Source organism: Corallococcus sp. AS-1-6 (assembly GCF_020037015.1).
In the GTDB taxonomy this organism is placed as follows: Bacteria; Myxococcota; Myxococcia; order Myxococcales; family Myxococcaceae; genus Corallococcus.
In genome coordinates, this window is sequence record NZ_JAIQDE010000016.1 from 1 (window position 1) to 56993 (window position 56993).

General features: G+C 71.1%; 47 protein-coding genes (1 of these 47 running past the window's edge). 18 read left to right on the forward strand and 29 right to left on the reverse strand.

The features are described from left to right. Positions 1-73 precede the first annotated feature (73 nt). The 6 genes from K8612_RS21900 to purF form a co-directional block, all read right to left on the reverse strand. Positions 74-3208, reverse strand: a complete 3135-nt coding sequence (locus tag K8612_RS21900; RefSeq protein WP_223763724.1) for an efflux RND transporter permease subunit — start codon at positions 3206-3208, stop codon at positions 74-76. A 28-nt stretch (positions 3209-3236) separates the two neighbouring features. Beyond that, complete coding sequence (locus K8612_RS21905; protein WP_255671996.1) at positions 3237-4430, reverse strand: efflux RND transporter periplasmic adaptor subunit; 1194 nt, start codon at positions 4428-4430, stop codon at positions 3237-3239. Between the two features lie 28 nt (positions 4431-4458). Next, complete coding sequence (locus K8612_RS21910) at positions 4459-5784, reverse strand: TolC family protein (RefSeq protein WP_223763726.1); 1326 nt, start codon at positions 5782-5784, stop codon at positions 4459-4461. A 157-nt stretch (positions 5785-5941) separates the two neighbouring features. After that, positions 5942-7309, reverse strand: coding sequence for a sigma-54 dependent transcriptional regulator (locus K8612_RS21915; RefSeq protein ID WP_223763727.1), 1368 nt, complete (start codon positions 7307-7309; stop codon positions 5942-5944). Continuing rightward, positions 7306-8964 (reverse strand): PAS domain-containing sensor histidine kinase, encoded by a 1659-nt coding sequence (locus tag K8612_RS39325; protein WP_223763728.1) that lies wholly within the window; start codon positions 8962-8964, stop codon positions 7306-7308. The genes K8612_RS21915 and K8612_RS39325 overlap by 4 nt, the downstream gene beginning before the upstream one ends. Then, positions 8942-10324 carry an amidophosphoribosyltransferase gene (purF, locus tag K8612_RS21925; RefSeq protein ID WP_223740661.1) on the reverse strand — a complete coding sequence of 461 codons (1383 nt, stop codon included), beginning with the start codon at positions 10322-10324 and terminating at the stop codon, positions 8942-8944. The genes K8612_RS39325 and purF overlap by 23 nt, the downstream gene beginning before the upstream one ends. A gap of 167 nt (positions 10325-10491) precedes the next feature. Between purF and K8612_RS21930 the strand changes: the two genes are divergently transcribed. Beyond that, positions 10492-11808, forward strand: coding sequence for a neutral/alkaline non-lysosomal ceramidase N-terminal domain-containing protein (locus K8612_RS21930; protein ID WP_223763729.1), 1317 nt, complete (start codon positions 10492-10494; stop codon positions 11806-11808). 140 nt (positions 11809-11948) lie between these two features. Beyond that, complete coding sequence (locus tag K8612_RS21935; RefSeq protein ID WP_223763730.1) at positions 11949-12806, forward strand: neutral zinc metallopeptidase; 858 nt, start codon at positions 11949-11951, stop codon at positions 12804-12806. A gap of 9 nt (positions 12807-12815) precedes the next feature. Here the strand turns inward: K8612_RS21935 and K8612_RS21940 are convergent, their stop codons facing one another. Then, entirely contained in the window at positions 12816-13265 is a 450-nt protein-coding gene (locus K8612_RS21940; RefSeq protein ID WP_223763731.1) for a hypothetical protein, read from the reverse strand. Between the two features lie 352 nt (positions 13266-13617). Between K8612_RS21940 and K8612_RS21945 the strand changes: the two genes are divergently transcribed. Further along, the gene (locus K8612_RS21945; RefSeq protein WP_223763732.1) at positions 13618-15168 is read left to right on the forward strand and encodes a parallel beta-helix domain-containing protein; all 1551 of its coding nucleotides are present in this window, start codon (positions 13618-13620) and stop codon (positions 15166-15168) included. Positions 15169-15207: 39 nt separating this feature from the next. Next, a complete protein-coding gene (locus tag K8612_RS21950) occupies positions 15208-16377 on the forward strand; it encodes an SO2930 family diheme c-type cytochrome (RefSeq protein WP_223763733.1) in 1170 nt (389 codons plus the stop codon). 17 nt (positions 16378-16394) lie between these two features. Here the strand turns inward: K8612_RS21950 and K8612_RS21955 are convergent, their stop codons facing one another. Further along, on the reverse strand, positions 16395-17672 hold the full coding sequence (locus tag K8612_RS21955) for a dicarboxylate/amino acid:cation symporter (protein WP_223740655.1): 1278 nt from the start codon (positions 17670-17672) through the stop codon (positions 16395-16397). 162 nt (positions 17673-17834) lie between these two features. Here K8612_RS21955 and K8612_RS21960 point away from each other — a divergent pair, with 162 nt between their 5' ends. Continuing rightward, positions 17835-18029, forward strand: a complete 195-nt coding sequence (locus tag K8612_RS21960) for a hypothetical protein (RefSeq protein ID WP_223740654.1) — start codon at positions 17835-17837, stop codon at positions 18027-18029. A gap of 24 nt (positions 18030-18053) precedes the next feature. Next, positions 18054-18767 carry a S8/S53 family peptidase gene (locus K8612_RS21965; RefSeq protein ID WP_223763734.1) on the forward strand — a complete coding sequence of 238 codons (714 nt, stop codon included), beginning with the start codon at positions 18054-18056 and terminating at the stop codon, positions 18765-18767. A gap of 21 nt (positions 18768-18788) precedes the next feature. On the opposite strand, the gene K8612_RS21970 is transcribed toward K8612_RS21965, so the two are convergent. Then, the gene (locus tag K8612_RS21970) at positions 18789-20903 is read right to left on the reverse strand and encodes a catalase (RefSeq protein WP_223763735.1); all 2115 of its coding nucleotides are present in this window, start codon (positions 20901-20903) and stop codon (positions 18789-18791) included. A 142-nt stretch (positions 20904-21045) separates the two neighbouring features. After that, entirely contained in the window at positions 21046-22068 is a 1023-nt protein-coding gene (locus K8612_RS21975; RefSeq protein WP_223763736.1) for an NADP-dependent oxidoreductase, read from the reverse strand. Between the two features lie 156 nt (positions 22069-22224). Between K8612_RS21975 and K8612_RS21980 the strand changes: the two genes are divergently transcribed. The 3 genes from K8612_RS21980 (at position 22225) to K8612_RS21990 (ending at position 24737) form a co-directional block, all read left to right on the forward strand. Continuing rightward, positions 22225-22824, forward strand: a complete 600-nt coding sequence (locus K8612_RS21980) for a Uma2 family endonuclease (protein WP_223740650.1) — start codon at positions 22225-22227, stop codon at positions 22822-22824. A gap of 86 nt (positions 22825-22910) precedes the next feature. Next, complete coding sequence (locus K8612_RS21985; RefSeq protein ID WP_223763737.1) at positions 22911-23495, forward strand: Uma2 family endonuclease; 585 nt, start codon at positions 22911-22913, stop codon at positions 23493-23495. Positions 23496-23567: 72 nt separating this feature from the next. Further along, positions 23568-24737, forward strand: coding sequence for a metallophosphoesterase (locus tag K8612_RS21990; RefSeq protein WP_223763738.1), 1170 nt, complete (start codon positions 23568-23570; stop codon positions 24735-24737). On the opposite strand, the gene K8612_RS21995 is transcribed toward K8612_RS21990, so the two are convergent. The 7 genes from K8612_RS21995 to K8612_RS22025 form a co-directional block, all read right to left on the reverse strand. After that, positions 24715-25833: an alpha/beta fold hydrolase gene (locus tag K8612_RS21995; RefSeq protein WP_223763739.1), complete on the reverse strand. Its 1119-nt coding sequence runs from the start codon at positions 25831-25833 to the stop codon at positions 24715-24717. The two genes, K8612_RS21990 and K8612_RS21995, sit on opposite strands and share 23 nt — an antisense overlap. Before the next feature lie 114 nt (positions 25834-25947). Further along, entirely contained in the window at positions 25948-26805 is an 858-nt protein-coding gene (locus tag K8612_RS22000; RefSeq protein WP_223763740.1) for a hypothetical protein, read from the reverse strand. Positions 26806-26944: 139 nt separating this feature from the next. Continuing rightward, the gene (locus K8612_RS22005) at positions 26945-27835 is read right to left on the reverse strand and encodes a hypothetical protein (RefSeq protein ID WP_223763741.1); all 891 of its coding nucleotides are present in this window, start codon (positions 27833-27835) and stop codon (positions 26945-26947) included. Then, positions 27832-28098, reverse strand: a complete 267-nt coding sequence (locus K8612_RS22010; protein ID WP_223740645.1) for a hypothetical protein — start codon at positions 28096-28098, stop codon at positions 27832-27834. The genes K8612_RS22005 and K8612_RS22010 overlap by 4 nt, the downstream gene beginning before the upstream one ends. A gap of 132 nt (positions 28099-28230) precedes the next feature. After that, the gene (yhbY, locus tag K8612_RS22015) at positions 28231-28587 is read right to left on the reverse strand and encodes a ribosome assembly RNA-binding protein YhbY (protein ID WP_223740644.1); all 357 of its coding nucleotides are present in this window, start codon (positions 28585-28587) and stop codon (positions 28231-28233) included. Positions 28588-28617: 30 nt separating this feature from the next. Next, positions 28618-31464, reverse strand: coding sequence for a DnaJ domain-containing protein (locus K8612_RS22020; RefSeq protein WP_223763742.1), 2847 nt, complete (start codon positions 31462-31464; stop codon positions 28618-28620). A 106-nt stretch (positions 31465-31570) separates the two neighbouring features. After that, positions 31571-32383 (reverse strand): hypothetical protein, encoded by an 813-nt coding sequence (locus tag K8612_RS22025; protein ID WP_223763743.1) that lies wholly within the window; start codon positions 32381-32383, stop codon positions 31571-31573. Positions 32384-32445: 62 nt separating this feature from the next. Between K8612_RS22025 and K8612_RS22030 the strand changes: the two genes are divergently transcribed. Continuing rightward, a complete protein-coding gene (locus tag K8612_RS22030; RefSeq protein ID WP_223740641.1) occupies positions 32446-33231 on the forward strand; it encodes a TSUP family transporter in 786 nt (261 codons plus the stop codon). Position 33232: 1 nt separating this feature from the next. Here the strand turns inward: K8612_RS22030 and K8612_RS22035 are convergent, their stop codons facing one another. The 5 genes from K8612_RS22035 to K8612_RS22055 form a co-directional block, all read right to left on the reverse strand. Beyond that, entirely contained in the window at positions 33233-33757 is a 525-nt protein-coding gene (locus K8612_RS22035; protein WP_223763744.1) for a YfbM family protein, read from the reverse strand. A gap of 8 nt (positions 33758-33765) precedes the next feature. Continuing rightward, positions 33766-34275 carry a biotin/lipoyl-containing protein gene (locus K8612_RS39330; RefSeq protein WP_304503965.1) on the reverse strand — a complete coding sequence of 170 codons (510 nt, stop codon included), beginning with the start codon at positions 34273-34275 and terminating at the stop codon, positions 33766-33768. 27 nt (positions 34276-34302) lie between these two features. After that, positions 34303-35820, reverse strand: a complete 1518-nt coding sequence (accC, locus tag K8612_RS22045) for an acetyl-CoA carboxylase biotin carboxylase subunit (protein ID WP_223763745.1) — start codon at positions 35818-35820, stop codon at positions 34303-34305. A 40-nt stretch (positions 35821-35860) separates the two neighbouring features. Continuing rightward, positions 35861-36475, reverse strand: coding sequence for a hypothetical protein (locus K8612_RS22050; protein WP_223740638.1), 615 nt, complete (start codon positions 36473-36475; stop codon positions 35861-35863). A gap of 121 nt (positions 36476-36596) precedes the next feature. Then, positions 36597-38159: an acyl-CoA carboxylase subunit beta gene (locus K8612_RS22055; protein ID WP_223740637.1), complete on the reverse strand. Its 1563-nt coding sequence runs from the start codon at positions 38157-38159 to the stop codon at positions 36597-36599. Positions 38160-38377: 218 nt separating this feature from the next. On the opposite strand from K8612_RS22055, the gene K8612_RS22060 reads away from it, so the two are divergent. From K8612_RS22060 to K8612_RS22080, 5 genes are all read left to right on the forward strand, one after another. Then, positions 38378-39484: a site-2 protease family protein gene (locus tag K8612_RS22060; protein WP_223763746.1), complete on the forward strand. Its 1107-nt coding sequence runs from the start codon at positions 38378-38380 to the stop codon at positions 39482-39484. Positions 39485-39523: 39 nt separating this feature from the next. Continuing rightward, on the forward strand, positions 39524-40453 hold the full coding sequence (locus K8612_RS22065) for a DUF2381 family protein (RefSeq protein ID WP_223763747.1): 930 nt from the start codon (positions 39524-39526) through the stop codon (positions 40451-40453). Positions 40454-40466: 13 nt separating this feature from the next. Further along, positions 40467-40955, forward strand: a complete 489-nt coding sequence (locus K8612_RS22070; RefSeq protein WP_223763748.1) for a serine/threonine protein kinase — start codon at positions 40467-40469, stop codon at positions 40953-40955. A 212-nt stretch (positions 40956-41167) separates the two neighbouring features. Continuing rightward, positions 41168-41449, forward strand: coding sequence for a hypothetical protein (locus K8612_RS39620; RefSeq protein ID WP_223763749.1), 282 nt, complete (start codon positions 41168-41170; stop codon positions 41447-41449). Between the two features lie 1651 nt (positions 41450-43100). After that, the gene (locus tag K8612_RS22080) at positions 43101-44132 is read left to right on the forward strand and encodes a hypothetical protein (protein ID WP_223763750.1); all 1032 of its coding nucleotides are present in this window, start codon (positions 43101-43103) and stop codon (positions 44130-44132) included. Between the two features lie 29 nt (positions 44133-44161). On the opposite strand, the gene K8612_RS22085 is transcribed toward K8612_RS22080, so the two are convergent. From K8612_RS22085 to K8612_RS22095, 3 genes are all read right to left on the reverse strand, one after another. After that, positions 44162-44902, reverse strand: coding sequence for a DUF5953 family protein (locus tag K8612_RS22085; protein ID WP_223763751.1), 741 nt, complete (start codon positions 44900-44902; stop codon positions 44162-44164). Positions 44903-45001: 99 nt separating this feature from the next. After that, the gene (locus tag K8612_RS22090) at positions 45002-46381 is read right to left on the reverse strand and encodes a hypothetical protein (protein ID WP_223763752.1); all 1380 of its coding nucleotides are present in this window, start codon (positions 46379-46381) and stop codon (positions 45002-45004) included. Positions 46382-46470: 89 nt separating this feature from the next. Continuing rightward, positions 46471-46863 (reverse strand): hypothetical protein, encoded by a 393-nt coding sequence (locus K8612_RS22095; protein WP_223763753.1) that lies wholly within the window; start codon positions 46861-46863, stop codon positions 46471-46473. Between the two features lie 451 nt (positions 46864-47314). Between K8612_RS22095 and K8612_RS22100 the strand changes: the two genes are divergently transcribed. From K8612_RS22100 to K8612_RS22110, 3 genes are all read left to right on the forward strand, one after another. Further along, the gene (locus K8612_RS22100) at positions 47315-48310 is read left to right on the forward strand and encodes a class I SAM-dependent methyltransferase (protein ID WP_223763754.1); all 996 of its coding nucleotides are present in this window, start codon (positions 47315-47317) and stop codon (positions 48308-48310) included. Between the two features lie 94 nt (positions 48311-48404). Continuing rightward, entirely contained in the window at positions 48405-49208 is an 804-nt protein-coding gene (locus K8612_RS22105; protein ID WP_223763755.1) for a hypothetical protein, read from the forward strand. Between the two features lie 44 nt (positions 49209-49252). Then, positions 49253-50644 (forward strand): wax ester/triacylglycerol synthase family O-acyltransferase, encoded by a 1392-nt coding sequence (locus tag K8612_RS22110; protein WP_223763756.1) that lies wholly within the window; start codon positions 49253-49255, stop codon positions 50642-50644. A gap of 17 nt (positions 50645-50661) precedes the next feature. Here K8612_RS22110 and K8612_RS22115 read toward each other — a convergent pair whose 3' ends face one another. From K8612_RS22115 to K8612_RS22130, 4 genes are all read right to left on the reverse strand, one after another. Next, the gene (locus K8612_RS22115) at positions 50662-52002 is read right to left on the reverse strand and encodes an FAD-binding oxidoreductase (RefSeq protein ID WP_223763757.1); all 1341 of its coding nucleotides are present in this window, start codon (positions 52000-52002) and stop codon (positions 50662-50664) included. A 181-nt stretch (positions 52003-52183) separates the two neighbouring features. Continuing rightward, a complete protein-coding gene (locus K8612_RS22120) occupies positions 52184-53575 on the reverse strand; it encodes a sigma-54 dependent transcriptional regulator (RefSeq protein WP_223763758.1) in 1392 nt (463 codons plus the stop codon). Further along, on the reverse strand, positions 53572-55113 hold the full coding sequence (locus K8612_RS22125; protein WP_223763759.1) for an ATP-binding protein: 1542 nt from the start codon (positions 55111-55113) through the stop codon (positions 53572-53574). The genes K8612_RS22120 and K8612_RS22125 overlap by 4 nt, the downstream gene beginning before the upstream one ends. Before the next feature lie 16 nt (positions 55114-55129). Continuing rightward, on the reverse strand, positions 55130-56993 hold the 3' portion of the coding sequence (locus K8612_RS22130) for a FrgA protein (RefSeq protein WP_223763760.1). It continues 1169 nt past the right edge of the window; only the last 1864 of its 3033 coding nucleotides appear in the window; its start codon lies beyond the right edge, outside the window — the gene reads right to left on this strand; it ends in the stop codon at positions 55130-55132.

Sequence of the window (56993 nt, forward strand, 5' to 3'; positions counted from 1 at the left end):
CTACCCGCTAATGGCGCAGGCGGCAGTAGACAAGGCCGCCGCCTGAACCATTCAGAATCCCTGTGTCGGCGTACTAGCCGGCCTTGCGGAGACTCTTCGCGCCGGGCACCACGCGCAGCAACTGCGCGGGCATCCGGTCCACGACCTGCTCCGTGAAGCGGGCGAAGATGCGGAAGAGCACCGGCAGCAGCACCAGCGTCAGCGCGCACGCGGAGATGGTTCCGGACACGATGACGATGGCCAGGGGCTTCTGCATCTCCGAGCCGATGCCGTTGCTCAAGCAGGCCGGCACCAGGCCCAGCGCCGCCAGCGCGGCGGTCATCAGCACCGGGCGCAGGCGTTCACGGCTGCCGTGGAGGATGGCGTCGTCCAGCGACTCTCCGGCCTCCCTCCGCTCCGCGATGGCGCTCATCACCAGCACGCCGTTGAGCGCCGCCTGTCCGATGAGCGCGATGAAGCCCACCGCCGCCGCCACGCTCAGCGGCATGCCCGCCCAGTACAGGCCGAACACGCCTCCCATCAGCGCGAAGGGCACGTTGAGCAGCGTCACCACCGCGCGGCCGAACGAGTTGAAGGCCTTGAAGAGCAAGAGCAGCGTGAGCACCAGCGCCACCGGCAGCACGGTGAGGAGCCGGTCCATCGCGCGCTCCTTGCTCTCGAACTCGCCGCCCCACTCGACGCTCGTCCCGGCGGGGGGCGGGGCCTCCTTCTCCACCAGCGCCTGCGCGTCCTTCACGAAGGAGCCCAGGTCCCGGCCCCGCACGTTCATGCGCACGCCGATGTAGCGCCGGCCGTTCTCGCGGTTGATGGAGGCCCGGCCGAAGCCCGTCTTCACCTGGGCCAGCTCGCTGAGCGGCACCAGCACGCCGCCCTCCACGGGCACGCGCAGGCGGGAGATCTTCTCCACGTCGTCCCGGCTGGACATGGGCAGGCGCATCACCACGTCGAAGCGGCGCTCGCCCTCCCAGAACTCGCTGAGCGGCCGGCCGCCCACCGCCGTCTGGAAGACGTGCTGGAAGTCGCCCAGCGACATGCCGTGGCGGGCCAGCGCCACGCGGTCCGGGGTCACCTGGATGCTGGGGACCTCGCCGCTCTTCACAATGCCCAGGTCCGCGACGCCGTCCACCTTCGACAGCGTGCGCTTCACCTTCTGCGAATACTCCTGGAGCACCTGGAGGTCGTCACCGAAGAGCTTCACCGCGAGCTGGCCCTGCTGGCCGCTGATGCTCTCGTTCACGTTGTCCCCGATGGGCTGGCTGAAGCTCACCTCCATGCCCGGGACCTCCGACACGGAGCGCTGGAGGACCTCCAGCACGTCGTCCAGCTTCGGCGTGCTCCTGGGCCACTCGGCGGGTGGCTTGAGCTTCACGAAGAACTCCAGGTTGTTGGTGAGCTTCGCGTCGGTGCCGTCCTCCGGGCGGCCCAGTTGGCTGAGCACTCCGTCCACCTGCGGCGCCTGGCGCAGCAGGCCTTCGATGCGCGGCACCAGCTTGCGGCCCTCCGACAGGGAGATGTTCGAGGGCATGGTGAAGGTCAGGTAGAGGCTGCCTTCGTTGAGCGCCGGGAGGAACTCGCTGCCCATGCGCGGCACGAGCGCCCCCGCGAAGAGCAGGCCCGCCGTGCACACCGCGACCACGGTGCCCGGGTGCTTGAGGCTCCAGGCCAGCACGGGGCCGTAGGCCTTGTCCGCGGCGCGCAGCACCGGTGACTCCTTGTGCTTCACCGGCTTGCGGTAGACGAACGACGCCAGCACCGGGATGAGCGTGACGGAGAAGACGAGCGCGCCCAGCAGCGCCGCCACCACCGTGTTCGCCATGGGCGCGAAGATGCGGCCCTCCACCCGCTGCAACATGAAGATGGGCAGGTACGCCGCGATGATGATGAGCAGCGAGAACACCGTGGGGCGCACCACCGCCTTCGTCGCGCGCTGGATGCGCTCGAGCGGGGTCTCTGCCTCGAACTGGTGGCCGGACATCCGCGCCAGGATGCTCTCGATGATGACCACGCCTCCGTCCACGATGACGCCGAAGTCCACCGCGCCCATGGACAGCAGGTTGGCCGACATGCCCCGCATCTTCAGGTAGATGAACGACGCCAGCAGCGAGAGCGGAATCAGGACGCCCACGACGATGGCGGCCCGCAGGTCCAACAGGAAGATGAAGAGGACCAGCGTGACGAGCAGCGCGCCCTCCAGCAGGTTGTGGCCCACCGTGCGCAACGTCGTGTTCACCAGGTCCGTGCGGTCGTAGAACGGGTCGATGCGCGCGTCCTCCCCCTGGAGGCGGCCGTTCACCGAGTCCACCGCGTCACGCACGCGGGAGAGCACCACGGAGGGGTTCTCTCCGCGGCGCATCAGCACGATGCCCTGCACCACGTCACCGTCGCCGTCGCGGCTGACCACGCCCTGGCGGGGGGACCAGCCCTCGTTCACGTCCGCCACGTCCTTGAGGAACACGGGCGTGCCTTCGTGCGTGGCCACCCGCACGTCGCGGATGTCGTCCAGCGAGCGGAAGAGGCCCTCGCTGCGGATGACGAACTGCTCGGAGCCTCGCTCCAGCACGCCGCCGCTCGCGTTCTCCGAGCCGTCCTTCAGCGCGTCCTCCACGTCGTCCAGCGTGAGGCCGAACGCCGCGAGCCGGGCGGGGTCCGGCTGGATGTGGATCTCCTTGAGGAGGCCTCCGTAGCTGACGACGTCCGCGACGCCGTCCACGCGCAGCAGGCCCGGCCGCACCACCCAGTCCTGGAGGGTGCGCAGCTTCATGGGGTCGCCCTTCGCGCCCTTCAGCGTGTAGCGGTAGATCTCCCCGATGGGCGTGGCCAGCGGGCCCAGGGAGGGCGTGAGGCCGTCGGGCAGCTCCGCGTCGCGCAGGCGCTCCAGCACCTGGGCCCGGGCGAAGAGCACGTCGGTGTTGTCGTTGAAGCTCAGCGTCACGAAGGACAGGCCGAACATGGAGAGGTTGCGCAGGCGCGTCAGGCCCGGGATGCCGTTGAGGGCGCGCTCCAGCGGGAGGCCAATCTGGCGCTCCACCTCTTCGGACGGCTGGCCCGGGTAGAGGGTGATGACGTTGACCTGCGTGTCGGTGGGGTCCGGGAAGGCCTCCACGGTGAGGTCGCGGAAGCAGAACCAGCCCCAGATGGCGGTCAGCAGCGTGAGGAACACCACCGCCGCGCGGTTCTTCAGACTGAAGTCGACGAGCTTTTCGAACATGGGCGTCTTTCGATCCGGCGTGGGGGCGTCAGTCCGCCAGTTCGATCTGGTTCTCCAGGAGCAGCGCGCCCCGGGCGACGAACCGGTCTCCGGAGGCGAGACCTGCGCGCAGCTCCACCTCGCCGTCGCGGCGGCGGCCCGGCGTCACGGCGACGCGCTCCAGGCGGTTCGCGTCACGGGCGACGAAGACCACGGAGCGCGCTCCGTCCGTCACCACCGCGCTGTCGGGGACGCGCACGCGCTTGACGCCCTCCGGCGCCGTGGGCGTCACCTCCACGAAGGCGTTGGGGCGGAAGCGGCGGTCCTGGTTGGGGACGCGCACGCGCACCTCCACGGTGCGGCGCAGCGGATCCACCACCTCCGACACGCGGTCTACCTTGCCGGCGCGGACGATGCCGTCCCGCGTGGTGACCGTGACGTCCTGGCCGGGGGACATGTCCAGCGCGTCCGCCTCCTGGAGGTCCGCGACGACCATGACCTGATCCAGGTCGGAGAGGCGCACGAGCGGCCTGTCCCGGTCCGGCGTCACCTCCTGGCTGGCCACCACGTCCAGGTCCACCACCGTGCCGGAGCGCGGCGCGGTCACCCAGAAGAGGTTCTCGCCTCGGGAGGACACGCGGAGGCTGCCCTGCTTCGCCCTGGCGGCCTCCAGGGAGAGCTCCGCCTGGCGCAGCTCCGTCCGCGCGGCGAGCAGCTCCTTCTCCGGGGCGGCTTGCAGGGCCACCAGCGCCTGGAGGCGGTCCGCGTTGCGGCGCTTCTCCGCGAGCTCGGCCTCCGCGCCGCGCTGTTCGCGCACGAGCTCCGCGAACGCTCCGGAGCGCACGCTGAAGAGGTCGTCCCCCTGCTTCACGCGGTCGCCGGGGCGCACGCGGACCTCCTCCACCCGGCCCGCGAGCGGGGCGCCCACGGACGCGGTGCGCGCCTCGTCGAACTGCACGCGCGCGGGGGAGGGGAGCGGGGTGAGGGCGGTGCCCTCGGTGGCCACGGCGAGCTGCACGTAGTGCCACTGGGGGGCTTCGTCCGGCAGGTGCACCGTCTCGCCCTTCACGGTGGGGCCCTGGATGGCGCTCTCGCTCTCCGCGATGGAGTCGGTGGGGGCCAGCACGTAGAGCAGCGCGCCGGTGCCCAGCAGGCCCGCTCCCGCGAAGGCCATCCAGACCGGGGCGCGGCGCGAGGAGGTGTTGGTGGAGGTGGGGGCGGCGGAGGTGTCAGGGGTGTTCATGGGAGGGCTTCCAGGGGAGGGAGGGGGTTCAGGAGCGGGGGTTGAGCAGCGTGTCCGGCGCGCGCGGTCCGGCGGCGCTGGCGCGGGCGATGGCGAGGGTGAGGCGGTAGGCGGTCTGGTCCAGGTCGGCCGCGTGCAGCACCAGCTCTCCGTAGGTCCGGCGCGCGAGGAGCAGGTCCTGCAGCGCCGCGCCTCCGGCCTTCACCGCCGCGTCCAGGCGCTTCACCACGCCCTCGGCCAGCGGCAGCGTCTGGGTGTGGAGCTTCTGGCGGCGCTCCTGCACCGCTCGCAGTTGCTGGGTCAGCGTGTCCGTCTCTCGCGAGGCCTGGGCCGTGAGCAGCTCCCGGGCGGTCCTCGCGGAGTGGGCGCTCGCGCTGGCGGCGTGCGCGTCCGCCTGGCCGTGGTCGAAGAGGGGGAGCGGAATCGACAGGCCCACGAAGAGGGAGTTCTGCTGGTTGCCGGAGATCATGAACTGGTCTCGCGTGTAGCCGGCGCGCACCGTCGGATCCGGGATCCAGCGGCGCCGCGCCAGCGTCAGCGAGGACCGCGCGGAGTCCTCCTGCGCGCTCAGGGCCCGCAGGTCCGGCCGCGACTCGATGGCGGCGGGCGCGGGCGCCTTGTCGAGCCGCGCGTGGAGGAAGGCCATGGCCCGCTCGTGGCTCCCGAAGGGCTCACACGGGATGCCCGCGAGCCGCGCGCAGGCGAGCAGCGCGTCCGTGAGCTTCACGCGCTCCTCTCCCAGCGACGCCTCCAGCGACTGCGCCTCCAGCGTGGAGCGGTCCACGTCCAGCCCCGCGGCGTCGCCGTGCTGCTGCCGGGCGCGTTGCAGGTCGGTGAGCTTCAGCGCGTCGTCGGTGAGCTTCGTCAGCTCCGCGACGCGCACCTCCGTGGCGGCCACCTCCGCCGCCTGCTCCAGCACGTCGTACGTGCGGGTCCTCAGCGCGGCGTGCACGTCCAGCGTGGTGGCGGACAGCGCCGCCTTCGCCGCGTCCTGACGCGGGCCCCGCTTGCCCAGCTCCACCAGCTCCGACACGCCCACGACGTAGTTGGGCACGTCGTCCAGGCGGCGCAGGCCCGGCGGGTTCGTGGCGCCAATGGGGATGGTGTTCATCGACACGTCCAGCTCCGGGTTCGGCAGCAGGTGCGTGCGCTGGTGGTCCGCTCGCGACGCCGCGAGGCGGGCGCGGTCGTCCGCGAAGTCCGCGGAGCGCTCCCAGAGGAGCTCCGCCAGACCGTCGTCGTCCGGGAGGGTGGAGAGCAGCAGCGTGGCGGAGGAGGCGGGGTGCTGCTCGGCACCGGCGGTGAGGCCGAGCAGGGTGCCCAGGGCGAGGAGTGCGGGGAGGGAACGGCGCAAGCGGCAGGCTCCGGTGAGAATCCGGAAGGCCCCCATCGCAAGCCGTGTGCCCGGCCCGACCCCAGCAAATCCGCGCGGATGCGCCGCCGCGCGACTTCAAAATCCTTTCAGTGCCCGCGACTTCAAAATCCTTTCATCGCGGGCGCTGCAAATCCCTTCACTCGTCGCCCAGGCGCTTGAGGAAGGTCGGGTAGGACAGCCCGAGCGCCTTCGCCGCCTCCATGCGCCGGCCGCCCAGCCGCTCCAGGGCCCAGCGCACGTACGCGCGCTCCAGGTCCTCCATGGGGACGGGCTCCGTGACGCTGAAGGCCCCCGGCGCCACCGCGGCCGGCGGCTCCCCCTTCACCGCGCCGCTCACGGAGGGCGCGCCGCCCAGCACCTCCAGCTCCAGCTCCGGTCCGGGCTCCAGCACCAGCGCCCGCTCCAGGATGTTGCGCAGCTCGCGCACGTTGCCCGGGAACGCATAGGCCCCGAGCCTCGCGCGGGCCTTCGCTCCCAGGGTGACGTCGCGCCGGCCCAGCTCGCGGCCCAGGTCCGCGAGCATCCCTTCCGCCAGCGGGAGGATGTCCTCGCGCCGCTTGCGCAGCGGGGGGATGTCGATGCGGAACACGCCCAGGCGGAACCAGAGGTCCTCGCGGAAGTTGCCGCCCGACATCTGCTTGGGCAGGTCCCGGTTGGTGGCGGCCACGATGCGCGCGGTGCTCGTCTGCTCCGTGGTACCGCCCAGCCGGCGGAACCGCCCCGAGTCCAGGAACGTCAGCAGCTTCGCCTGGAGCGGCAGCGGGAGCTCGCCCACCTCATCCAGGAAGAGCACGCCGCCGTGGGCCACCTCCACCAGCCCGCGCCGCGCGGCGCGCGCGTCCGTGAAGGCGCCCTTCTCGTGGCCGAACAGCTCGCTCTCCACGGTCTGCTCGGGCAGGGCCGCGCAGTTGATGTGCACGAAGGGCGCGCCCCCGTCCTTCGACGCGAGCGCGTGCAGGTGCCGCGCGAGCTGCTCCTTGCCCACGCCCGTCTCGCCCAGCAGCAGCACCGGGCTCCGCGGCGACGCGGCGATGCGCTCCAGCATCGCGAACACCCGCTGCATGGCGGCGGACGTAGGGGGCACCAGCCGGCGGCGGCCGGACAGCTCCGCCTCCGCCGTCTCCAGGCGGTCCCTCAGGCGGCTCGCGTCCACGGCCCGGCGCGCGCGCAGCACCAGGTCCGCCAGCTCCACGGGCTTGGCCAGGTAGTCCGCAGCGCCCGCCCGCACCGCGTCCACCGCGCTGGCGATGTCCCCGTGCGCCGTCACCATCACCACCGCCACGCCGGGCGCGTGCGTCCTCAGCTCCGGCAGGAACGCGAGCCCGTCTCCATCCGGCAGGCGGCGGTCCAGCACCACCAGCGCGGGCGTGGCCTTCGCCAGCGACGCGCGGGCCTCGTGCAGCGAGTGCGCCACCGTGAGGCTGAAGCCCTCGCGTTGCAGCGCCACCGCCGCGATGGAGGAGAAGGCGCGGTCGTCATCCACCAGGAGGACGGGGAGGCTCATGGCCGGGGGGCTCGGGGAAGGTGGAGGAGGAAGAGGCAGCCGTCGGGGAGGCGCTCGAAGGTGAGCTGTCCGCCCTGATGCTCCAGCGCCTGGCGCGTCATGGCCAGCCCCAGGCCGATGCCCTTGGGCTTGGAGGTGCGGAAGGGCTCGAAGAGGTGGCCTTCCACCTCCGGCGGCGGCCCGCCCCCGTTGTCCTCCACCGTCACCACCGCGGCGTCCGCGCCCAGGCGGGCGCGCACGCGCACCCGGGGCTCCGCCACCCTGCCCAGGTCCTTGGCCGCCACGGTGGCCTCCATCGCGTTGCGCACCAGGTTGTCCAGCGCGGTGGTGAGCAGCAGCGGGTCGCACGACAGGGGCGCGACATCCGGGGGCACGTCCACGTCCACGCGCACCTCCGCCGCCTCCGGCAGCGAGCGCAGGCCCTCCACCACGTCACGCACCAGTTGCGACAGGTCCACGTCCACGCGGCGCACCACGGGCGGCTTGCCGAAGTGGAGCAGCGACGTGGCCAGGTGCGCCAGCCGGTCGATTTGACCGTGCAGCGTGCGCACCACGAGCCCGCCCTCGCCCTCCGGGGAGACGAGGCCGGTGGCGGCCTTGAGGCCGTTGAGGGAGTTCTTCACCTCGTGCGCGATGAGGCTGGCGGCGCTGCCCAGCGCGGCCATCTTCTCCTGCCGGGCGGAGCGCGATTCGACCTCGCGGAACAGGCCGTAGACGCGGCGCCAGTGGATGGTGAAGAGCACCAGCGTGCCCACCTGGAGCAGCGCCAGCACCAGGAGCTGCACGAGGAAGCGGTCGCGCAGCCCGGACAGCAGCGCGGTCTCGTCCGCGGCGAGCACCAGGTGCAGCCCCGTGCCGGGCACGGGCGTGGCGGTGAGGAAGGTCTCCCGCGCCGCGTCCAGGGATGGCGGCCGGACGCCCTCGCGGATGAAGTCGCGCAGCTCCCCGGACGCGCGCGACACGTTGGCCCAGGAGGGCGGCGCGCTCGGCAGGAAGAGGTCTCCGGAGGCGTTGAGGACGAGCAGCTCCAAATCGTCGCTCAGGGGCCGGCCGCCCGGCAGCGCCGTCCCCGTGTCCAGCAGGCCCGCGAGCACCGCGGTCGTCTGGCCCGCGCGCACCACCGGCACCGCGACGACGAAGAGGGACGCGCCCGGCGCGATGGCGTCCACCACGGACGTCTGGCGCGCGAGCACCTGCTGGAACCAGGGGCGCGTGGCGAAGCCGCCCCGGGCCTGCGCCTCGTCGAGCGGCGGGTCGCTCCAGCGCAGCTTGCCCTGCGCGTCCAGCACCATCACGCCCGCGTGGAAGAGGCCGGCGCGGGGCGTGGTGAGGTCCTGGAGGTCCTCGGTGGGCAGCTCGCGCTTCACGTCCGGGCCCACGCCTTCCGACACGCGCAGCAGCTCCGTCTGGAGCAGCTTCAGGTGCAGGCCCAGCGCCTCCGCGTAGACGCGGGCCTCGCGCGTCATGCGGGACTGGAACTCCGCGCGGGCCACGGCCACGTCGCCGCGGTAGGAGAGCAGCGGCCCCGCGACGGCGACCGCGCCCAACAACACCAGGCCCGCGACGACGGAGCGGACGAACTGCCGCTCCGCCTGGGCGAGCCCGGGCCGGCCCGAAGGCGCGGCTGGCGTCTCAGGCGCTGAGCTTGGTGGCACCCGCGCTCTGGGACAGCTTGTCGGTGAGGTACTGCCCGGAGAAGCACGCGGTGCAGTAGGTGCTCCGCTTCGGGTCGTCCACCGCAGTGCCCAGGCCCTCCAGCGACAGGTAGCCCAGGGAGTCCGCCGTCACGTACTTCGCGATCTCCTCCGTGGTGTGGCTGGCCGCGATGAGCTCCGTGCGGCTGGGCGTGTCGATGCCGTAGTAGCAGGGCCACTGCGTGGGCGGCGACGAGATGCGCAGGTGCACCTCCACGGCGCCCGCGGCCTTGAGCATCTTCACGATCTTGCGGCTGGTGGTGCCGCGCACGATGGAGTCGTCCACCACCACCACGCGCTTGCCCTTGAGCACCTGGCGCACGGCGGACAGCTTCAGCTTCACGCCGAAGTGGCGGATGGACTGCTGCGGTTCGATGAAGGTGCGGCCCACGTAGTGGCTGCGGATGAGGCCCACGTCGTAGGGGATGCCGCTCACCTGCGAGAAGCCGATGGCCGCGGGCACGCCGGAGTCCGGCACCGCGATGACCAGGTCCGCCTCCGCGGGCTGCTCGCGCGCGAGCTGCATGCCCAGGCGCTTGCGCACTTCATAGACGCTGCTGCCGAAGAGGACGGAGTCCGGCTTGGCGAAGTAGACGTGCTCGAAGATGCAGCGGCCCAGCCGGGGCGCGGGCTTGAAGGGCATGCTGGAGCGCAGCACGCCGTTCTCGATGACGACCAGCTCCCCGGGCTCCAGCTCGCGCACCAGCTCCGCCTCGATGAGGTCCAGCGCCGTCGTCTCGCTGGCGAGCACGTACGCGCCTTCCTTCATCTTGCCCAGCACCAGCGGCCGGAAGCCGTTGGGGTCGCGCACCGCGATGAGCTTGTCCTCGGTGAGCAGCAGGATGCTGTACGCGCCCTCCACGCGGCGCAGCGCCTCCACGAGGCGCGCCTCGAAGCCAGGCTGCTTGGAGCGGGCGAGCAGGTGCATCACCACCTCCGTGTCCGCGTCCGACTGGAACAGCGCGCCCTCCGCCTCCAGCTCCGCCTTGAGCTCCGTCGCGTTCACCAGGTTGCCGTTGTGCGCGATGGAGAACTGGCCGCCCGCGTAGTTCACGAACAGCGGCTGGGCGTTCTTGATGCCACTGCCGCCCGCCGTGCTGTAGCGCACGTGGCCGATGGCCGCCTTGCCGGGGAGTCCTTCAATCACCGGCACGGTGAAGATGTCGGCGACCAGGCCCATCTGCCGGTGCGCGCGCAGGGTGTGCCCGTCGGACGCGACGATGCCGGCGGACTCCTGTCCGCGGTGCTGCAGGGCGTGCAACCCCAGGTACGTCAGGTTGGACGCCTCTCCGTGACCCACGATTCCGAAGATGCCGCACATGGCGCGCTGCCTTACCCCTTTCGACCGCGAAGCGGAACAGGAACGCACGCCTTGAAGGTGGGTATTCCACCATCAGCCGACGTCGGCCCTTGTAGGCCAGGCAAGGTGCCGTCGCCCGAAAGGTGGGAGCCGCCTGGAAGCGCCGAGGGGTTACGCTGCCCTCCGGCATGTCCTCCTCCTGGCGCTCCCTCCTCCGTCCCTTGCTGCCCTTCGCCTTGCTAACGGCCGGGGCCGCCTACGCGCTCGCCTCCTGGAACTGGTGCGGGACGTGGGAGGAACGCACGCCCGAGGTGCTGTCACAGGTGCGTGGCGAAGGCCCCCTCAAGGCGGGCGCGGCGAAGGTGGCCCTCTCCCCCCCGTTCCCGGTGGTGGTGGCGGGCTACGTCCCACCCCGCCCCGAGGCGAGCCAGGCCGAGCTCCCCCTCCAGGCGAGGGCCCTGGTGCTGGAGGCCGGCGGCGCGCGCGTGGGCGTGGTGTCGCTGGAGCTGCTCCTGGTGACCCCGGAAATCACGGCGCGGGTGCGCGAGCGGGCCGCGAAGGCCGGGGTGGGGGAGGTGCTGGTGGTGGCCACGCACACGCACTCCTCGTTTGGAGGCTACGACGCGCGGTGGGCGGCCCAGCTCTCCGGCACGGGGCGCTACCGGGAGGCGTCCGTGAGCGCGGCGGTGCAGGGCGCGAGCGAGGCGCTGGAGAAGGCCGCCGCCTCCCTGAAGGACGTGACGCTGGAGGTGGGCGGCGCGACGGAGGCGGGGCTCGTCCATTCCCGCTCCGGGGGGGATGCCCCGGACGGCCAGCTCACGCGGGCGGTGCTGCGCGGGGCGGAGGGGCCGGTGGCGGAGGTGCTGGTGTTCGCCGGGCACGCCACGCTCATCCCCCGGCAGCGGGCGCTGTTGGATCCGGACTTCCCGGGCCGGCTGAGCGCGCTGCGCGAGGAGGCGGGGAGCGGCGTCACGCTGTTCGTGCAGGGCAGCGAGGGCAACGCGTCCGTGTCCTTCAACGAAGGGCAGGGCCCCGAGCGCGCCCTGGGCTTCGCGCGCAAGCTGGCGGCGCTGGCGGACGGGGCGGCCCCGGCGTCCGTGGAGGCGCCGGTGCGGCTGGCGTTCGCGCGCGTCCAGACGGCGCTGCCCCGGCCGGACGCGTCGCGGCTGGTGCCCGCCTTCACCCGCGCGGCGGGGGACAACTTCCTGTGCGGTTCGTCCCCGCGCGACGCGGAGGTGGACGCGCTGGCGCTGGGGCCCCTGGAGCTGCTGTCCATCCCGGGAGAGCCCACCGTGGGCGCGGGGAGGGCGCTGGCGGACCTCACCGGGGCCACGCACGTGCTGGGGCTCGCCAACGGCTACGTGGGCTACCTGGACACGCCAGAGCAGGTGCGCGCGGGGCAGGGGGAGTCCCGGCGCCAGTACTTCGGTCCCGCCCTGCTGGAGCGCCTGGGCGCCGCCGCGCGCGTGGCCTCCGGCGCGGTGGGCTTCTCTCCCGCCAGGTAGGCGCGGCGAAGGCCCGGCCGCCCGCCTGCCTTGCGGACCTCCTGACGTCCGGATGCCCCGGGGTGGCACTGTCGCGGGCGGAGGGCCCGCTGCCTACCTTGGTCCTCGGATCGTCTTCTTCGCGAGACAGGGGGCACGGGATGAGGTGGGAAGGCGGACGTCGCAGCTCGAACGTCGAGGACCGGCGAGGCGGTGGCTTCGGGCGCCCGCTCGCGGTGGGCGGTGGCGCCGCGTCACTGGTGGTGGCCCTGCTGGTGATGCTGCTGGGCGGCGACCCGTCCGACGTGCAGATCGGCACGCGCACCTCCCCGTATTCGCAGCCGGGCACGGGCGGCTCCGGGAACGTGGACCCGCGGCAGGAGCAGTTGAAGGACTTCGCCTCCGTCGTGCTGGCGGACACGGAGGACACCTGGCCCGGGCTGCTGGAGCCCCAGGGCGTGCGCTACGTGCAGCCGCACCTGGTGCTCTTCTCGGACGCGGTGCAGTCCGCGTGCGGCATGCAGGAGAGCGCGGTGGGGCCCTTCTATTGTCCGGGCGACCAGAAGGTGTACCTGGACCTGCGCTTCTTCGACGAGCTGGAGAGCCGCTTCGGCGCGCCGGGTGACTTCGGCCGCGCGTACGTCATCGCGCACGAGGTGGGGCACCACGTGCAGAACCTGCTGGGCGTCTCCCGCAAGGTGCAGTCCCTGCGCAACCGCACGAGCGAGGAGCAGGCCAACCAGCTCTCCGTGCTGACGGAGCTCCAGGCGGACTGCTTCGCCGGCATCTGGGCCCACCACGCGCAGAAGGAGCGCAACATCCTGGAGCAGGGCGACGTGGAGGAGGGCCTGGGCGCCGCCAGCGCCGTGGGCGACGACACCCTCCAGAAGCGCGCCCGGGGCTACGTCGTCCCGGAGTCCTTCACCCACGGCTCCGCCGCGCAGCGCATGACCTGGTTCAAGCGCGGCCTGGAGCAGGGGACGCTGGAGGCGTGCGACACCTTCAACGCCCGGCGGTAGGCGGCGCGCTCAACGGCGCGGCAGCGGCTGCTGCCGCGTCCCCACGAGCGGCTGCTGGAGCTGATACGTCCCGTTCATCGGCTGCTGGAGCTGGTAGCTGCCGATGAGCGGCTGCTGCAGTTCGTACGTGCCGATGAGCGGCTGCTGGAGCTGGTACGTGCCGACCGGCGGCTGCTCGAGCTGGTACGTGCCGGCCATGGGCTGTTGGAGCTGATACGCGCCGGCCATCGGCTGTTCGAGCTGGTACGCGCCGGCGAGGGGCTGCTGGGGCGGCTGATACCAGTAATTGTCCCAGAAGGCGCCGTCGCCGGAATTGCTTGTCACTGATTGCCGGTCATCCAGGTTCTGCGAGTCATTGCCCTCCGGGGCCGTCATCGCTTCGTCCTGCTGCGCCAGGGCCGTCATGGCCGGACCTGACGCGAGCGCCACCACCAGGGTCACCAAAGGTCCGGTGCGCATGGGCGTCCTCGTTCCTTCCGTCGCGGGAGAGGGAAACCGCGCCGCGACCTCCTTCTCAAGATGACCGCGCGGGTCGGCTCCGGGGAGCGCGGCGCCCGCGCCCGGGGGCCTGCCCGGGGGCCGGTCATGGGGCCGTGCGTCATTCGCATTCCGGACACATTGCGAACGATAGGCTTACCGCGTGCGCGTGCTTTTTTGAGCGTGACTGAAGGGGCGCTGCGTCAAAACACAAACGTGAAACTTGTGCTTGTCGTCAGTGTGTCTTTGCTCCGAGCATGCCGCCTTCCCGCTGCTTCGCGGGCCGCGGGCGCTTCCCCGTGGCCCACGCGGAGCGGCCTCGCGGAGGAACGACATGCCCCGTTTGCAGTGGACCCGCGCTTCGTGCGCGACCGTTCTGGCCCTGGTGGGGGCCCTCTCGCTGACCGCCTGCTCGGATGATGAAGACACCACGCCGGACTCGGGCGTGAAAGTGGACGCGGGGACGAACACGGACGCGGGCAGCGACGCGGGTACGGACGCGGGCAGCGACGCGGGGAGCGTGGACACGGGCATCCCCTGGGACGGCGGCAGCGCGGGGACCTTCTCCTGCGAGGGCAAGACCCAGGCGACGCTGAACTTCGCGCCGGGCCAGGAGGAGGCGCTCCAGGACCAGGTGAACACGCTGGCCGAGTGCACCACCATCCAGCTCGCGGCGGGCACGTACACCTTCGACAACGCCATCACCATCCGCCAGAACGGCATCACGCTGGTGGGCGCGGGCAAGGGCGCCAAGGGCGAGGGCACGGGCGGGGCGCAGAGCACGGTGCTGGTGTTCACCAACGCCGCGGCGAACTCCAACGGCCTGGACGTGGTGGGCAACCGCTTCACGGTGAGCGACGTGGCGGTGTGGAACGCGAAGAAGGACGCCATCCGCGTGGAGTCCTCCACGGACGTCGTCATGCGCCGCGTGCGCACGGAGTGGGCGGAGGCCGACAAGGAGAGCAACGGCAAGTACGGCCTGTACCCGGTGAAGTCCAAGTACGTCCTCATCGAGGACTGCGAGGCCTACAACGCCGCGGACGCGGGCATCTACGTGGGCCAGACGGAGTACGCCGTCGTGCGCAACAGCGTGGCGAAGCAGAACGTGGCGGGCATCGAGATCGAGAACACGAAGTACGCCTACGTGCTGGGCAACACGGCCCAGGACAACACCACGGGCCTGGTGGTGTTCGACCTGCCGGGCAACCCCATCATGGGCACCGACATCCGGGTGAAGAACAACATCATCACCGGCAACAACCGGAACAACTTCGCCTCCGTGGCGAACAGCAGCAGCACGGTGTCGCAGGTGCCGGCGGGCACGGGCACGTTCATGCTGGCGTCGCGCCGCGTGGAGCTGACGGGCAACACCTGGGGCAACAACAACACGGTGGACGTGGCGGTGCTCAGCGGCCTCGTCATCGAGGATGACCCCGCGCTGTGGGCCGCGGGCGGCTTCAACTTCGCGAGCTCCGACATCTACGTCCACGGCAACACGTTCCAGGGCGGCAGCGGCGACAACGTGGACAACGGCAAGCTGAGCCCGCAGTTGCGGCCCCTGGGCGCGGCGCTGGCGGCGCTCTACACCTACGGCGAGACGCAGGGCGCGGCGGGCGTGGAGCACCTGGTGTGGGACGGCGTGGACCCCTTCGGCCACGCCCGCACGCAACTGAACCCCATCAACATCTGCTTCGTCGACAACACGCTGCCCTCGGGCACCGGCAACGTCATCGCGGACCTGGACCTGGTGGCGGCGGGCGCGGCCGCGGCCAAGGGTGACTTCGCGGGCGGGTGGGCCCTCACGCGGCACTACCCGGCCAACAAGGCGGAGTTCAACTGCGCCGGCTTCAGCCCCGCGCTGACGATTGGCGATTACATCCAGTAACCGTTGTCAGGGAGCGTGACACCCATGTGGACGCCGTTCGTGAGCCCCCGTCTTCCCGCGGTGCTGCTGGCGTTGACGCTGGCGGCCTGCGGTTCCTCCGACCCGGAAGTCCCCGGGCCCGCACCCGACTCGGGGACCCCCGTGACGGATGCCGGAACGGGGGACGCGGGGGTTCCGGACGCCGGTCCCGAGGACGCGGGTTCTCCGCTGGCCATCCCCAACGCGCTGTCGGGCTTCGGGCTGTTCACCGGGAGCCCGGCGGACGGGGGGCTGGTCCCGGTGGAGGGCAACGTGCCCTACACCCTGTCCACGCCGCTGTTCTCCGACTACGCGGTCAAGTCACGCACCCTCTACATCCCCCCCGGCAAGACGGCGCACTACGAGCCCGTGGCCGCGCTGGACCTGCCGGTGGGGACGCTCATCACGAAGACGTTCGCCTTCCCGGCGGACCTGCGGGCGCCGGACCAGGACGTGCGCTTCATCGAGACGCGCGTCCTGGTGCGCCAGCCCTCCGGCTGGGAGGCGTGGCCGTACGTCTGGAACGCGGAGCAGACGGAGGCCACGCTGGCCACCGGCGGCCGCTCCCGCGACGTGACGTTCATCGACTCGGAGGGGGCCACCCGGTCGTTCCGGTACTCGGTGCCCTCCAAGAACCAGTGCCAGCAGTGCCACCACCTGGTGGATGAGAAGGGCGACCAGGTGCTGCACCCCATTGGCGTGAAGGCGCGCTACCTGCACCGCGCGAACACCTACGGCGGCGTGGAGCACGACCAACTGGAGTACCTGGCTTCACTGGGCAAGCTGGACGGGCTGCCCGCCCCGGCGGAGCTGCCGAAGGCGCCGGACGCGTTCGACCCGCAGGCGGCGAGCCTGGACATGCGGGCGCGCACGTACCTGGACATCAACTGCGCGCATTGCCACAACCCGAAGGGCACGGCGGGCATCACCAGCCAGTTGTTCCTCAACTTCGACAACACCAGCCTGTTCAGCCTGGGCGAGTGCAAGCGCCCGGGCTCCGCGGGCGCGGGCGTGGGCGGCGAGTTCGACATCGTCCCCGGCAAGCACGACGAGTCCATCCTCTGGTACCGGCTGCACACGGAGGAGTCCGGCAAGATGATGCCGCAGATTGGCCGCACGATTCACCACGCGGAGGGCGCGCAGCTCATCGCGGATTGGATCGACGCGATGCCCCTGAAGGCCTGCAAGTGACGGCCTGCGAGTAGCGCTCAGGTGGCCGGCGACGGGGGCTCCTCCAGCCCCACGTTGCTGGACGCGCGGTTGTAGACGGCCAGGTCCAGGAGCCCCTCCTCGCGGGCCACCAGGACGGGCACCAGCATCTGCCCGGTGACGTTGGTGAGGGTGCGCATCATGTCCAGCACCCGGTCGATGGCCAGCAGGTAGCCCAGCCCCTCCAGGGGCAGCCCCGCGGCGCTGAGGACCACGGTGGTCATCACCACCGCCGTGCCGGGCACGCCCGCGGTGCCGAAGCTGCCCAGCACGGACGCCAGCAGGATGATGAAGAGCTGGGGCGCGGACAGCGTCAGGCCGAAGTACTGGGCGATGAAGAGCGACGTCATGGCCGGGTAGATGGCGCCGCAGCCGTCCATCTTGATGGTGGCGCCCAGGGGCACCGCGAACGCCGCGTAGTCCCGGTTGACGCCCAGGTTGTGGGTGACGCTGCGCAGGGCCACCGGCATGGACGCGAAGCTGGAGGAGCTGACGAACGCCACCTGCATGCCCGGCGCGGCGCCCCGGAAGAAGCGCAGCGGGTTGAGCCCGTGCGCGGCGAGCAGCCCGCCGTACACGAAGACGACGTGCACCGCGCACGCGAGGTACAGCGTGAGGACGAAGGTGCCCAGGGGCAGGAGGCGCTCGAAGCCGTAGGTGCCCACCAGCGCGGCGATGAGGCCGAAGGTGCCCAGCGGCGTCAGCTCCAGCACGAAGCGGGTGACCTGGATCATCGCGTCGCTGGCCTCGCCCACGAGCTGCCGCAGCCGCGCGGTGCGCTCCCCCAGCTTCACCAGCGCGAAGCCCAGGAGGCCCGCGAAGAAGATGACCTGGAGCATCTTGCCCTCCGCCAGCGCGGCGAAGGGGTTGGTGGGCACCACGTCCAGCAGCACCTGCACGGGGCCCGGCACCTGGCGGGGCTTGTAGTCACTGGCCGCCTGGAGCGTGCCCACGCCCACGCCCGGCTTCGTGAGCGCGGCGGTGCCCAGGCCCACGCCCACGGCCAGCGCGGCGGTGACGCCGAACCAGAGGAAGGTGCGGCCGCCCAGCGCCGCCACGCTCTTCTGGCCGCGCAGCGCGGACACCGCGTGGATGACGGCGAAGAACACCAGCGGCGTGGCGATCATCCGGATGAGCTGCACGTAGAGCGTGCCCAGGGGCTGGAGCCACGTGCCGGCGCGGTCGCCCAGCGCCCACCCGGCGAGCGCGCCCAGCACGAAGGCGCCCAGCACGCGCTGCCAGAAGGGAATGCGGAACCAGCGGGCCCAGGGCTTCATCGCGAGACACCTCTCACACCGGTGGACGGGCGGACCCTAACCCCCTCGCGGGTCCGGCGCCGCGCTCCCCCGCGCGGGACGCCCCACATCATTGCGACCCGCTCCCCGGCCCCCTAGGCTCCGGACCGCTTTTCCCTCCAATCCAATGCCGGGAGTGCTCCCTTGAAATTCACGAGCAAGGACGTGTCGAAGCTGCTGGAGGACGTGAGCGGGTCCGAGGACCTCATCGGGTACGCCTGCGCCACGTCGTACATGAACGGCTACCAGTGGACCTGGAACGGCACCCAGTGGGTGGGCACCTACTACCCCACGTCGCTCAAGATGCCGGTGGGCGAGGACGCGTCCGGCTCCTGCTAGGCGATGGCTCCAGGTCCTGCCCCCGTGAAGGTCGCCATCGTGGACAGCGGTGTGTCGGTGGGCTTCCTTCGCGGGGCGGGGCTGGCGCTCGCCGGGGGCGCGAGCTTCACGGTGGACCGGGAGGCGCGGCGCCTGGAGTCCCGCGTCCACTCGCGTGAGGAGCTGGCGGCCTGGCGCGGCGGCGACCGCGTGCTGGAGGACCTGGAGGACACGCACGGCCACGGCACCGCGGTGCTGAGCATCCTGATGGACCAGGGCCGTCCCGGCGCCGGCGTGGAGTGGTACGTCGCGCGCGTGCTGGACGGGCGGATGCGCGGCGATTCGCTGGGCCTGCTGGAGGCGCTGGAGTGGCTGACGCAGGACGTGCGGCCGGACCTCATCAACCTGAGCCTGGGCACCGTGGGCCGCGCCTTCGAGGCGCCCCTCACCGCGCTGCTGGACCGGGCGGTGGGGCAGGGCAGCCTGGTGCTCTGCGCCGCGGGGCCCGTGTCGGGCCTGCCGTCCGGGCTGCCGTCGGTGGTGACGGTGGCGGACGCGGCCACGGCCCACGCGCTGAGGAAGGGGGACCTCGTGGACCACGTCGAGCACGCGTCCAAGGTGCGGCTGTACGCGGACGGGGCCTGGGTCGAGCGCCCCATCACGACCAGCTATGCCTGCGCGCTGGCGGCGGCGCGGGTGCTGCGCGAGGGCTGTCCTCCCGGGTGGCGGCGCGTCACCGCGTCACAGCGGACGCGGTGACGCCGCTCACCGGGTGGGGCCTCAGGCCGGGACGCGGTCGTGGTCCTTGCGGTCCCAGTGCCGGTGCTTCGCGAGCGCCTGCGCGAACGCGGTGGCCAGCGCCGCTCCGGCCCCGGCCTTGGAGCCCGCGACGACGCCGGGCGCGGCCGGGTCGATTTCACAGGCCTTGAGCAGCTCCTCCGCGTCCTTGGACGCGCCCACCGTCTTGCAGTGCAGGTAGGCCTCCTGGACGAAGTGGCGCGACTCGCCGTCCTTCTTCAGCGTGGCCACGCTCGCGGCGCCGCCGGGGATGAAGACGGCGTCGTACTCCACGGAGGCGGTGGTCATGGCGCTCTTGTCCACCGGCAGGTCCTTGCCGTTGGAGGCCTTCACGGTGCCCAGGCGCTTGGCGATGACCTTCAGTTGCGCGCCCCCCGCCTGCAGCTCCTTGCGCAGCGCCATCAGCTCGTCCGCGTCCACGCCGTCCGCGACGAGCACGCCCACCTTCCGCGTCTTGATGGACGGCGGCGTGGCCATCTTCATCGCCTCCATGCTCAGGGCCTTGGACGCGGGAGGGCCCTTGGGCGTGACGGGGGTGGCCTTGGGCGCGGGCAGCCCCAGCCCCTCCGCCACGGCGGAGACGAGCAGGGCGTCGATCTTCGCGAAGTGCTCCAGCACGCGCTCCTGGATGGCCTTCGTCTCCACCTTGCCCAGCTCGAAGCGGCACGCGTCGATGAGGTGCTGCTGCTCCGGCTCGGAGAGGCTGCGGAAGAAGAGGGCCGCCTGGCTGTAGTGGTCGTTGAAGGAGGCGGAGCGCTCGCGCACCTTCTTCCCGCTCACCTGCTCCGGGTGGTGCACGAAGCCGCCCTGCTGCTGGGACGCGAGGAACGGGCAGCCGCCGCCCAGCGAGTTGGGGAAGTAGTTGGCGCGGCCCACGTTGCTGGTGTGCCGGCCGAAGCCGTCCTGCTGGTGGTTGTGCACCGGCGCCACCGGGCGGTTGATGGGGATCTCCGCGAAGTTCGGCCCGCCCAGGCGCGTGAGCTGCGTGTCCAGGTACGAGAAGAGCCGCGCCTGCATCAGCGGATCATCCGTGAAGTCGATGCCCGGCACGATGTTGGACACGCAGAAGGCGACCTGCTCCGTCTCCGCGAAGAAGTTGGTCGGGTTGCGGTTGAGCGTGAGCTTGCCCACCGGCCGCACCGGGACGACCTCCTCCGGGATGAGCTTCGTCGCGTCCAGCAGGTCCACGCCCAGCGCCTGCGCGTCCTTCTCCTCCAGGATCTGGACGCCCAGCTCGTACTCGGGGAAGTCGCCCTGCTCGATGGCCTCGAAGAGGTCGCGGCGGTGGAAGTCCGGGTCCTTGCCGCCGAGCTTCTGCGCTTCATCCCAGACGAGCGAGTGCGTGCCCAGCAGCGGCTTCCAGTGGAACTTCACGAAGCGCGAGGTGCTCTTTTCGTCCACGAAGCGGAAGGTGTGGACGCCGAAGCCCTGCATCATCCGGAAGCTGCGCGGGATGGCGCGGTCGGACATGGTCCACATGACCATGTGCATCGTCTCCGGGACGAGCGACACGAAGTCCCAGAAGGAGTCATGCGCCGTCTGCGCCTGGGGAATCTCGTGGTGGGGCCCTGGCTTGGCGGCGTGGATGATGTCCGGGAACTTGATGCCGTCCTGGATGAAGAAGACGGGGATGTTGTTGCCCACCAGGTCCCAGTTGCCTTCTTCCGTGTAGAACTTCACCGCGAAGCCGCGCACGTCGCGCACGGTGTCCGCGGAGCCGCGCGAGCCCGCGACGGTGGAGAAGCGCACGAAGACGGGCGTCTTCTTGGACGGATCCTGGAGGAACTTCGCGCGGGTGTACTTCGCCTGGGATTCGTACACCTGGAAGTAGCCGTGGGCGCCGGAGCCGCGCGCGTGGACGACGCGTTCGGGGATGCGCTCATGGTCGAAGCGGGTGAGCTTCTCGCGGAAGTGGAAGTCCTCCAGGAGCGTGGGGCCGCGCGCGCCAATCTTGAGCGAGTCGTCGGTGTGTTCGACGCGGATGCCCTGGTCGGTGGTGAGGAAGTTGCCCGTGGGCTCCGAGCGGTCCCGCGCGAGCTGCTGGTCCTTGCTCTTCTCATCGACGCGCACCGCGTCCGGCTGATTCTGTGAGGTCACCGCACCGCCTCCTTCAAAATGGGCGTGCAGGGTGCCGGACGCGGCGGAGGCCGCACGTCCTGTGTCCCGCGTCTGGGGAGTGCAGGACGCAAGACGGCGGCTGTGTCCGGTGGCGTTCGTTCGCGACGTTGGCCAGCGAGCGTCAGGCGTCCTTCGCCAGGCGCACCAGCATCTTGCCGGTGTTGTCCCCGCGCAGCAGGCCGATGAAGGCGTCGGGGGCCTTGTCCAGGCCGTCCACGATGGTGGACACGTCCTGGACCTTGCCCTCGCGGAGCCACTGGCCCATGTCGCGCAGGAAGTCCGGCCGGCGGGCCGCGTGGTCGCTGACGATGAAGCCCTGGAGGGTGAGGCGCTTGCCCACGGCGAGCCCCAGGTTGCGCGGGCCGGGCGTGGGGGCGGTGGCGTTGTACAGGGAGATGGCGCCGCACAGGACGATGCGGCCGTGGTTCTTCATCAGGCTGAGGGCGGCCTCCAGGTGGTCGCCGCCCACGTTGTCGAAGTAGACGTCGATGCCGTCCGGGCAGGCCCTGGCCAGGGACTCGGCGATGGGGGCGGCCTTGTAGTTGAGGGCGGCGTCGAACTTCAGGTCTTCGCGCAGGTGCTGCACCTTCGCGTCCGAGCCGGCGCTGCCCACCACGCGGCAGCCCTGGATGCGGGCAAGCTGGCCCACGACGCCGCCCACGGCGCCAGCAGCGGCGGACACGAAGACGGTGTCGCCGGCCTTCGGCTTGCCGATGTCGAGCAGGCCCACGTACGCGGTCATGCCCGGCATGCCGAGCACCCCGAGGTACGCGGAGAGCGGGCCCACGGACGGGTCGGCCTTCTGGTAGTGCTTCGCGGGGGCGACGGCGTATTCGCGCCAGCCGCCGCTGCCGGAGACGACGAAGTCCCCTTCCTTGAAGTCCGGCGAGCGCGAGCGGACGACCTGGCCCACGCTGCCACCGTCCAGGGCCTCGCCCAGCTTGAAGGGCGGGACGTAGGACTTCGCGTCGTTCATGCGTCCGCGCATGTACGGGTCCACGGACATGAAGTGGTTGCGCACGAGGAGCTGGCCCTCGGCGGGTTCCGGGACGGAGACCGTGGCGAGCTCGAAGTTGTCCGGCGTGGGAGCGCCGTGCGGGCGGGACTTCAGGCGGATTTCACGTCCCTGGAGCGGCGTGGCCATGAGGGGGACCTTTCGTGGGTGGATGGAGATGCGGGCCTCTTAACCGCCGGGTGCGGGCGCGGCAGGGAATTGGACGGGAACCTGTGGAAGATGTGTGGGGTAGGGTGTTGGGCGTGTGCCCTGTCATGTCGGACGGGCGTGCTACCAACCGCCTTCATGGATAGAGTGATGGGCGGCGAGGACTGGGGAGACGTGATGGGAAAGAAGCCCGCGACCTATGCGGACCTGGAGGCGCTTCCCGAGCATGTCGTGGGGGAGCTTGTCGCGGGAGAGCTGTACGCAAGCCCACGGCCGGCGATGCTGCATGGCGTGGTGTCCTCCCGGCTTGGGGGAGAGCTCATGGGCCCCTTCTCGCGGGGGCGAGGTGGGCCTGGGGGCTGGATGCTCCTGGACGAACCGGAGTTGCACTTCGGGGCTGACGTCGTGGTTCCGGATGTCGCGGGCTGGAGGCTGGAGCGGATGCCCGATGTTCCCGAAACAGCAGCGACGTCTCTTGCCCCGGACTGGGTCTGCGAGGTGCTGTCTCCGTCCACCTGGAAGCTGGACCGCGAGGTGAAGCTGCCGGTGTACGCGCGCGAGGGCGTGCGGCATGTCTGGTTGATGGAACCGCGCACGCGAACGCTGGAGGTGTTCGGGCTGCGGGATGGAAGGTACGAAGCGCTGCTCACGCATACCGGGGATGCTCCCGTGCGGGCGGAGCCCTTCGACGCGGTGGAGCTGGACCTCGCGTTCATCTGGGGGCGCACGGCGAGCTGAAAGGATGGGACCTCCAGGGTCCAGGGATGACCGTCCGCCCTGATACGTCAGACGGGTGTGCTACCTCCCCCGTCATGGATAGAGTGATGGGCGGCGAGGACTGGAGGGAATCCATGGGAAAGAAACCCGCGACCTACGCGGACCTGGAGGCGCTCCCGGAGCATGTCGTGGGGGAGGTTGTCGCAGGGGAGCTGTATGCGAGCCCGCGTCCGGCGTTTCCCCATCTCACGGCGGCTTCGTTCCTGATGGGGCTCTTGGGCAATCCCTTCGTCTTTGGACTGGGCGGCCCGGGAGGCTGGTACATCGTGAGCGAGCCCGAGCTGCGGCTGGGGGACGATGTCCTCATTCCGGACCTGGCGGGATGGCGGCGCGAGCGACTCCCGAAGGCGCCGAAGGTCGCGGCCCTTTCCCTTCCGCCAGACTGGGTCTGCGAGGTGCTTTCTCCGTCGACGCGCCTCCTGGACCGCGAAGTGAAACTGCCGGTGTTCGCGCGCGAAGGGGTGGGGCATGTCTGGTTCATCGACCCGGTCCTCCGCACCCTGGAAGTGTTCCGGTTGGAGTCGGGACAGTACGTGCAACTGGCGACCCACTCTGGAACCGACTCCGTGTCCGCCGAACCTTTCGAGGCAGTGGCATTGAGGCTCGCCGTGCTCTGGGACGAACTGGACTGAACACGACGGCGGGCGGACAGCCGAGCACGGATTCTGGTGCGCTCGGGTGGAAGGCGCGGGAGGCTTGGGCCCATGCCGCTGTCTCCCTTCTCGCTCCTCATCGCGCTGGGTGCCGTGCTCGGGCACCTGTATCTGTTCCGGCGGCTTGTTTGGAACCTCACGTCCCGCCGTGGGGTCCGGATTCTCGCCGCGCTCGGGCTGGGGTTCATGACGCTGGTGCTGATTGCCCGGCGGTACCTGCAACGCACGCTTCCGGAGGCTCCTGGCGACGTCGTGGAGCTGGTGTCCTATTCGTGGATGGGCGTGGCGCTGTGCCTGGTGCTCGGGCTCGCGGGCGTCGACCTGGGACGTGCTGTGCTCGCTCTGGGACGCCGGATCCGGCCTGCTCCCGCCGCGCCCTCCGTGGATGTCGAGCGGCGGCGCTTCCTGTCGCAGGCGACCGCGGGTGGGGCGCTCGCGCTGGGTGGGGGACTGGCGGGGTATGGGAGCTGGCGCGCGTTCACCGTCCCCGAGGTCACGGAGGTGGTGGTCCGCATCCCGAAGCTGCCCCGCTCGCTGGACGGCTTCAGCATCGTGCAGCTCACCGACCTGCACGTGGGCCCCTTCATCCAGCGGCGCTTCATGGACGAGCTCGTGCGGCGGGCCAACGCGCTCAAGCCGGACCTGGTCGCCATCACCGGTGACATGGTGGATGGCACCGTGCCCCGGCTGGGCGGCTTCGTCGCGGCGCTCGGCAACCTCCACGCTCGCTACGGGAGCTTCTTCGTCACCGGCAACCATGACTATTCATCCGGCGCGGAGGCGTGGGTCGCCCACCTGGGCTCGCTGGGCATTCCTTCGCTGCGCAACCGGCACGTGCGCATTGGCGACGCGGGCGGCGCGTTCGACCTGGTGGGCGTGGATGACTGGCACGGCGGCCGGCGCCTGGGCCAGAAGGGCTATGACCTGGACCTGGCGCTCGCGGAGCGTGACCCCGAGCGCGCCGCGGTGCTGCTCGCGCACCAGCCCGCCAACTTCAAGGTGGCCGCGGAGCGCGGCGTGGACCTCCAAATCTCCGGTCACACCCACGGCGGCCAGCTCTTCCCCATGACCGCGCTCATCGGGCTGAGCTGGGAGCACTCCGCCGGTCACTACCGGCACGGCGATTCACACATCTACGTCAGCCGGGGCTGCGGCTTCTGGGGGCCCCCCATGCGGCTGGGCAGCCCCCCGGAGCTCGTCAAGCTGGTGCTGACTTCGTGAGGAACGCGTCCAGCGCGGCGTTCACCGCGTCCGGGTGGTCCAGGTGGATCCAGTGGCCGGCGCCCTCCACCACCTGGTGCGCCACGCCTTCCCCCAGCCGGTGGAGGCTGTGCGGCGTGTCGTTGTCCGGCGCCACGAGCGAGAACTTCGGCCCCGGGTAGCGCGCGAGCGCCGCCGTCAGGTCGAACCGCAGGCTGGAGCGCTGCACGGCTGTCACGGCGGACAAGGGCGTCGCGTCCAGGTCCGCCAGCAGCCGCTCGCGCACGTCCGCGCGCGGCCCCGCCATCTGCGCCCAGTCCTGCCGCACCGCCTGCGCCACGTCCGGCGCGTCCAGTGAGGCGAGGTACGCGGCCACCTGCTCCTCGGGGTAACCGCGCGAGTCCGTCATCGGATCCACCAGGAACAGGCCCGCCACCTGCCGGGGGTTCTCCCCCGCGTACGCCAGCGTCACGCCTCCGCCGATGCTGTGCCCCACCAGCACGAAGCGGCGCAGCCCCAGCGCTCGCACCACGGCGGAGATGTCCCCGGTGAGCGACTCCAGCGTGTAGTCCTCCGGCTCCGGAACCGTGGAGCCCCCGTGGCCGCGCAGCTCCAGCGCGATGCCCCGGCGGCCCTGGCGGGACAGGTGCTCCAACTGCGCCTGCCAGTGGGACGCGTTGCCCGCGAGCCCGTGCACGAAGACGACGGGCAACGCCTTGCCGCCGCCGCCCGTGTCCACCAGCCGCAGGTCGCCCGCGGGCCCGGACACCCGGAAGTCGTCGAAGCGGATCCGCTGGGACTCGAAGGCCTGGCCCTCCGCGAAGGGGACCTCGTAGTGGGTGACGTGCAGGTCCCGGTCGATGAGGTAGCGGTCATCCTCCGGGAAGAAGGTGGCGCGCTCCGGCGAGTCCCCCGCGAAGCGCTTCACCGCGTCCATGGACTCCCAGAGGGTGACGAGGAGGAACTCCGCGCGCCCGTCCGCCACCTTGCGCAGGCAGTACGCGGCCAGGTTGCCCGGCGTGCGCCGGTAGTGCGTGAGGCCCGTCTGGTGGAGATAGGCGAGGTAGGCGTCGGCGTCCTCCGCCTTCGTCACCCCGCGCCACGTGCGTGCGAGCATTCCAGGTTCCTCGTGCCGCCCAAAGGAGGGAGCCGCGCATGTAGCGCGCCCGGTGGGAGGACGGCCACTCCCCGGTGGCCGGGGCGTGGACGGGATGACACCGGGCTCGGTGCTTCAGCGAGGCGCGGGCGTCGCGGTGCTCGTGGCGCCGAACGCGGGCGGCGAGGCGTTCAGCGGTCCGACCGAGTAGGTCCCGTCGTAGCCGTCCGGATCCTCCGCCTTCTTCTGGAGCGTGATGCCCGGGGCCCGCGCTTCGCCCCGGCTTCGCAGGGGCTGCTGGCCACAGGTGTCCGCCGTCATGCCCCGGCAGATCCACGCGGAGCCCCCGGCGTTCACCAGGTCGAGCGACACCAGCCCGGGCACCGCTTCGAGCAACCGGTGCGTCATGAACTGGAGCTTCTCGTCCCAGGGCGCGCCCACGTCGCGGCGCGCGTGCAGGTTGCCCACGAGCACGATGAAGGTGTCCCCGCGCGCCTCGCTCCGCGCCTGACGGAGCCAGGCCGCCATCGTGTCGTCGCGGTCCTTGCCCCCCGCGTCGAACGCCACCACCCGCAGCGGCAGCCCCGCGCGCCGCCAGTCCCGCGCGCGCTCCAGCAACTGCCGCATGGCTTCGCTGCCGCGGCCGTCCTGCACCTCGCGGCGCCAGAAGGCGCTGTCGGGAGGGCCCTCGGCCTCACCCGCGACGAACGCGTCCAGGCGCGCCTGCTCCTCCACCGGGAGCTCCAACGCCAGGCGCACCGGCTGCCCCGAAGCCGCCGCGTGACACGCCAGCCGCGCGGCGAAGTCTGGCGCCTCCCGCGTGCCGTGGATCTCTCCCAGCACGACGAAGGCCGCGGGCTTGAGCACCGCCTCCATGCCGGGGATCACCGGGCCGCAGTCCGCCTTCGCGGGGGCCGCCGGTGCTTCTCGCGCCGTCCGGCACCCGGTCAGCAGACAGATGGCCAACAGCAGGGACCTCGGGGAAGGGCGCATGGGCAGGGTGCCTCCTGGGAGCAGAACGAGAGGCCCAGTCTCCTCCAGCCCCGCGCCCTTCGGAAACACGACGGCCCGCCCCGGAAGCGGGAGCGGGCCGTGGGTGGCTTCGCGCGCCGGCGCGGCGCGGCGGGCCGTGTCAGGCGGTGGGGATGACGACGCCCGGGTTCGACTGGCGCTGGGCCGACATGAGCGCCGAGCGCTGCAACCACCCGGCGAGCCCGAGCATCGCGAGCCCCGAGGTGCGCAGCGCGCGCAGCAGCTCCACCGCCTCCGCGGGATTGCCGGGCAACAGCGGCGCCAGCCACTCGCGCGCGTCGTAGAAGAGCCACACCGCGCCGGACACGCCCATGGCCCACCACACCCACGCGAGCCGCCCACCGCGGAGCATGTACGCGACGCGGAGGATGGGCGCGACGAGCAGGATGGTCATCATGTCCGCCAGCGTGGAGGCCAGCGCGATGACCGCCGTGCACGTGGCCGCGAAGTCCTGGCCCAGGTGGCCCACCGCCGCGACGAGCGCCGGCCCACCCACCGCCAGCGCCGCCACCGCCGCCACCGCCCACAGCAGCGACGCGCGGGAGCTGGGCGGAGGCTGGAGGCCGGACTGCTTGTAGGTGCGCGACAGCAGCACCAGCGCGAACGTCGTGCACACGTTCGCCAGCACCACCACGCCCATGCGCACGGGCAACAGCGGCGACTGCGTGAAGGGCACGTCCGGCACCGCGTGCATCCAGTAGCTGCGCAGGGCCGTGCTGACGAGCGACAGCACCGCCCCCGCCGTCAAGAGCCCCCACACGCGGCGCAGGTAGTCCCCCGAGCCGAACGACAGCGCCGCCGCCGCCGTGCCCAGCACCGCGAGCAGGCCCACCGTCCAGCCCGCCACGTCCCCCACCAGCGCCAGCCGGTGCGGGTCCTGGAACGACGTGGCCACCGCGGACAGGTGCGCCACCTGGAGCACCGCGACGGCGCCCAGCCACGGCGCCACCCGCTTGAGGGCGCGGCCCGAAGAGGGACGGGGGGCGTTCATCGCAGCTTCTCCATGGCCTTCGAAAGCTCCGTGAGGGTGTTCGTCGTGCGCGCCGCGCCGATGAAGACGTTGAGCATGGGCTTGAGGCCCTCCAGCACCAGCGGCACGTCCTGAAGGCTCACCTGTTCCGGTGGGCGCTTCAGGACCCGCAACGCGGCGGTGTGGATGGCCATCTTCGCGGTGAAGTCACCCAGGAGCGGCTCCAGGTGATGCATCAGCACGTCGTGCCAGCCGGGGGATGGGGAGGACGGGGAAGTCTGCACATCACCTCCGCGGGGGGAAGACCCCCAGCGTAGGGACATTTCGAACCCGGCACGAGGGCTCGCCTGCTCTCGGGCCCGCAGAAAGTGCTCGGGTTGGGCTGATTTCCCCGTGACCCCCGGAAAACCGTGCGGCTAACGGCGGCGCGGCTTCTTCTCTTCGGCCGGCTTGGGCTCGGGGCGGGGCTCGTGCGGGCCCTTGAGGATGTCCTCGAAGCGGGACTTCTGCTTGCGGCGCTTGAAGAAGAGGGCGGTGCGGCCCAGGAGCTGCGCGAGCTCCGAGCCGGTGGCCTCGGCGATGCTGTCGGCGCCTTCGTGGCGGCCTTCCGGGCCTTCGTTGATCTTGACCTTGATGAGCTCGTGGTCGTTCAGCGCCTGCTCGACGGCGGCGATGACGCCCTCGGTGACGCCGGACGAGCCGACGATGACCACGGGCTCCAGGTGGTGGCCGAGGGCCCGCAGGTGGCGGCGTTCTTTCCCGGTGAGGGGCATGGGGGGTGTCTCCTTGAAAAGGCGCGCACCCTACTTCTTTTGCGACGCCATGCGGACCTCTCGCATCGCATCGATGTGGTCCGGTTGCAGCTCGACCGTCCGCTTGAAGTGCTTGAGGGCTCCGGTCGCGTCGCCGCACAGCTTGGCGATGACGCCCAGGAAGTAGTGGGCGGGGGCGCACCGCTCGTTGCGCTTGATGGCGCCCTGGATTTCGCGGAAGGCCTCCGGCTGGGCGGCCTTCTTGTCCGGAGCGGCGAGGAAGCGCGCGTAGCCCCGCCAGGCGAAGAACTCGGGCTCCTCGGCGTTGAGGGCGATGGCGTCGTTGAGCATCTTCACGGCTTCCGGGTACTTGCGCGCCTTCACCAGGATGCAGGACTTCTGGAAGAGCTCCTCCGCCTGGAGGATGGACTGGACGTCCACGCCGTCGCCGCCGCCGCTCTTGAGTTCCTCCAGGTAGGCCGCGCGGCTCTTGTCGTCGGAGAGGGCGCGGTAGGCGTCGCCGATGTACGCGAACACCTCCGCCTTGAGCTTCTCCAGCTCCTGTGGGGCGCCCGGGGGCAGGGTGTCCGGGTGGTAGAGCTTGGCCAGGCGGAAGTAGGCGATCTTCACCGCGCTGCCTTCGGTCTGCTCGGTGAGGCCCAGCCGCTGGAAGTGGTTCTGGCCCTTCATGGTCACGGCGAGCTGGCGCAGTGCGGGCAGTTCTTCCGAACCGGGACCCGAAGCGGCCGGGGCCGCCGGAGCGGCGACGACGGGCGGGGCGGGGCGGGCGGCACCGGGGCCCGCCACGGGAGCGGCACCGGCTGGGGCACCCGGGGGACGCGCACCCGGGCCCGCGACGGGGGCGGCACCGGCGGGGGCACCCGGGGGACGGGGCGCGGCACCGGGGCCGGCCGTGGGCGCGGCGCCCGGACGCGCGGCACCGGGACCCGCCACGGGGGCGGCACCGGCGGGGCGGGGGGCTGCACCCGGACCCGCGACAGGCGCACCGGGGGCGGCACCCGGGCCTGCGACGGGGACACCGGATCCGACGGCTCCAGGGCCCGCGATGGGTGCGCCGGGTCTGGCTGCGGCGCTCGGGGCAGCGGGCGCGGCACCCGGGCCCGCGACGGGGGCACCGGCTCCGGCGGCTCCAGGGCCCGCGATGGGTGCACCGGGTCTGGCGCCGGCGCTCGCGGCAGCGGGCGCGGCACCCGGGCCCGCGACGGGGGCACCGGCTCCGGTGGCTCCTGGTCCCACGACGGGCACGCCGGGTCTGGCTCCGGTGCTCGCTGCGGCAGGTGCGCCGGGCGCGGCGGCCGGGCCCACGGTGGGCACGGTGCCGGACGGACGGGTCGGGTTGCCCGGGCCCGCCGTGGGTGCGGCTCCAGCGCCCACGGTGGGCACGGTGCCGGACGGACGGGTCGGGTTGCCCGGGACCGCCGTGGGCGCGGCTCCAGTGGCCACGGTGGGCACGGTGCCGGACGGACGGGTCGGGTTGCCCGGGACCGCCGTGGGCGCGGCTCCAGCGCCCACGGTGGGCACGGTGCCGGACGGACGGGTCGGGTTGCCCGGGCCCGCCGTGGGCGCGGCTCCGGGGGCTCTTGGTGCTGCTCCCGCCGCGGTGGGTCCGGTGGCCGGAGGCGGGGGCGCTGCCTGCGTGCGCGAGGCCGCCGCGAAGGAGACTCCGTTCAGCTCCTTCAACAGGAACGCCACTCGCAGCAGGTGCTCCGCGTCCTGCGGCACGTCCTGGAGCAACTGCCCCAGCGAGCGCACCCCGTCGATGAAGGAGAGCGCGCGGACCTCGTGCGGCGTCAGGCGCAGCTCGCTGGAGGCCACCCGGCCCCCGGACTTCATGATGGGCATGGGCAGCACGAAGGCCAGCCGCCGCTTGAGGTCCGCCGTCGGCATGCGCCGCACCTGGTCGCTGAGCAGCGCCCAGCGGTTGCCCAGCGGCATCGCCTTCTGCGCGGGCAGGTCCCTCGCCTCGAAGGAGAACGTCCCGGACTCCGCCCGCAGCGCCTTGCCCAGGATGCCCAGCGCCCGCTGCGCAAGCTGCGTGAACGCCGTCGCCGGCTGGAGCAGCCCCAACCCGAACAGCGCCGCCAGCAGGTCTCCGCCGAAGCGCTCCTTGGAGCCCTCCGCCTGCTGGAGCTGCTCCGCCGTCAGGAGCCTCGCGCCCATCAGCGACACGCCCAGCGCGTCCTCCGCGTGCGACGAGTCCACGTACTCCGGACTCCCCTTGCGGAAGTGGAGCCACAGCGTGCGGTCCGAAAGCCCCAGCGTCAGCAGGCCCGTCTGCTCGCCCGCGGCGATGCGCCCGTACAGTTGCAGGGGCGAGCACTGCTGGAGCTGCCCCTGCGGCGGCACCGTGTTGGTCCCGTCATCCGCCAGGGGCTGCGGTGCCTGCGCAGCCGCCGCGGCCGGAGCCGCTCCCGCCGGACGGGCCGCCGCGACCGGAGGCCCCGGAGGCCGCGCGGCCGCGACAGGGCGCCCCGCCGCGTCGACGGGGGCACGCACGGCGCCAGGCCCGGGCCGCATCGCGCCGGGGCCCGCCATGGGCATGGCGCCAGGACCCGCGGCGGGGGCCGCGCCAGGGCCCGCCATGGGCACCGCGGCCGGACCCGCGACGGGGCCGGGCGGCGGCGGAGCGATGACGGCGGGCGTGGAGGGCAGTTGCGACGCGGGCGCGCCGTCTCCCCACAGCTCCCGGGGGAACGCGTCCCGCACCTCGGGGAAGCGCCAGGGGAAGGCGAACTGCAGGCCATCGGTGGAGACCTGGAGCTTGCCCTCGATGGAGCCGCTGTCGATGAGCAGCTCGATGGTCGCGCCCGTCAGGGGCCCCCAGGTGGTGCCCCGATCGTTCCGCACCCAGTACTGCCGGACCTCGCCCTCCGCCATGTGCCGTCCTGCTCCCGCTCCTTGGACCGCCGGGAAGATGGAATTTTACCGCCGCCCGTGCCCGCGTCCAAGCAGACGACGTCACGCGAGCGGCCGGGCGGGCGTTTCAGGGCGCGGCACCCTCCATCGCCGCCAGCCCCACGTTGGCCAGGCACGCCGCGTCCGCCTGCTGCTCGGCGGGCGGGTCGAAGCAGTACACCTCGCTGTCGAAGACCTTGCAGATGCCCGCCGGGGTCCCCGCGCACGCCACCTTCCCGTACGCCGTGGTGCAGTTGTAGCCGCACACCGGGCCCGTCTCACTGAGCTTGCACTGGGGCGCCGGCAGGCCCTTGCCCCACGCGCAGAGCGCCGCGGGCGACGGGTCGAAGCAGGTGATGTGGCCGTTCTGCGCCTTGCACACGCCCATGGGCGTCTTCGCGCAGCGCACCCCCTCGGAGGCGTTCACGCAGTTGAAGCCGCACGCCATCTGCAGGCCGTTGCTGACGCACTGCGCGCGCGGCACCTGCCGGCCGAACACCGCGAACACCGCGGCGGGCGGGTCGAAGCACGTCACGTTGCCGCCCTGGCTGCGGCACACGCCCGCGGGCGTCTTCGCGCACTGCACCTTGCCGAAGTCCGTGACGCACCCGTACCCGCAGCCCACCACCCCGTCGATGGTCTTGCACTCCGAGTCCGGCAGCCCCGCGCCGTACGCCTTCACCACGTACGCCGGCGGGTCGAAGCAGGTGGCCTGCCCGTCGATGACGGTACAGCGGCCCTGGAGCGTCTGGGCGCACCGCACGCGCTGTCCATCCGACTTGCACGCGTAGCCACAGGACACGTGCCCGTCGATGGAGCGGCACGTGGCGGTGGTCGCGTCAGGCGGCGAGGGCGGCGCGGCGAGCGTCAGCGCCAGCACGGTCATCAGGGTCGCGAGCATGGACCCCATTGACCCCCAAGCTTCGACCCCGCGCAAGTAAGGGTGATAAGCGGGGCGCCATCGTGGACCTGGACGTCAGCGCGTGGAAGCTGGGGCTGTTGTGTGTCGCCGCGTTGAGCGCGGGCTTCGTGGACGCCATCGCGGGGGGCGGGGGGCTCATCAGCCTGCCCGCGCTGCTGACGGCGGGCCTGCCCGCGCACGTGGCGCTGGGCACCAACAAGGGGCAGTCCGTGTTCGGCTCGGGCGCGGCGCTGGTGCGCTTCGCGCGCGCGGGGCTGGTGGACGGGCGGCTGGCCCGCGCGACGTTCCCCTTCGGCCTGATGGGCGCGTTCGGCGGCGCGGCGCTGGTGATGCTGCTCAAGCCGGAGGTGCTCAAGCCGCTGGTGCTGGTGCTGCTCGTCGCGGTGGCGGTGTTCCTCGCCTTCCGCCGCGCGCCGCCGAAGCGGGACGGCGTGGAGCCCTCACCGCGTCCGCGCGCGCAGGCCATCGGGGCGCTCATCGCGCTCTGCATCGGCACCTATGACGGCTTCTTCGGCCCGGGCACGGGCACCTTCCTCATCGTGGCGTTCTCGTCGCTGCTGGGCCACGGCCTGGCGCGCGCGTCCGCGGACGCGAAGGTGGTGAACTTCGCCTCCAACCTGGCGTCCGTGACGCTCTTCACGCTCCGGGGCGTGGTGCTGTGGAAGGTGGCGCTGCCCATGGCCGCCGCGCAGTTCACCGGCGCGTGGCTGGGCGCGCACGTGGCGGTGAAGGGCGGCGACCGGGTGGTGCGCGTCGTGGTGCTCTGCGTGGTGGGCGCGCTGGTGCTGAAGCTGGGGCACGACGTGTGGCAGGGCTGGGCGGCCTGACTCAGCCGATGTGCACCAGCAGGCACAGGCCGCGCTTCGCCACCGCGGCGGTGAACTTCTGGAGCTCCACGAAGTAGGAGAGCAGCTCCTCCAGCGGATCCACGTCCTCCTCCAGCTCCTCCTCCTCGTCCCAGGTGCCGGGGTAGATGTCCTCCGCCTGGAGCTTCGCGGGGTCGAAGCGCTGGCGCAGGGCCTCCACGGGGACCTGCTTCAGCGCCTCCGCCAGCGCCTTCACGGAAGGCGCGTCGAACACGCGCGCGGTGCCCTCATCCGACGGGATGTCGCCCACGTCCTCGCCGCCGCGCACCAGGAAGTCCAGGGGCGGCCTGCCCTCCCACGCGGTGCCGGTGAGCAGGTACTGGAGGCCGTGCCACGCCTCGCCGATGTCCAGCTCCAGGAACGCCGCGCCCTTCGCGTCGCCGAAGTCCTCCTCGTCCTCCAGGAAGGGCTCCAGCGCCTTTGGCGCCTTGAACAGGGCCTGGCGCTGCGGCTCGGTGGTGCTGCGCAGCGTGCAGAGCATCTCCATGGGGCGGGCTACTCCACGACGACGAGCTTGGCGTTGTTCTCCACGGCGGTGCCCTCCTTGGCGAACACCTCCGTGACCTTGCCGGCCTTGGGGCTCTTGAGCTCGTTCTCCATCTTCATGGCCTCCACGACCACGAGCCCCTGGCCCTCCTTCACTTCCTCCCCGACCTTGACCAGCACCTTCACCACCTTGCCGGGCATGGGCGCGAGGACGACCTGACGGCCCTCCACGGAGAAGCTGCTGGCGGCCGCGCGCATGCGCAGCTTGCGCTCATCCGCCACGTCGGTGCGGTTCACCTGCCCGCGCACCAGCGTGCCGATCTCGTCGCCGTTCTCCTCGAACTCGACGTTGTACGACTGGCCGTCCACCAGGAGCGACAGCGTGCCCGCTTCCACGGACAGCGCGTCCACCTGGAACGTCTTGCCGTTCACCGTGAGCCGGTAGCGGTCCTGGCCCAGCGACTCCAGGTCCACCGGCACCGCTTCCTTCTGGCCCTGCTGCTTCGTGAAGTAACGCATGGAGGAAAGGTCCTTGCGGGAGGAGGGTCAGCGGCGGCGGCTCTTCAACGCCAGACGCCACGGGCTGATACGGCCAGGGGTGTCACCGCCACCGGCGCGCGAGGGCAGCGTCTTGGCGCGCTTCTGGTCGCGCTGGAAGGCGTGCAGCGTGCTCGCGAGCAGCGCCACCTCGCTGAGCTTGGGGTCCTCCTCGCCCAGCAGCGCCGTGTGATGGCGGGTGAGGAAGCTGGTGTCGTAATCCCCGCCCACGAACTCCGGGTGGGACAGGATGCCGTGCAGGTAGCGGATGTTGGTGGTGATGCCCTTCACCACGTACTCGGACAGCGCGCGCTTCGCCCGCGCGATGGCCTCCTCGCGCGTGGCGCCCCACACGGACAGCTTCGAAATCATGGGGTCGTAGTAGTTGGGCACCGTGAAGCCGGCGTACACGCCGGAGTCGTCGCGCACGTTCGGGCCGCTCGGCACGCGCAGCGCGTGGATCCTGCCCGGGCTGGGCATGAAGTTGCGCGCCGGGTCCTCCGCGTACACGCGCACTTCAATCGCGTGGCCGCGCGGCGCGGGGGCCTCGAAGAGGGGCAGCTTCTCGCCTTCCGCGGCGCGGATCTGCATGGCCACCAGGTCCAGGCCGGTGACCCACTCCGTGACGGGGTGCTCCACCTGGAGGCGGGTGTTCATCTCCAGGAAGTAGAAGTTGCGGTGCACGTCCACCAGGAACTCCACCGTCCCGGCGCCCACGTAGTTGACGGCCTTGGCCGCCTTCACCGCGACCTCGCCCATCTTCGCGCGCAGCTCCGGCGTGAGGATGGGGCTGGGCGTCTCCTCCACCACCTTCTGGTGGCGGCGCTGCGCGGAGCACTCGCGCTCGTTCAGGTGGATGGTGTTGCCGTACTGGTCGGCGAAGACCTGGATCTCCACGTGGTGCGGCTTCTCCAGGTACTTCTCGATGTAGACCGCGTCGTTGCCGAAGGCGTTGAGCGCCTCGCTCTTGGCGGAGCGCCACGCGGAGTCGAAGTCCGCCAGGCCCTCCACGCGGCGCATGCCCTTGCCACCGCCGCCGCCGGCGGCCTTGAGCATGATGGGGAAGCCGATGCCCTGGGCGTACTCGCGGGCCTCCTCGATGGTGCCGATGGGCTCCGTGGTGCCGGGGACGACGGGCACGCCGGCCTTGATCATGTTGGCGCGGGCGCGGGTCTTCTCGCCCATGGCGTCCATGGCGGCGGCCGGCGGACCGATGAAGGTGATGCCGGCCTTCTCGCAGGCGCGCACGAAGGACGCGTTCTCCGACAGGAAGCCGTAGCCGGGGTGGATGGCGTCCGCGCCGGACTGCTTCGCGACCTCCAGGATGCGCTCCTGCACGAGGTAGCTCTCGCGCGAGGGCGGGGGGCCGACGAAGTAGGCCTGGTCGGCGGTGCGCACGTGCAGCGCGGAGCGGTCTGCTTCGGAGTACACCGCCACCGTGGCGATGCCGAGGTCCTTGCAGGTGCGCATCACCCGGATGGCGATCTCGCCGCGGTTGGCGACGAGCACTTTGCGGATCTTGGGCATGGGCGCCCGTCTACCATGGGGCGCCCGGGATTGCCCGCCTCTACTTGCGCAGGTTCAGGTACTCATCCATCAGCAGCTTCGCCTGGGCCAGCTTCGCCTCGACGAAGCGGTCGTCCTCGTCCGGCTCCGGGGGCGGGGCGGGGTGGGAGGGGGCCTCCACGGCCTTGCCGTCCGGCCCGAAGTCCACCGCGGCCGCCAGCAGGTTGCGCGCGGCATTCCCGCTGAAGAGCCGGGCCAGGGCCGTCGTCTCCACGTCCAGCCAGCGCGCGGCCTGGCGCAGGACGTCCAGGTACTCGCCCTCCATGGCGCGGGGCGGGCGGCTGGGGGCGGCCATGCAGACGCGCGCGTAGCTGTGCTCCCGGTCCACGTACATGCCCATGGAGCGGTCGCGGAAGTCCCGGGAGAGCGCCTGCGTCATGGCGTCCACATGCTCCTCGGGGGAGGAGACCTTGCCGGACGTCTTGCCGGAGACGAGGGGAATCTCCGCCACGTGCCAGCCGGTGTCGGCCAGCGACTCCGGACGGGGTTCCACCCACTTCACTTCAGGACACGGGAGGTCGAGCCCCTCGCACACGCCCTTGAGCGTCTGACGCAGGGCGGTGAGGTTTCCTTCGACGTCGGAGAGGAAGAGAACGAGTCGGCGCTGCTGGGACACGGGGGGGGCTCCTTGAGTGGCCCCGTGAAAGCCCCGGCGTTACCTGAGAATTTCCGGAAGTCTCCACGCCCGCCTGCCCCCCAGGCGGCGGGGGCGTGCGGGCGCGGGTCCGGGACTTCTCCTACAGCGGGATGTTGCCGTGCTTGCGCGGCGGGTTCTCCTGCCGCTTGTCCTTGAGCATCTCCAGCGCGCGGATGACCTTGGCGCGGGTCTCCTCCGGACGGATGACCTCGTCGATGTAGCCCAGCTCCGCCGCCTTGAACGGGTTGGCGAACTTCTCGCGGTAGTCGTCCGTGAGCTTCTTGCGCTCGGCGTTGGCGTCCTGGGCCTTGAGCAGCTCGTTGCGGAAGATGATGTTCACCGCGCCCTCCGGGCCCATCACGGCGATTTCGGCGGTGGGGTAGGCGTAGTTGATGTCCGCGCGGATGTGCTTGGACGCCATGACGTCGTACGCGCCGCCGTAGGCCTTGCGGGTGATGAGGGTGATTTTCGGGACGGTGGCTTCCGCGTACGCGTAGAGCAGCTTGGCGCCGTGGGTGATGATGCCGCCCCACTCCTGGTCGGTGCCGGGGAGGAAGCCGGGCACGTCCACCAGGGTGAGCAGGGGGATGTTGAAGCAGTCGCAGAAGCGCACGAAGCGCGCGGCCTTCACGCTGGCGTCGATGTCCAGGCAGCCGGCGAGCACCGCGGGCTGGTTGGCGACGATGCCCACGCTCTTGCCGTTCATGCGCGCGAAGCCGACGACGATGTTCTTCGCGAAGTGCTCCTGCACCTCGAAGAAGTGCTTGGAGTCCACGATGGCGCGGATGATCTCCTTGATGTCGTAGGGCTTGTTCGGGTTCGCCGGGACGATGGACTTGAGCGACTCCTCGGCGCGGAACGGGTCGTCGTCACACGGCTGCGCGGGCGGGTCCTCCTGGTTGTTGGAGGGCAGGTACGAGAGCAGCTCGCGCGTCATGGCGATGGCGGCCTGCTCGTTCTCCGCGGCGAAGTGGGCCACGCCGGACTTCTGGTTGTGCGTGAGCGCGCCGCCCAGGGACTCCTTGGAGACCTCTTCGTGCGTCACCGTCTTGATGACGTCCGGGCCGGTGATGAACATGTACGACGTGTCCTTCACCATCATGATGAAGTCCGTGATGGCGGGCGAGTACACCGCGCCGCCCGCGCACGGCCCCAGGATGAGCGAAATCTGGGGGACGACGCCGGACGCCAGCGTGTTGCGCAGGAAGATGTCCGCGTAGCCGGCCAGGGACTCCACGCCTTCCTGGATGCGCGCGCCGCCGGAGTCGTTGAGTCCGATGACGGGCGCGCCCACGCGGGTGGCCAGGTCCATGATCTTGCAGATCTTCTGGGCGTAGGCGCCGGAGAGCGAGCCGCCGAAGACGGTGAAGTCCTGGGCGAAGACGAACACCTGCCGGCCCTCCACGGTGCCGTAGCCGGTGACGACGCCGTCGCCCAGGATCTTCTTGTCGCCCATGCCGAAGTCGTGGCTGCGGTGGGTGACGAACTTGTCCAGCTCGCTGAAGGAGCCGGGGTCGAGGAGCAGGTCGATGCGCTCGCGGGCCGTGAGCTTGCCGGCCTCGTGCTGCTTGGCGATGCGGTCGGCGCCGCCGCCCTGCTCGGCCTGCTGCTCCATCTGCTGGAGCCGTGCGCGCAAGGGATCGTTCTCGGGGGTCGTGGCCATGGGGGGCCGCTCTAACACGATTGGCGGGCGCTGGCAGCGCTTCCCTTGCCTCTGGTGGGGTGGGCGGACGGCCGGGCCCCCCGTGCATGGGGCGGGGACGGGACGGAAGTTCAGGATTTCCGACACCGCGTCTCCTGGGCTCCGGGGCCGGGAGGCGGGCAGGGAGGTGGGCGATGCGTTCGAGGCCGGGAGCACTGCAGGTGGGCTCTTTCCGGGGGGTGCCCATCCGGGTCCATGTCTCCCTGTTGATAGCGCTGCCCATCCTGGCGCTGTCGTTCGGCGGGGCGCTCCAGCAGGCGGCGGAGACGGCGGACGTGCCGCCGGGCGCGCTGGGCGGGCACCCGTGGGCGTGGGGGCTGGCGGTGGCGGTGGGGCTGTTCGTGTCGGTGCTGCTGCACGAGATGGCGCACACCCTCTATGCGCTGCGGCATGGCGGCGAGGTGCACGGCATCACGCTGATGATTGTCGGAGGCGTGTCGGAGCTGGCGGAGGTGCCCAAGCGCCCCCGGGACGAGGCGGTGATGGCGCTGGTGGGGCCGCTGACGAGCCTGGGGCTGGCGGCGTTCCTGGGCGCGCTGACGTGGGTGATGCACGGCCTGGGGCTGTTCCAGGTGCAGTTCGCGCTCTTCACGCTGGCGATGCTCAACGCGGTGCTGGGGGGCTTCAACCTGTTGCCGGCGTTCCCCATGGACGGGGGGCGCATCGTGCGCGCGGCGCTGACGCCGAGGTTGGGGATGGTGCGGGCGACGAAGGTGGCGGCGGGGCTGGGGCGGGTGTTCGCGGTGCTGTTCGGCGTTTGGGGGCTGGCGACGCTGAACCCGTTCACGCTGGTGGTGGCGTTCTTCGTGTTGATGGGGGCGGAGGGGGAGTCGCGGCAGGTGCGGATGAAGGCGCTGCTGGAGCGCGTGAAGGTGGAGGCGCTGATGACGCCCCGGATGGTGGGCGTGGACCTGGACCTGTCCATGCAGGACGCGCACTGGGCGATGCGGCACGAGCACGTGAACGCGTTGCCGGTGACGAGCGCGGGGCGGCCGGTGGGGCGGGTGACGTGGGCGGCGGTGCAGGCGGTGCCGGAGGCGCAGCGCGCGGGCTACGTGGTGCGCGATGCGATGGAGGACGGGGTGGTGGCGGACCTGCGCGAGGACGGGTGGACGGCGCTGCGCAGGATGGCGGAGGCGCGCGTGCCCATGGCGTCGGTGGTGGATGAAGAGGGATTGCTCGCGGGGACGCTGGACTGGAATGACATCCAGCGGGGGCTGGCGCGCGAGGAGGAGGCGGAGAAGAACCGGTCCCGGACGGGGTGGCCCCGGGAGCGGACGGCGTAGGTTGGATGGGAGGCATCCACCCTGGTAAGTGGGGGTGCCATGTCCTCTTCGCTGTCGCTCAAGTGCGGCCTGCTGCTCGGCTTGTTGGCGTTTCCGGCGTTGGCCCGAGAGCTTGAAGAAAAGCTCAGGATCCGGACGCTCCAGGTTCCGGCCCATCCCGGGCAGGAAGCGCCGTCCATCTACGTCTCCGCGCAGGTGGCGAGCGTGCTGCGCTTCGAGCAGGACGTCGTGCCCGCGAAGACACGGCTTCTGGCCTGGGAGGGGCGGTTCGAACCGCTGCTCGTTGGAAGCAAGAAGGTGGTGGTCGAGCCGCTGCGCGACCTGGATGAGGGCGAAGCGTTGCCTCTCCTTGTGACGCTGGTGGATGGGACGGAGTTGACGTTCCTCGTGAGGCCGAAGCGTCGAGAGGACTGGGGGTGGATCGACTACCAGGTCAATGTGTTCAAGGACCGTGGCAGCTACAACGCGGTGCTTTCAGGGCTGTATGACGCGCTCAACAGAGAGCGTGAGCTGCGTGAGGAGAACGAGCGGTTCAAGAAGGAGGAGAACTCCATCGACCATGCCTACGCGACGCTTCTCTCCAACGGAGAGGTGGAGAAGACGCCGTTCCGGCGCAAGCGGGTCTTCCGCTTGAGGCACGAGGACATGGACATGGTGGTCGAGCTCTTCAAGGGCCCCGGCAAGGCAGCCGCCGTGGTGACGTTGCGGAACACCGTCCTCCAGGAGCCGTGGCGGTTCGAAGCGGCCTCCGTGACCCGTGAACTCTCTCCCACGGAGCGCCCGTTCGCGTTGCGCATGGAGCGGCCAGTCATCGTCCCTGGCCAGTCAGGGAGGATCGCCGTCGTCGTGGACAGGAGTTCCTTCGAAGTGGAGGGTGGTCAGTTGGCGGATCTGGCCCTTCAAATCTTCCGTGGGGATGGGCTCCTCCAGGTCGCCGTGGCGATGGAACATGCACTCGTTCGGCAGTAGAAAAGTCGCCCACATGCCCACGACACAGGCCCTGCTGCTCGGCACCTTCGTCCTGCTTGCTGCGTCTTCTGGATGTACGAGCAGCGGGGTGTTGCTGCGCCCCGATGGAACTCCCGGTCCGCAGGAGTGCTCGGAGGAAGCCAGGCGGACGATGCGTGCCTTGAAGTTGCGTGTGGGGGACGCGCAGTTGGTGGAGCTGGACGCGAACCAGATTGGCTCACGGCGTCCCACGCTCTACGACGGCCCGATTGAAAGCATCTTGGAGGATGACTTCGGCACGCTGGAGGCAACGACCCGTTTGTATGGGCAGGTCTGGACGAGCGGTCCGCAGGTCGTCATCCGGTACTACGAAGCCCATCCTCCGGACAGTGAGAAGTTCCCCATCTGCGCCGTGGCCCGGCTCAGCCAGGACCAGATGCGGAAGAGCCCGGACTCGAAGCCTGGGACAGCCATCCTCGAAGGCTCCACCGCGGCGGCCTACGTCGTGGATGCGTTCCGGTAGCGGACGGCGCGCTCCGAGGGAATAGGTCCGCGCTGGCTGTGTCGAGATGGGTGTTTCCCACAAGGAAGCCCCATGAAGAGTGCTGGTTGGAAGGATGTTGGCGTCGACGCCAGCGAGGACATCGGCAACCAGAGTTCAAGCCGGGCCACGTGGCTTTGCTTCTTGCTCAGCCCAAGCGCATCAGGCAGTTCGAGTTCCACTTGAAGCGCCCCATGAAGGTCGTGCAACTGGAGTACCAGTGCCACCTGCAGGGTCTGGGTAATTCGGGGTGGCTGCCCGAGGGCACGCCGCTCGGAACGCAGGGCGAGTCACGGCGCCTGGAGTCCTTCGTCGGCATCCGGCTGCGCGGCGAGGAGGCCCCTGTGCAAGGTGCGCTACTTGTGCAAAGTGAACGGCATAGCGTGTCCCATGGGCCCGCTCTCGGACGAAGCGATGTTCGGCACGAAGGGGGAGAGCCACAAGCTGTTGGGCATGCAGGTGGAGTTGGTGCGTAAGGAGCGACTGGATTGCTTCGGGAATACGACGGTTCGCCCTGGGGAAATCCCGGAGCGGGCCGTTGTCATTTCAGTTCACCTTCGGCCTCGACCAGTTCATCTGGAGTCGGTGCGCGCAGTCGGGGCGCTGTCCATCCGCTCGGCCATGCTAGTGCTATCATTTGGTGCGCAAAGTGGGCGTTGGTGGCCGGTTTGAGCTGGGAGAGAGGGATGCTCTACTAGAGGCTTCACGAAGCCGGAGGAGTTTGTGGCTAAGAGGATGACTGGAGTCAAAAGGGCAAGGGTTCACTGGGAGCGGCCCGCCGTTTTTGTTTTTGGTGTCGCCATGTGTTTTCTCTTGGCGTATGCGGCGTTTCAGGATGCTCCGCTTGATCCACAGGATGGACGCTTTTTTTATCTTTCGGGTCCTGTCTGCGCTTTCGGCTGCTGGGATTGCTAGTTGTATCCCGGGGTTTCTCAATGTTCGAGTCGGGAGGGTTGTTAGGGCAGGAGGAGCACTTGCCGTGTTTGCTTTGGTTTATATGTACAATCCGCCCCTGATTGTTAGGCAGGTGGTTAGGGGGGAGGAGAATGCAAAACGTTCCGATGCTTATGGCGTGAGTGGTGGGAATGCTTATGCGGATTCATATGAGAGGCAGTTTCGGCGGGATGAGTTGCGTGGGAGCTTCGGGCCAGTAGACCCGATAGGTCGGAGTGGCGTTGGAAGAGAAGGGCGATATTTGAGTGATGAGGGAGTTCGAAATGACGCTGAAGATGAGGGGGGCTCAGGCTCAACATCGATCGGTTCCTTGAGCAGTGAGGATGTGGTGTCGACTCCGGTTGATGGGGCGGGCGAATGGGACGGAGAGGATTATCTTGTTGCGTCAGCGATTTCATCTGTTGCGAGGATGTATTTCCCGCCTGGATGCCCAGATGGAATTTCTCTCGCTAAGGCTGCCAGTATGGGAAAGCCCCCTGAGCCGGAAGGAACAAGGGTGCTAGCTAATTTCCAAGTAAACTTTCGAAAGGGGGCTTGGGCAAGTGGTGGGTATTGCCCGGCGCTGATTCCAGTTGATGATGAGACTGAGATGCTGGTTCATGCCGAGGCTCGCTGTTCCACTGCGCCACTTGTAGTGGGGGATCAATATCCGGTTTATGCGCCTGCGTGGATGTTGTCTCAGAGCTTGAGTGTTTCGGTTTTTGGAGGGAAGGGAAGGGGGTTCTTTGGGTTGCTTTCCATTCCTTGTGATGGCGCTGTCCACTGGCAGGAGTGGGAGTTGGATAGGGAGAAGGTGTCTGCTTTTGTTGGTGACCTTGTGGATGGGGGGGCTCGAAGTGGTAGGATTTTTGTTGGGGCGAGTGCTAGCCATGTAGGGATGGTTCCTTTGTGGAGGGCGTACGTGACAGTGTCTTGGCGCCGGGCTAGTGGGGGAGGCTGGAGTGGGCGTTGACGTTTTTGTGGCAATGCTTGGGCGCGGCTTTTGGATTTTGTGTCGAGTGGTGCAAGGTGGATGCATGGCGCGGCCTATGTATCCACTCACGGATACTGTGACGTGCGGCACTGCGGGCGAGAGCAGCAAGCTGTTGGGCATGTAGGCGGAGTGTCAGCGGTCCGGACGGGGTGGCCCCGGGCGCGGACGGCGTAGGGGGCGTTCCGGTAACCTGGGCGCCCATGAAGGACGCGTACATCGTTCTGGATTACTCGGCGCTGGAGACCCAGCTCTCCAGTGTCATGACGCCCCACCTGAAGGGGTACGTGACGGCGAAGGCCCGGGCCGCCCATGGAACCAAGTACTTCAACGCGTACAGGGCCACGGAGGCGGTGGGCTTCGTCTGTGACATGCGGCAGCCCCTCAAGGCGCTCCACGATGCCGTCCAGTTCATCAAGGGGCGGCTTTCGAACTTCCGCACCAGCCACGTGAAGATCCTCATCGCGGGCCACGGTCAGTTCAACGAGAACCGCGGCATCGTCCAGGGCGGCGCGAGCGGCACGGTGCTTGGCGTGGCGAACGAGCACATCGCCGAGCACATCCAGCGCATCACCTCCGCCCTCCAGGGACAGTGGATCCAATGGTCCCTCTCCCTGTGCGTCTGCTTCGCCGCGAGGCCCAAGACCGACTACGCCGACCGCGTCACCGGGGACAGCGACGTCGGGGACAGCATGGCCGGGCAGTTGGCCCGGCTGCTGCGCAAGAAGCTCCCGGACTTCACCCTCAAGGCGAACTTCACCCCGGTCAGCATCGGGGACTCCGGGCACCTGAAGGCCAACCTGGAGCAGAGCCAGTTGCGCAAGTTCAGGCTCAGGCAGGCGGAGGAGCTGGCACGCAACCGGTACGCCCGCGGCTACGCGTTCTGGAGCAACCTGGACTCGACGGAGCCGATGCCGCTCTGGAGCATCTGCTTCACCAGCGTGTATGCGGCGAAGGAGGATGAGGTCTCGGACGAGAACGTGACCTCCGCCGAGTTCCAGGAGTCCTTCCGCCAGGAGTTCCTGCAACTGGCGGAGGTCATGGCCGCGACGGAGCCGGACTTCGCGGAGTCGCTGGAGCGCAACACCGACGCGCTGGGCGACATCCTGAACTACCGCCTGGTGGACCTGCGGGTGCAGGCGCACCAGTCCAGCAGCATCGAGAAGGCGAACAAGGTGGTGTGGACGTGCACCAAGGGCCAGCTCTCCCACACGGTCATGATCCGCGAGTCGTAGGGTTCAGTTCTTCTCCGGCAGAGCCCCGTTCATCTGGAAGCGGTGCGCCCGCCGATTGCCGGGAAGCGCTCATAGGTTCGCAGGAGCGTTTCGAGATGGGTGGGGTCGTCGAGATCGAGTGGCTGCTCGGTGAGTCGCACAATCCATCCACCCGTCGCGGTGCGCCGGGCTCGTGACAGCAGCTCCGCGTCGCGTGCCGGGTCAGGGAACCCGATGTGGCGCGCGGTAGCGGCCGACCAGTAGTTCAGCCAGCCCAGGCGATGTGGACACTCGGGCGAGGGGATTTCCCTTGCGAGCTTGAGTGCCGGCAGCCCGCGAGGCGGAGGCTTCGGATTCGCTGCCTGATTCTTGGTCTGACGCGCGATCTCCACGACTGCGGGAAAAGGCGTCGCGTGACCCCAGAACGCGCGGGCGCCTTCCGCGATGCCTTCCAGCAGATCTCCTGCCGCCGTGAGGTGGACGGCATTCATCGGCATCTCCGCGTGGACGTCGAACAACGGTTGGCCTCCCGGCCCGGAATCCGCTGAGATCTCCAGTCCGTAGACCGTCACGAGTTCACTGTCATCGGGGCCATTGCAGATGAGAGTGAACCCCGGCCCATCCGGCCTGCCACCGAGGACCCACGCGTCCCGTTGGGGCAGGGGGTATGGGTTCCCTTCGGGGGAGATCGCCCAGTCCAAGCGCAGGCCGGGGAGCGCGCGCTCCATGCCGTGGACGACGGCAAGAGGGCGGCTGTCATTGCCTACGAGCGCGGGCGCGTAGGCCGTCATGACCAGGTCATTCCGCCGCATCGCCATCCCTGCAACACATGCACGAGCGAGGTTGCGCTCGCGCAGTAACCCCATCACCTGCTGAACAGTCACCTTCCTTCAGTTCTTCTCCGGCAGAGACCAGTTCATCTGGAACCGGTGCGCGCCGTTGGGGGCGCTGTCCAGCCAGCCGGTGATGCTGTCGCTCTTCGCGAGCAGGGGGCCCAGCTCCGTGCTCGCTCCGAAGAACGCGGCCAGGCGCTCGTCGCCCATCACGTCCATCAGCGACACCTGGGACAGGCCCCTGGCCAGCTTCTTTGGATCCAACGTGAACTCCACCGCGCGCTTCAGCGGCCCGCCCTTCTCCGGCAGCGCCGCGAGCATCGCCTGCGTCACCGTGGAGTCGTTGCCGAACACCAACTGCTTGCCCTTGAGCCGCACGTAGACGCTGCCGCCCTTCGCCTCCATCGCGTAGCCGTCCTCCAGCGCCTTCGCTCCCGGGAACTTCGCCAGCGGCGCCAACGCCGCCTTCACCGCCGCCGCGTCCGTCACCTCCGCCGCCAGCGCCTGCTTCGCCGCGAAGAAGCGCACCTCCGGCTTGCGCAGCGACCCCCGCACCGCCACCGAGTCCACCCCGAACAACACCTGCCCCGTCAGTTGCTTCGCCAGCGCGTCCGTCACCGCCTTCACGTCCGCCGCCGGGCACGCGGGACACACCGTCCGCACCGCGTCCGCCACCGACTCCACCGCCTGCGCGACGCCCGTCGGCGCCACCTGCGCCCTTGCGAAGAGCAGGCCCGCGGGGGCCATGGCGCCGTAGGGACTCGTGCCCCTGGCCAGGAAGGGCGGCAGGGGCAGCTTCGCCGCCGTGCCCTCCACCTTCAGCCCCGTCGCCGTGCCGTCCAGCGCCAGCACGCCGTCCTTCGTGGACACGAACAGCACCCCCGGCACCGTGGCCATCCTCGCGTCCGAGGCCGGCGCCTTCTGCGCCACCAGCTTCGCGGCCTCCTTGCGGAGCGCGTCGTCTGAATCCGTGCTCAGGAAGGCGCAGGCCTCCTGGCCCTTGATGACGTAGCCCCCGAAGCCGCCCGTGGCGCTGGGGGCTCGCAGCGTCGTCACGCCCTTCACCGTGCCCGCCTTCACGTCGCCGTTGCGCGCGAGCACGTTCGCCGTCGCTTCCTGGAACACCTTCGCGTCCTTCACCCGCGTGCACGCGATGCGGCCGTCCTGCCGCATGGACACCGTCAGCGGCCCCGTCACGTCGATGCCCTGTGCCTCCATCAACTCCGGCTTCCCCAGGTCGAGCTGGAGGATGGGGTGCAGCTCGCCGCGCCAGGCCTCCGGGTTCAGCATCTGCGAGGACGCCCCGGCCCGCGTCAGGAACGCGTTCAACCCCTGGAGCTTGTCCAACTGCGGAGCGTGGAGGACCGTCACCGTGGAGGCGGCGACGCGAGGCGCGGGTGCGGCCGCCAGCGTGGCGGCGAGTGCGAGGGCGAGCATGCCCCCACCTGAAAGCGCCCCACCGCCCCTGTCAAGGCACTCCCACCGGGGACGCCCACCACCAACGTCCGCGCGGCGCCCCGCCTGCCCTACGCCGGCAGGCGCCCCGTGTTGGCCCAGTCAATCATCCGCTCCGCCAGCTCCTCCGCGTGGCGGCGCAGGTAGGCCAACTGCAACACCTCGTCGTCCGTGCGCGCCAACGCCAGGCGCACCCGCAGGCTGTCCACGAACCGCAGCACCTGCCCGATGCTCAGCGACGCCCGGTCCTCCAGCGCCCCCGCGAACCCCGCCACCTCCGCCTCCGCCGTGAAGCCCTCCGCCAGCAGCGCCGCGACGAGCACCGGCCGCGCCACCCGGTGCTCATGCGCCCGCGCGTCCTGCAACTGGAGCCGCCATGGCTGCGCCTCCCACCGCGCCTCGCCTTCGACGTTCTCCGCCGGCTCCCGCCCGCCCTGCGTCCGCGATGCCATCGCTCGCGTCATCCGTGCCCCCTCTTCCAACGAGACCTGGGTCCATCCTCGGAAGTGACCCGCAGCCTTCTCCCCCTCGATGACCAGGGTTCGCGGATGGGCGGCTTTCCAGAAAAAACGCACTCCACCTGCTTTCTTGCCCACCCGGAGGGATGCTTGGACTGTCATTCGCGGACGCTCCCGTGCAGGGGGAAAGCCTCTCGCCGGCGACGTCTCCGGTTCGCCGGCGAGAGGTCACCGGGAGCCCGGTGCCTTCCTGCTTTGAGGGATTGTCGCGAGGCGCCGTGAGTGGATTCGGCCCCCGGTGCGGAGGCGGGTGTTCACGTGGGGACAGTGGGCGGCCCCCGGGACGGATTGGGTTGGACCCTCGCTCTACCGCATCGTTCGGAGTCCGGTTCCGGGGGACGGGGTGGTCGACCGCGTCTTTGTCGGGACCCTCACGGCCTTCCGGGGGGAAGCCACCATGTCGAACCTGCTCGACCTGCCGCGTCAGGCATTGATGGATTTGCGCTCGCGCCTCAGCCACCTGCCGCTCGTGTCCCACTTGCACCGACGGCACTCGCCCAACAGCCTGGCCCTGTCCAGTCCGTCACCGCAGGACTCGGTGCTGGCGGATCCGCAACGCGTGGAGACGTGGCGCCGCGCGGTGGAGCGCTACGTGCGCCCCAACCAGGTGGTGGTGGACGTGAAGGCCGGCACCGGCCTGCGCACCTTCCTCGCCGCGCACCAGCACCCGCGCAAGCTGTACGCGGTGGATGACTCGCGGCTGCTGGACACCACGCAGTGGGTGGCCCGCCGCAACGGCCTGGAGCGCATCGACTTCGTGCGCGAGCCCACCTGGCACTTCCAGCCGCAGGAGAAGGCGGACGTGCTGCTGCATGAGCTGCTGGGAGATGCGCTGCTCGACGCGGGGCTCGTGCCCCGGATGCTGGACTTGCGCTCGCGCCTGCTCAAGCCCGGCGGCCGCATCCTCCCCAACCGCTTCGAGGTCTACGTGGAGCCCGTGCAGCTCCGCGAGGAGGCGTGTGTCCCGTTCATCTGGACGCAGCACCTGCCGCACGTGGACTTCCGCTGCCTCCAGTCGCTGCGCGAGGCGATGAGCCCGTCGTACTTCACGCGGCTGGTGCGCTCGTACGAGGTGGACCACCTGCTGTGCGAGCCGGAGCCCGCGTTCGGGTTCGACCTGGAGACGATGCGCGCGGAGGGGCTGCCCTCGCGCGTGCGCATCCAGCGGCCGGTGGAGGAGGACGGGCGGGTGGACGGCTTCTGCCTGTTCTACAAGGTCGCCTTCGACGCGGAGCTGGCCTTCGACGTGTCCCCCATGCGCGAGCGCAACACCACGGCGATGACGCTCCTGCGCGTGGAGCCTCGCGAGTTCAGCCGCTACGACACGCTGGACTTCGAGCTGGAGCTGCCCAATCCGTCCGACCCGCGCACCTGGCGGTGGCAGTTCACCTGACGGCAGTGCCGGAGCCTGGAGTGATGCCCGGTGGACAGCCTTCCTGTCTCCGGGTGTCGCCGCGGGTGGGCGCACTGCCTAGCTTGCAGGGCGCATGCGACCGCTCCGGCTCCTCGTCCCGCTCCTCATGTCCGCCGCCGCGCTGCCCGCGGCGGCCCAGGCTCCGCGCACCGTGGCGGGCGTGTGTGGCCGCACCAACTGGGTCTGCGTGGCGGAGTGCATCGACGCGGAGTGCGTCGACAAGTGCATGCGCGAGGGGTGCGAGGACGCGCTCAAGCGGCTGAAGGCCTGCACCAGCAAGGCGGCCTGCGCGCCGGATGACTCGGCGTGCGCGGCGAAGTCGTGCGGCCTCACCTGCGAGCGGTCCTTCGAGCCCGCGCCCAAGAGCCCGGAGAAGCTGGTGACGAACCCGTGCGAGGGCGACAAGGCCCCGAAGGGCACGGCGGTCCCCAGGGAGCTGGTGGGCACGTGGGTGCTGTCCGCGGCGAGCATCCCGGACACGGACCAGGGACAGGAGGAGCGCATCGACGTGCAGCCCCGGTCCGACTACGCGCGGGCGCTGCAGGTGACGCCGGAGGGCTGCTTCGTGCTGCGCACGAAGCTGGATGACGCGACGCTCGGGCGCGGCAGCACGCTGGACGTGCGCGCGTGGGGCCGGGTGGAGGTGAAGGACAAGAAGCACCTGGCGCTGCGCACGCAGGACGGTCAGGCGGTGGGCCCGGTGTGCGGCAAGCAGCGCGTGGTGCCCCTGTCCCAGGGGAAGTTCAAGGGCGGGGAGTTCACGTACGCCTTCGAGGAGAAGGACTCGCTCGTCCTCACCGTGCCGGGCGCCACGCGGCAGACGTTCCAGTTCGAACGGGAGAAGCAGGAGGCGCCGGAGCCGCCGCCCAAGCCTTGAGGAGGACCTTGCCCCCACCGGGGCGCACGGGTGAGAAGGACGCCATGGCAGGCCGCGAGCGGATGGCGAGCATGGACGCGGCGTGGCTCCAGATGGAGGAGCCCGCGAACCTGATGATGATCACCGCGGTGCTGTGGTTCGACGGCGCCATGGACCTGGAGCGCCTGCGCGCGGTGGTGCGCGAGCGGCTGGTGGAGCGCTACCCGCGCTTCCGGCAGCGGGTGGTGCCCGGGCCGCTGGGCGCGCCGCACTGGGAGGACGCGCCGGACTTCGACCCGGACGCGCACCTGTCCACGCTGCGCGTGCCGGAGTCCGCGGGACACGCGGGGCTGGAGGCGCTCGTCGGGGACTGGCTGGGCGTGCCGCTGGAGCGCTCCCGTCCGCTGTGGCACCTCCACCTGGTGCGGGGCGCGCCGGGCGGGGACGTGCTGCTCGCGCGGCTGCACCACTGCATCGCGGATGGCATCGCGCTCGCGCGGGTGCTGCTGTCCCTCACGGATCCGGTGGAGGTACCCGGGGCGCCCGGGCCGCGCGCGGTGGAGCTGGAGGAGGGGAGTGAAGTCACTCCGTCCGGACCGGAGCGGCCGCCGGGCGCTCCGGGCTGGCTGCGGCTGGCCCGGGGTGCCCGCTCCGCGCTGCGCAAGGGCGCGGAGCTGGTGCGCGAGCCCATCCTCGCGGGCGATCTGGTGCGCGAGGGCGCGAGGGGTGCGGCGGCCCTGGGCAAGCTGCTGGTGCTGCCGCCGGATCCCCGCTCTCCGTTGCGTGGGCCGCTGGGCCCCCGGAAGCTCGCCGCGTGGTCGGAGCCCATCGAGCTGGAGCGGGTGAAGGCCGTGGGCCGGACCCTGGGCGGCACGGTGAACGACGTGCTGCTCACGGTGGTGACGGGCGCGCTGCGGCGCTACCTGGACGCGCGCGGCGCCCCGCCGGAGGACGTGCACGCGCTGGTGCCGGTGAACCTGCGGCCCCTGGACGTGCCGGTGCCTCGCGAGCTGGGCAACCGCTTTGGCGTCGTGTTCCTGCGGCTGCCCGTGCACCTGGCGGAGCCGCGCCGCCGCTTGCGCGAGGTGGCGAAGCGGATGGAGCAGCTCAAGCGCTCTCCGGAGGCCGTGGTGACGTTCGGCGTGCTGGAGCTGCTGGGGCGCACGCCCGCGGCGCTGGAGCGCGCCGTCGTGGACGTGATGGGCACCAAGGCGTCGCTCGTCGCCACCAACGTGCCCGGGCCGCGCCAGCCGGTGTCGCTCGCGGGCAGCCGGCTGGAGGGGCTCACGTTCTGGGTCCCCCAGGCCGGCCACGTGGGCCTGGGGGTCAGCCTCTTCAGCTACTCGGGGCGGGTGACCGTGGGCGTGGCCTCGGACGCGTCCCGCGTGCCCGACCCGGGGGCCCTCGTCGCCGCGTTCCAGGACGAACTGGACGCGCTGGCGGCGCTGGCCCCCTGAAGGGCCTTCGCTGGCGGCTACTTCGCGGCGAAGAGCTTGTGCGGGTCGTACTTGCCGCGCACTTCCTTGAGCTTCGCGCGGATGGCGTCCGGCCAGGCGCTGTCGAAGTGCGCCGCGTCGCGGACCTTGCCCATGAAGTTGATGGCCATCTCCGGCGACAGCCACGACTTCAGCTCCGCGCGCAGGCCCTCCGTGGCGCCGGGCAGCACCGCCTCGAACAGCGGCGGGTGCATGCCCACCAGCCCGATGAGGAAGTTGCCGTTGCGGCCGCCCACCGCCGAGCCGCCCGCCACGTCCTTCTGGCTCGCGCCGCCCAGGTGCCGCAGCTCCAGCATGAAGTACGGCGTCTGCGCGCCCGCGCCCACGTGGCGCAGCAGCGTGGTGACCAGGTCCTGGTCCACGTGGCTGAGCATCATGCCGCTGGTCCACACGGGGCTGGGCTGGTCCGGATCATTGTGGATGCGCGCCATCTGGGTCGCGGGCAGCTCGCCCAGCATGTCCAGGTAGAGGGGCGCCAGCGCGCGCAGGGGCGCCGCCAGCTTCGCGCCCTCCTCCATGGAGCCCGGGTAGGCGAAGCGCAGGTTGATGACCGTGCGGCCGCGCAGCGGGGGCGGGATGAAGTCGAACGGCGGGAAGCGCATGACGGCGATGCTCGTGGACACGCGCGCGTCCGCCTCCGACGTCCACTTCACCCAGCCGCGCAGCACGGCCTCGATGTGCTGCTCCTCGAAGAAGAGGCTGCCCGCGTAGAGCGAGCGCAGCTCCACCAGTTGGACCTTCACCTCCGTCACGATGCCGAAGCCGCCCTTGCCGCCGCGCAGGCCCCAGAACAGGTCCGGGTGCTTCTCCGCGCTCGCCTCCACCGTCTCCCCGTCACAGGTGACGAGCGTGTAGCCCACGACATAGTCGGAGCTGACGCCGTGGCTGCGCACCAGCGGCCCGAAGCCGCCGCCCAGCAGGTAGCCCACCACGCCCACGTTCAGGGACGAGCCGGCGATGGGCGCCAGGCCGTGCTTCGCCGCCTCCGCGACGACCGGCTCCCAGCGCGCGCCCGCGCCGATGGTGGCGACGCGCGTCGCCGGGTCGATGCTCACGTGGTTCATCGCCTTCGTGGAGAGGAGCACGCCGGAGGTGATGGGCACGTCCGTCCCGTGCCCCGTGGCCTGCACCGACACGGGCAGGTGGTTCTCCCGGGCGAAGCGGATGGCCTCCACCACGTCCTGCGTGGACTTCACCGCCACCACGTACTGCGGCGAATGGGTGACCACGACGTTGAAGCCGGCACACTCCGGGGCATAGCCCGCGTCGTTGGGGGTGTAGACGGGGCCGCTCACGCGGCCGGCGAGGGTCTGGGTCATGGGGCGTTGCTCCTTCGTGTCAGCCAGCCCCTGGGGGCTGGGAGGGGGACTCGGGTGCGCTGCGGTGCCGCGTCCAGGGAGTACGAGCGCGAAGCAGCATAAACCTGGAAGTCAGGTCCGTACACGGAAGCGCGGTGTGAAAACACGGCCCGCGCTCCAGCGGGCCGGCCCCCCGGCACCCCTACAGCAGGCCGTGCTCCTCCAGCTTGTTGTAGAGCGTGCGCCGGCTCACCCCGAGCAGCCGCGCCGCCAGCGTGCGGTTGTCCCCCGAGCGCTTCAGCGCGTCCGCCAGCGCCTCCTTCTCCACGTCCTTGCGCCGTGACTCCAGCGTGACGGAGTCGGACGGCGACGGAGGCGGCGGCGCGGCGACGGGCGGCGGCGCGAGCCCCGGCTGGCGGGAGAGTTCGCGCGCCACGTCCTCGCCGGAGAGCACGGGCCCGTCGCAGAGCACCACCAGCCGCTCCAGGAAGTTCTGCAACTGGCGCACGTTGCCGGGCCACGGCTGGGCCTGGAGCGCGCGCAGGCCGTCCTCGCTCAGGGTGAAGGGAGGCCGGCCGTTGGTCTTCGCGTGCACGTCCAGGAAGTGGCGGGCGAGCGGCGCGATGTCCTCCGGGCGCTCGCGCAGCGTGGGCAGCCAGAGGGGCACCACGTTGAGCCGGTAGAAGAGGTCCTCGCGGAAGGTGCCCCGGCGCACGCCGTCCTCCAGCGCCTGGTGCGTGGCCGCGACGAAGCGCACGTCCACCTTCACCGTCTGGGTGCCGCCCAGCCGTTCGAACTCGCGCTCCTGGAGCACGCGCAGCAGCTTCACCTGCACCGCGGGGGACACGTCGCCAATCTCGTCGAGGAACAGCGTGCCGCCGTGCGCCAGCTCCACGCGTCCGGGCTTGCGCGTGGCCGCGCCCGTGAAGGCGCCCTTCTCGTAGCCGAACAGCTCGCTCTCCAGCAGCGTGTCCGGGAGCGCCGCGCAGTGCAGCTTCACGAACGGCCCCGCGCGCCGGGGGCTGTGCTCGTGCAGGGCCCGCGCGGCCAGCTCCTTGCCCGTGCCGGACTCGCCGCGCAGCAGCACCGTGGCGGTGCCCTGGGCGGCCTTCACCAGCAGGGCCTTCACCTGCGTCATCGCGTGGCTTGCGCCCATGAGCAGGCTGTCCAGGCCGTCCGGCGCCTTGCCGGTGCCGCGAGTGGGCTCCGGGTCCCGGCTCGCGTGGAGCAGGGCCTTCCTCAGCGTGAAGAGGAGCTCCTCGCGGTCGAAGGGCTTGAGCACGAAGTCCGCCGCGCCCGCCTTCATCGCCTCCACCGCGAGCGGCACCGTGCCGTGCGCCGTCATCAGCAGCACGGGCACGTCCGGCCAGCCGCGCCCCACCTGCGCGAGCAGCTCCATGCCGCTCATGCCCGGCATGCGCACGTCGCTCAGCACCACGTCGATGGGGCGGCGCGCGAGCAGGGCCAGGGCGTCCTTCGCGCTGGAGGCCGGATGCGGCGTGAGGCCCGCCTGGGTGAGCAGCGCGCCCAGCACCTTGAGCAGCGCGGGATCATCGTCGACCACCAGGACGTGGCCCTTCAGTGCGTCGCTCACGCGGCTTCTCCCTCGGATTGCGGGGCCTGGGAGGCGGGGGCCGCCGGCAGGCGCAGGCGCAGGAGGGTGCCATGGCCCTCGCCGCTCGTCAGGGACGCGGTGCCGCCGTGCGCCTCCGCCACGCGCCGCACGAAGGCCAGCCCCAGGCCGCTGCCCGTCGCCTTGGTGGTGAAGAAGTCGTCGAAGGCCCGCTCCCGCGTGCGCGCGTCCATGCCGGCGCCGGTGTCCCGCACCTCCACCACCACCGCGTCGCCGTCCCGCTGCGTGCGCACGGTGAGGGTGCCGCCTTCGGGCATGGCCTCGAAGGCGTTGCGCACCAGGTTCTCCAGCGCGTTGGCGAGCAGGTCCTCGTCGCCCGCGCACGCGGGCAGGTCGGGGGCGAGCTCCTTCTTCAGCTCCACCGCGCCCGGCGTCGCGAAGGCCTGGAGCGACAGCACGCCCTCCACCAGCCGGTTCAGGTCCAGCGGCCGGCGCAGCGGCTCCACTCGCGCGAGGCGCTGGTAGGTGCCCGCCACGCGGTCCAGGCGCTCCACCTGCTCCAGCAGCAGGTCCAGGAAGTCCCCGTGCGCGTCCCAGGAGTGGCCGCGCGCGTGCTCCTCCTTCAGGTACTGCGCGGCGCCCTTGAGCGCGGCGATGGGGTTCTTCAGGTCGTGCGCCATCTGCGCGGAGAAGCGGCCCAGCGTGGCCAGTTGCTCCAGGCGCTCGCGCTGGGTGACGAAGGCGGTGACGCCCCGCCGCGCCGCCGCCAGCAGCGAGAAGGTGATGGCGGTGGTGCCCACGACGAGCGCGCCGGACTCGGCGGCGAAGACGCGGAAGAGCGTGAGGTAGGCGAGCACGCCCACCAGCGCGAGCACGACGGCGTGCATGGCCGCGTTCGTGGCGCGCGCGTCCTTGCCGAAGAGCTGGAAGCGCAGCGACGCGGTGGCCATCACCGGCAGGCCCAGGAGCGTGCCCACGTTGCCCAGCTTCGGCACGGGCAGGGCCATGTCCGCCGCCAGGTCCGTGAGCAGCAGCGCGACGAGCAGCGTGAGCCCCAGCAGCATCAGGCCCGCTCGCGCGCGTTCGTCCGGGGAGCCCTCCGCGCTGGCGTGGCGCAGGTGGCGCGTGAGCAGCACGAAGCCCGTGGCGAGGATGGGGATGACGCCCACGGCGACCGCGAGCCCGAAGCGGAAGGTGTTGATGCGCTCCTCCAGCGCGGGCACGCCCATGGCGATGAGCATGGTCAGCGCGAGCGCGCCCATCACCGCGTAGGTGCCGTAGAGCACGCGGGCGGAGCGGCGGCGGCGGCCCACGAACGCGAGGATGAAGTGCACCGCGCACGGCAGCGTCATCAGCGCCGCGGCGAAGCCCATCAACCGCCAGCCCGTGTCCCCCGAGCGCGCCAGTCCGAAGGCGGAGAAGTTCCAGGTGGACAGCGCGATGGAGAGCAGGGACAGCGGCAGCGCGAGGGGGCTGCGTCCCACGCGGGCGAGCGCGATGCCGGCGAGCGCGAGCTGCCCCGCGCACGCCAGCAGGCTGAGCCACATGGCGCCCGTCATCGCGCGCCTCCGTGGCTCAGAGCATGCCCAGCCGGCGGGCGTTGGCGGGGTCGACCGCCGCGGACTCCCAGCGCCGCACCGCGGCCTCGCGCTCCGCGTCGGGCGAGTCCGCGTAGTAGCCCAGCGTGTCGTGCAGGGCGCGGCTCAGCTCCTCGATGGCGGCGAGCCGCACGTCCAGCTCGCGGTGGCGCAGCGCGGCCACCAGCCAGTCCGCGCGGCGGCGGCTGCGGTTCTCCGCCCACCACGCCGACCACTGGCGCGGCTGGAGCCCCAGCGTGGCGCGGGTGACTTCGCGCAGGGCCTCCGCGGCGGCCTGCGCGCACATGGCGTCATCGCTGCCGGTGAGGTTGATGAGGCCCTCGATGGCGTCGCGGTCGTGCAGCGTGCCCAGGGCGCGGGCCGCCAGCGAGCGGCGGAGCGCGTCCCGGCTGGCCAGCTCCTGGCGCAGGTCGCGCAGGGACGCGTCCAGGCGCGGCAGGTGCTTGAGCGCGGCGGCCGCGACCCGGGCGGCGCTGGAGATGTCCGGCTCCATGTCGAACAGGCCGCGCAGCACGCCGTCCACCAGCTCCGCGTAGGGCAGGTTGCCCGCGGTGAGCAGCGCCAGGTAGCGCGTGTCCGCGTCGTTCGAGTCCAGCAGCGGCGCCAGCGCGACGGCCGCGGGGCGGCCCAGGCGCGACAGGGCGGCGGGGATGGGGCCCAGCTCGTCCGCCTCCGGCAGCTCCACGACGGGCAGGCGGCTCCAGGCGGTGGGGCCGGGGAAGTGCTGCGCGAGCACCCGGGCGCTGGCTTCCGGCGAGCGGGCCAGCTCCGCGATGGCGCTGGAGCGCAGGGACGCGTCCGGGCCGGTGAGCCGGCGCAAGAGCGGCGTGAAGTCCGGCGGCGGGCGCTCCTCCGGGGACAGCACGCGCGGGGGCAGGGCGGCGGCACGGCCCAGGTTGGCCACGCCGCCCCGGCCGAAGACGGGGTTCCACCCGAGCCCCGCGACCACGGCGGGCGCGGGGGCGGGCTGGACCGGGGCCGGGAAGCCGGGCACGTCCACGTCGATGCTGATGTCCTCTTCGGGCGCGCGCAGCTCGGACACGCGCTGCTTGCGGAAGAGGATGAGCTCCTGGAAGGCGGCCGGCAGGTCCTGGCAGAACAGGATGTAGTCGCTCAGCCGGCGCTGGCTCATCGGCTTCTGGCCGCAGTCGCCGTAGAGGATGGCCACGAGGCGGCCCTTCACCTCCACCGGGTACAGGAAGACGGTGCGCGGGGCCTGGCGGCCGAAGAGCTCCAGGTAGTGCCGCGTGAGCGCGTCCGGCGGCAGCGGGCCCGCGTAGCTGCCGCGCGTGACGGCGACGGTGCGGAAGACGCTGCTCGCGTCCAGGGGGATGGAGACCTGGGCCAGGGCGTTGGCGTCCCAGCCCTCGCCGCGCGAGTCCCAGCCACCGGCGGCGCCGCGCACGACGGCGAAGGCGGCCACATAGTCGAACGTGCGGCGGCCGAAGCGCAGCGCCACGTCCAGCAGGCGGTCCAGGTCCCGCGTCGCCTCGCGCAGCGCGGAGCGGGCCTGGGGCAGCGTCCACTCCGGCACGGCGGCATCCGGCGCGCTGGAGGCACCCGGGACGGGGGCGGGCTCCGGCGCGCGGGGACGGTTCGCGCCCTGCGCGGACGCGGGGTTGCTGAAGATGATGAAGGACGGCTCGCCCCGGGGCGGCGCCGGGGGAACGGGAGGCTGGGTCGGCGTGGCGGCCTGGGCCGCGCGGGCCTGCTGCTCGGGCGCGGGAGGCCACACGGCGGGACGGGCTCCCGGGGGCTGCGAGGGGGCGCCGGTGCGGTTCGCGGACGGAGGCGTGCCCTGCGGGCCCTGGACGGCGGTGCCCGGTCGGGCGCCTTGTCCC

Excerpts from the sequence above, each read along its gene's own strand:
- K8612_RS21900 (WP_223763724.1), bottom strand. The coding sequence starts at position 3,208 with ATGTTCGAAAAGCTCGTCGACTTCAGTCTGAAGAACCGCGCGGCGGTG.
- K8612_RS21905 (WP_255671996.1), bottom strand. The coding sequence starts at position 4,430 with ATGAACACCCCTGACACCTCCGCCGCCCCCACCTCCACCAACACCTCC.
- K8612_RS21915 (WP_223763727.1), bottom strand. The coding sequence starts at position 7,309 with ATGAGCCTCCCCGTCCTCCTGGTGGATGACGACCGCGCCTTCTCCTCC.
- purF (WP_223740661.1), bottom strand. The coding sequence starts at position 10,324 with ATGTGCGGCATCTTCGGAATCGTGGGTCACGGAGAGGCGTCCAACCTG.
- K8612_RS21930 (WP_223763729.1), top strand. The coding sequence starts at position 10,492 with ATGTCCTCCTCCTGGCGCTCCCTCCTCCGTCCCTTGCTGCCCTTCGCC.
- K8612_RS21935 (WP_223763730.1), top strand. The coding sequence starts at position 11,949 with ATGAGGTGGGAAGGCGGACGTCGCAGCTCGAACGTCGAGGACCGGCGA.
- K8612_RS21940 (WP_223763731.1), bottom strand. The coding sequence starts at position 13,265 with ATGCGCACCGGACCTTTGGTGACCCTGGTGGTGGCGCTCGCGTCAGGT.
- K8612_RS21945 (WP_223763732.1), top strand. The coding sequence starts at position 13,618 with ATGCCCCGTTTGCAGTGGACCCGCGCTTCGTGCGCGACCGTTCTGGCC.
- K8612_RS21955 (WP_223740655.1), bottom strand. The coding sequence starts at position 17,672 with ATGAAGCCCTGGGCCCGCTGGTTCCGCATTCCCTTCTGGCAGCGCGTG.
- K8612_RS21975 (WP_223763736.1), bottom strand. The coding sequence starts at position 22,068 with ATGGCCACGCCGCTCCAGGGACGTGAAATCCGCCTGAAGTCCCGCCCG.
- K8612_RS21980 (WP_223740650.1), top strand. The coding sequence starts at position 22,225 with ATGGATAGAGTGATGGGCGGCGAGGACTGGGGAGACGTGATGGGAAAG.
- K8612_RS21985 (WP_223763737.1), top strand. The coding sequence starts at position 22,911 with ATGGGCGGCGAGGACTGGAGGGAATCCATGGGAAAGAAACCCGCGACC.
- K8612_RS21990 (WP_223763738.1), top strand. The coding sequence starts at position 23,568 with ATGCCGCTGTCTCCCTTCTCGCTCCTCATCGCGCTGGGTGCCGTGCTC.
- K8612_RS21995 (WP_223763739.1), bottom strand. The coding sequence starts at position 25,833 with ATGCTCGCACGCACGTGGCGCGGGGTGACGAAGGCGGAGGACGCCGAC.
- K8612_RS22000 (WP_223763740.1), bottom strand. The coding sequence starts at position 26,805 with ATGCGCCCTTCCCCGAGGTCCCTGCTGTTGGCCATCTGTCTGCTGACC.
- K8612_RS22005 (WP_223763741.1), bottom strand. The coding sequence starts at position 27,835 with ATGAACGCCCCCCGTCCCTCTTCGGGCCGCGCCCTCAAGCGGGTGGCG.
- yhbY (WP_223740644.1), bottom strand. The coding sequence starts at position 28,587 with ATGCCCCTCACCGGGAAAGAACGCCGCCACCTGCGGGCCCTCGGCCAC.
- K8612_RS22020 (WP_223763742.1), bottom strand. The coding sequence starts at position 31,464 with ATGGCGGAGGGCGAGGTCCGGCAGTACTGGGTGCGGAACGATCGGGGC.
- K8612_RS22025 (WP_223763743.1), bottom strand. The coding sequence starts at position 32,383 with ATGCTCGCGACCCTGATGACCGTGCTGGCGCTGACGCTCGCCGCGCCG.
- K8612_RS22035 (WP_223763744.1), bottom strand. The coding sequence starts at position 33,757 with ATGGAGATGCTCTGCACGCTGCGCAGCACCACCGAGCCGCAGCGCCAG.
- K8612_RS39330 (WP_304503965.1), bottom strand. The coding sequence starts at position 34,275 with ATGCGTTACTTCACGAAGCAGCAGGGCCAGAAGGAAGCGGTGCCGGTG.
- accC (WP_223763745.1), bottom strand. The coding sequence starts at position 35,820 with ATGCCCAAGATCCGCAAAGTGCTCGTCGCCAACCGCGGCGAGATCGCC.
- K8612_RS22055 (WP_223740637.1), bottom strand. The coding sequence starts at position 38,159 with ATGGCCACGACCCCCGAGAACGATCCCTTGCGCGCACGGCTCCAGCAG.
- K8612_RS22065 (WP_223763747.1), top strand. The coding sequence starts at position 39,524 with ATGTCCTCTTCGCTGTCGCTCAAGTGCGGCCTGCTGCTCGGCTTGTTG.
- K8612_RS22070 (WP_223763748.1), top strand. The coding sequence starts at position 40,467 with ATGCCCACGACACAGGCCCTGCTGCTCGGCACCTTCGTCCTGCTTGCT.
- K8612_RS39620 (WP_223763749.1), top strand. The coding sequence starts at position 41,168 with ATGAAGGTCGTGCAACTGGAGTACCAGTGCCACCTGCAGGGTCTGGGT.
- K8612_RS22080 (WP_223763750.1), top strand. The coding sequence starts at position 43,101 with ATGAAGGACGCGTACATCGTTCTGGATTACTCGGCGCTGGAGACCCAG.
- K8612_RS22085 (WP_223763751.1), bottom strand. The coding sequence starts at position 44,902 with ATGACGGCCTACGCGCCCGCGCTCGTAGGCAATGACAGCCGCCCTCTT.
- K8612_RS22090 (WP_223763752.1), bottom strand. The coding sequence starts at position 46,381 with ATGCTCGCCCTCGCACTCGCCGCCACGCTGGCGGCCGCACCCGCGCCT.
- K8612_RS22095 (WP_223763753.1), bottom strand. The coding sequence starts at position 46,863 with ATGACGCGAGCGATGGCATCGCGGACGCAGGGCGGGCGGGAGCCGGCG.
- K8612_RS22100 (WP_223763754.1), top strand. The coding sequence starts at position 47,315 with ATGTCGAACCTGCTCGACCTGCCGCGTCAGGCATTGATGGATTTGCGC.
- K8612_RS22105 (WP_223763755.1), top strand. The coding sequence starts at position 48,405 with ATGCGACCGCTCCGGCTCCTCGTCCCGCTCCTCATGTCCGCCGCCGCG.
- K8612_RS22110 (WP_223763756.1), top strand. The coding sequence starts at position 49,253 with ATGGCAGGCCGCGAGCGGATGGCGAGCATGGACGCGGCGTGGCTCCAG.
- K8612_RS22115 (WP_223763757.1), bottom strand. The coding sequence starts at position 52,002 with ATGACCCAGACCCTCGCCGGCCGCGTGAGCGGCCCCGTCTACACCCCC.
- K8612_RS22125 (WP_223763759.1), bottom strand. The coding sequence starts at position 55,113 with ATGACGGGCGCCATGTGGCTCAGCCTGCTGGCGTGCGCGGGGCAGCTC.